We start from the raw sequence: 57,671 nt of genomic DNA, 5'->3' as shown, positions 1-57,671 counted from the left end.
CGGTCCGCGATGGGTCAGCCCATGTGCAGGCCGCCATTGAGCGAGAAGTCCGCGCCCGTCGAAAAACCGGACTCGTCCGAGGCCAGCCACGACGTCATGGACGCGATTTCTTCCGGCGTGCCAAGGCGGCGCACCGGAATGGTGGCGACGATCTTTTCCAGCACGTCGGGGCGGATGGCGCGAACCATGTCGGTGCCGATGTAGCCGGGCGAGATCGTGTTGACGGTGACGCCCTTGCTGGCGACTTCCTGGGCCAGCGCCATGGTGAAGCCATGGATGCCGGCCTTGGCGGTCGAATAGTTCGTCTGGCCGAACTGGCCTTTCTGCCCGTTCACCGAGCTGATGTTGATGATGCGCCCCCACTGGCGTTCGACCATGCCGTCGATCACCTGTTTGGTCACATTGAACAAGCTGTTCAGGTTGGTGTCGATGACCGCGCGCCAATCGTCCGCGCTCATCTTGCGGAACAGGCCATCGCGGGTGATGCCCGCGTTGTTGACCAGCACGTCGACCGGGCCCAGCTCCTTCGTGACCCGTTCGAAGGCTTCCACCGTGGAGTCCCAATCGGACACGTTGCCCACGGATGCGTAGAACGTGTAGCCCTGCGCTGCCTGCTCATCCAGCCATTGCTGGTAGTTGCGGCTGGGGCCGCAACCTGCCACCACGCGAAAGCCATCCTTGGCCAAGCGCTGGCAAATAGAGGTGCCGATACCGCCCATCCCGCCTGTTACGTAAGCCAGTTTTCCGCTCATTGGACTTCCTCCTGTGTGCGACGGACGCCTCGTTAATTAACCTTCTTCTCGTCTGGGCCTAACCGCTGGTCGCGGTTTCAGGCTGCCCGGACTTTCACATACCTGCCAGGCGCCGGCTCTATCGGCCGGTACTTGGCATTGCCCAATTTTTCGCGCGCCTTGACCTGCTTGCCCGAGTGGCCCGACAACCAGCCGGCCCAATCGGGCCACCAGCTGCCCGGCGTCTCGACGGCCTGCGCGAACCATGTGTTCGGATCGCCAGGCAGATGATGGCCTGACTGTTCAAGCTTGTCAGCCGCCCAATAGCTGCGGCGCTTCTTCGCCGGAGGGTTGACCACGCCAGCGATGTGGCCGGATGCCCCCAGCACGAAGCGCTGCGGTCCGCGCAGCACCTGGGTCGACGCATACGCCGAGACCCAGGGCACGATATGGTCCTCGCGTGACCCGAAGATGTACGCCGGCATTTCCAGGCGCGTCAGGTCCAGCGGCAGGCCCGCGGCATGCGCGCGGCCCGGTACCTTGAGGTTGTTCTCCAGGTAGGTATTGCGGAAGTACCAGGAGAAGAACGGGCCAGGCAGATTGGTGCTGTCGCCATTCCAGAACAACAGGTCGAACGCGGGCGGCTTCTGGCCTTTCAGATAGTTGCCGACCACGTAATTCCAGACCAGCTCGTTGGGCCGCAGGAACGAGAACGTGGTGGCGAGATCGCGCCCGGGCATCAGCCCGCCCTGCCCCAATTGGTGGTCGCGCAGCAGCGCGTGGGCCTCGTCGACGAAGACGTTCAGGATGCCGGTATCGTGGAAATCCAGCAGCGAGGTCAGCAGCGTCAGCGATGCGACCGGATGCTCGCCGCGCGCCTCGGCCAGGGCCAGCGCGGAAGCCAGCATCGTGCCGCCGACGCAGAAGCCCAGCGCATTGACCTGCGGCTGTTTGGTGATGTCGCTGGCAACGCGCAGCGCCTGCAACACCGCGTCGTCCAGATAATCGGACCAAGTCGCGCGGTCCACGCCATCGGTGTCGCTGGATACCGGATTGCGCCAGGAAATCAGGAACACCGTAAAGCCCTGGTCCACCGCGTGCCGCACGAAGGAATTTTCGGGCTGCAGGTCCAGGATGTAGAACTTGTTGATGTTCGGCGGCACGATGACCAGCGGCCGTTCGTGCACGGTGGCGGTCGACGGCGCGTACTGGATGAGCTGGAACAACCGGTTTTCGAACACCACTTCGCCCGGCGTCACGGCAACGTTGCGGCCGATCTCGAACTGCGATTCGTCGGTCTGCGTGATGCGGCCTTTCTTGACGTCGCCCAGCAGATTGGCCAGCCCTTCGTTGAGCGCGCGGCCGGCGCTTTCGACGATGGATTGCTGGGCATCCGGGTTCAGCGCCAGGAAGTTCGACGGCGACAGCGCGTCGACCCATTGCATGATCGAAAAACGCAGGCGGTCGCGCATGGGCTCGCTGACTTGGGCCGCGTCGACCATGCGCGACATGGCGCGGGCCGACAGCAGATAGGTATGCGCCAGCAACAGATGCGAATGATTGGAGGCCCAGGCATCGCCCGAAAAACGGCGGTCTGGCGGCGGCGCAAGCGCGCCACGGCGGGCGTCATCGCAAAGGCGCTGCCACTCGCGGGAGAATTCGGCCTGAATGTCGGCCAGGACTTCCGGTGCCACGCTCACCGGAATGGGCCCTGCGGAGAGATTGGCATTCACTTCGACACCTTGTTATCGAAACTACGCGATTGATGTTGCATTCCGGGTCCGGGACTGTCAATGCGGGTATACAAGGAGGCCTGACAGGGTATGACGCAAGGCCGGCTGCGGGCCTTGCGCCAGATCAAACAGGGCCTAGCCAGGCCAGCAAAGCCATGCGTCCGGTTTCGCCGTCGCGGCGGTACGAGAAGAACCGATCCGCCCCCTCCACCGTGCACATCCCGCTCAAGGACACTTCTTGTACCCCGGCGCGGCGCAGGCGGAAATCAGCCAATCCGGCGAGGTCGGCCAGCCATTTTCCGGAAATGCCCGGCCGCGGCGTGAAGTACCGCAGGGTCGCGGGATCGTCCTTGGAGAAGGCGTCCAGCACGTCCTGGCCGACTTCGAACGCCTGCGGGCCGATGCCTGGCCCGACCCAGGCACGCCAGCCCGAGGCCTGCGGCGCCTTGGCGCGCATGGCCGCCAGCGTGTTCTCCAGCACGCCGCCCGACAGGCCGCGCCAGCCGGCATGCGCCGCGCCCAGCACCGTGCCTTGCGCATCGGCGATGACCACGGGCAGGCAATCGGCGACCATCACCGCCAGCACGCGGCCGGGCTGCGCCGTGACGCTGGCGTCGACCGCCGGCTCGTCCGGCAGGTCGGCCTGATCGGCATCCACCACTTCGCTGCCATGGACCTGGCGCAGCCACAAGGGTTCGGCCGGCAATGCGGCGCGCACGCGGCGACGGTTCTCGGTGACCGTGTCCGGGTCATCCCCGGCGCGGCGCCCCAGATTCAAGGTGTCGTGCGGCGCGACGCCGACGCCCCCTGCCCGGGTCGTGCAGAAGTAGTTCACGCCCGGCCATTGCGGGCCAGTCACCACCGGCAGGCCTGCCACTACGCGTTCCATGCAATCTCTTCCTGGACCAAGCTCATGTCGGGTGGCACGGCCGCGGTGAAGTCGACTTCGCCGCGGCCGCCCGGATCTTCGAAGTGCAGCGCGCGCGCATGCAGCATCTGCCGCTGCGCGCCCGCAATGTTCTTGCCGCCGTATAGCGTGTCGGCCAGCAGCGGGTGCCCCAGGCTGGCCATGTGCACGCGAATCTGATGGGTACGGCCGGTTTCCAGGCGGCACACCACTTCGGTGACGCGGCCGCCGGGATCCGCCTCGCCGCGGCGGGCGGGCATGTAATGGGTGATGGCGGGCTTGGGCGCCACCGGGCGCTCCACGCTCATGCGCACCGGGACGCGCGAATCGCGGCCGATGGGACGGTCGACCTTGCCCGCTCCGGCCAGCCAGCCGTGGGCCAGCGCCACGTACTCGCGGCCCATGCTGCGCGCCTGCAATTGACGCACCAGATGGGTCTGCGCGGTTTCGTTGCGCGCCACGACCATCAGGCCGGAAGTGTCCTTGTCCAGGCGATGCACGATGCCGGCGCGCGCCACCTGCGCCAGTTCGGGATAGCGGTACAGCAGGCCGTTGAGCAGCGTGCCGCTCCAGTTGCCGGCGCCGGGATGCGTCACCAGGCCGGCGGGCTTGTTCACCACGATCCAGTCGGGGCTATCGGCCACGACCGCGAAATCCACGGGTTCGGGCGCGAAGGCCAGGGTTTCGGGCGCGGGCTGGGGCCAGACGGTGAGTTCATCGTCGGGGCCGACCGTCTGCCGGATCTTGCCCGGCTTGCCGTTCACGTGGACGTTGCCGGCCTCGATCCAGCCCTGCAGCCGGCTGCGGGAATGCTCGGGCATCAGCCCTGCCAGCACCTTGTCCAGCCGGTCGGCGCGCGTGCCGGAAGGCACTGTTACAAATTGCGGTTCCCCCCGCGGGTTTTCTTCGGAAATACCCAGGAGTTCGTCGTCGGAAACGAGATCCGCGCCGGAGGCTGTATCAGACATGGAGACAAATCATATAATCAGCCTTGCATGCTAACACCAAGGATACGATTCTCGTGATTCACCACTCCGCAGCTCCCTCGAATCCCGCCTCCCGAAGCGGGCCGGTCTTGCGCGTGGTTATCGCGCTGCTCGCCGTGATGGTCATCGCCGGTTGCGGCTCAAGCAACAGCAAGTACGACAAGACCACCAACTGGAGCGCCGAACAGCTCTACGCGGACGCCAAGGCGGAAATGGCCTCGGGCGGCTGGAAAGAAGCGCGCGAGCGTCTGACCGCGATCGAAAGCCGCTACCCCTTCGGCGTCTACGCCCAGCAAGCGCTGCTTGAGCTTGCCTACGTCAACTGGAAAGATGGCGAAAACGAGCAGGCCCTGGCCGCCATCGACCGCTTCCAGCAGCTTTACCCCAACCACCCCGGCACCGATTACGCCCTCTACCTGAAGGGCCTGATCAACTTCACCCCGGCCAGCGCCTTCATGAGCAGCATCACCGGCCAGGATCCCGCCGAGCGCGATCCCAAGGGCCTGCGCGCGTCCTACGACGCGTTCAACGAGCTGATCAAGCGCTACCCGGACAGCAAGTACACGGTGGATGCCGAGAAGCGCGTCGCCTGGCTGGTCAACACCATCGCCATGAACGAAGTGCACGTCGCCCGCTACTACTACGAACGCGGCGCCTACGTGGCCGCGGCCAACCGCGCGCAGACCGTCATCACCGACTTCGAAGGCGCCCCCGCCACCGAGGAAGCGCTCTACCTGATGGTCGAGTCCTACGACAAGCTCGGCCTGACCGAACTGAAGAACGACTCGCAGCGCGTGTACGACAAGAACTTCCCCAACAGCGACTTCAAGACCAAGGGTCTGAAGGCCGACAAGAGCTGGTGGAACCCGTTCAACTGACGTAGCCGCCGCAGCGAAGAAAGCCCCTGCCACGACGCAGGGGCTTTTTTTTTATGCCGGCGCGCCGCGCCGCAGGGCCTGCGGCGGCTGCCCGTAGATGCGGATGAAGGCGCGGCGCATGCGCTCCGTGTCGCCGAAACCCACCCGGCGCGCGATGGCATCCATGCCGGCGTCGCCCTCCTCGACCAGTTCGCGGGCAGCCTCGGCGCGCACGCGTTCCACGGCCTTGGCCGGGGTCTCGCCGGTTTCCAGCTTGAACTGGCGGCAGAACTGGCGCGGACTCAGGCAGGCCACGCCGGCCAGGCGCTCGATATCCAGGACTTCGTCCAGGTGCTGGCCCACGTGCGCCAGCACCTCGCGCATGCGTCCGCTGGCCGGCGCCAGGTCCTGCAGCGCCGAGAACTGCGACTGCCCCCCCGTGCGCCGGTGATAGACCACCATCTCGCGGGCGGTGGCGCGCGCGACCGCCTCGCCGTGGTCTGCCTGCACCATGGCCAGCGCCAGGTCGATGCCGGCGGTGATGCCCGCCGAGGTCCAGACCGCGCGGTCCTCGACGTAGATGCGGTCCGCTTCCACCGCCAGCGCGGGATGGCGCTGCTGCAGTTCGGCGGCATGGCGCCAGTGGGTGGTCACGCGGCGCCCTTGCAGGATGCCGGCCTGCGCCAGCACGAAAGCGCCGGTGCACACGCTGGCCACGCGCCGGCCGCGAGCGTGCGCGGCGCGCAGATAGGCCAGCATGGCCGGGGCCGCCTGGGGCTCGCGCGCGCCCTGGCCGCCCGGCACCAGCACGGTGTCGGCGCGCAGGCCGCGCCAGGACCGCGTCAACACGGGCACGCCGGCCGAACAGCGGACCAGGCCTCCCTCGGCCGATGCCACGGCCACCTCATAGGCGCCCGGCACCAGTTCGGCGGCGATCTGGAACACCGACAGCGGCCCAGCCATGTCCAGCAGCTGGAAGTTGGGTACAGGCAAAATGCAGACGCGATGGGTCATGGCATGAAATGAGGGAAAATAGTCATTCTTGCCATAGTTTCCGGCGCTAGAGTGGGGCCTGTCAATCCTCCGGACTCCCACCAGCCATGACCTCCTCCACGCGCGGCCTGCGCAATGCCCGCATCCTCGCCGTCTGCCAGGGCCTGTACATCGCGGCGATCTCCATCGACCTGACCCTGACGGCGCTGACCGGCCAGATGCTGGCGCCGCATCCGGCGCTGGCCACGCTGCCGTTCGCGCTGATCACGGTGGCAGGCGCCGCGGTCACCTGGTATGCATCGCTGCTGATGCAACGCATCGGCCGCCGCGCGGGCTTCATGCTGGGATCGCTGACGGGCGCGGCCGGCGGGCTGATTTCCGTGGCCGCGGTGTTCGCCAGCGACTTCTGGCTGTTCTGCCTGGGCACGGCGCTGGTCGGCGTGTTCCAGGCCTTCGCGCAGTACTACCGGCTGGCCGCCGCCGACGCGGTGCCCGCCGAGGCCAAGAGCCGCGCCATATCCGTGGTCTTGACGGGGGGCGTCATCGCCGCCATCGCAGGGCCGGCGCTGGCGGCCTGGGCCAAGGACCTCTTCCCCGCCGCGATCTTCTCCGGCGCCTATCTGATGGTGGCGCTGCTGGGAGCCGCCAGCGCGCTGCTGCTGATCGCCTACCGCGACCAGGAAGCCGCCGGCGGCCAGCCCGCCGGCACGCAGGCCGCGGACCTGCCGGCCCGTCCTTTGGGCGAGGTCATGAGGCAGCCGATATTCGTCGCAGCTCTGGCCAACAACGTCGTGGGTTCGGTATCGATGATGTTCGTCATGACGGCCGCGCCGCTGGCAGCGGTCGCCTGCCAGCACAGCATCGCCGACGGCGCCAGCATCATGCAGTGGCATCTGATCGGCATGTACGCGCCGGCCTTCTTCGCCGGCGCGCTGATCAACCGGTTGGGGCTGCCCCGCGTGCTCGGCATGGGCATGGCGCTGAACGCGGCCTGCTCGTTGATCGCGATGCAATCGACTTCGCTCACGGCCTTCCACGCGGCATTGTTCTGCCTGGGCGTGGGCTGGAACTTCATGTTCGTCGGCGGCACCACGCTGCTGGCGCAGTCCTACCGGCCCGCCGAACGGGCGCGCGTACAAGGGGCCGCCGAAATGCTGCGCTATGCCACCACCGCCCTGGCCACGCTGGCCGCGGGCCCGGCGCTCGCGCGCATGGGCTGGGAAACGTTGAATGCCGCCATGCTGCCCATCGTGGGCCTGGCCGCGGTCATGACCGGTTGGTGGGCGATGTCGCGGCGGACGGAACGGGTCGCGGCCTGAGGTGGCTGCCAGGGGCGCCCGCTGGCGCGGGCGGTCCCCAGGGCCGGCTCATTGTGGCGTGAACGGCCGCTAGTCCTGCGGTTCCTGTTTGCGCCGGTAAAACGCCAGCACCTCTTCCAGTTCGCGCGTCCGCGCGAACGGCGGCAGTCCGCGCCACAGGCGCTTGCCATAAGGCTTTTCGACCAGGCGCGCGTCGCCCACCATGAGCACGCCCCAGTCCGATTCCGTGCGGATCAGACGGCCGGCGCCCTGCTTGAGCGAGATCGCGGCTTCCGGCAGTTGGTATTCCGCAAAGGGATTGCCGCCATGCGCGCGGCAGGCGCGCAGCCGCGCCTCGATGACCGGATCGTCGGGCGGCGCGAACGGCAGCTTGTCGATCGCTACCAGCGTCAGCACGTCGCCGGGCAGGTCTATGCCTTCCCAGAAACTGGCGCTGCCCACCAGCACGGGGTGCTCCAGCTTGCAGAAGCGGTCCAGCAGATCGCGGCGCGTGCCCTCGCCCTGCTTGAGCAAGGGCCATTCATGGCCGGCATCGTCGAAGGCGTCCGCCAGCAGATTGGCAACCTTGTCCACCGCGCGCAGCGTCGTGCACAACACCAGCGTGCCGCCCGGGCTGGCCTCCAGCAGCGGCAGCAAGGTCTGCACGAAACGATCGAGGAACTGCGGCGACTGCGGTTCGGGCATGCCGCGAGGCACGAACAGCAAGGCCTGTTCGGGGTAGTCGAAGGGCGATTCCCATTTGCCCGTGCGCGCCTTCTCCAGCCCCAGCTGGCTGGTGAAGTGGGTGAACTCGCCGTTCACGGACAGCGTGGCCGAGGTCATGATCCAGGCCTGGCCCGGCTTGCGGTACTTGGAAAAAGCCTGCGCCACCGACAGCGGCGCCGAATGCAGGCGCACATGGTGCTGCCCGTGTTCGACCCAGCGCACCGCCGGACCGGTCCATTGTTCCGCGGCGGCCGCACCCTCCAGGATGGCGGCGGGCGTGGACAGCCCATCGCCCAGCGCCGATTGCACGGCGGGTTCGGACGCCTGGTCATCGCGGCCCCAACCTTCGTCGGCATGGTCCGCGCCCGCCCGTCCCGGCGTGGCCCAGCGTTTCAGGCGCACCGAGATCTCGGCGCCGCTGCGCGCGGCCGCCATCAGGTCCGGATGCTTTTCGGCCACCGCGCCCAGCGCCTTGGCCGCGCCGTCCACGGCCTCGCGCAGCGCCAGCAGTGCCTCATCGAACTCCTCGGGATTGGGGATGGCCTCGAAGGTGGCCTTGCGGCCCGGCATGCGGTCCAGCGGCGCACAGACCAGCCGCAGCTCGCGCGCCGCCGTTTCCACATGGCGGCTGACGTCGCTCCATTTGGCGGCTTCGCGGGCGTAGGCCAGGCCGGCCGCTTCCAACGCGCGGCCGAAATCCAGCAGCTGGTGCGTGGACACGCTGCTGCCCAGGAAGCGGGTGGCGGTGTCCGGCAGTTGGTGCGCCTCGTCGAAGATCACGGTGTCCGCTTCGGGCAGCAGATCGGTCACGCCCTCTTCGCGCAGCACCAGGTCTGCCATGAACAGGGCATGGTTGACGACCACCACGTCGGCTTCCTGCGCCTGGCGGCGCGCCTTCACCACGAAGCAGTCGCGGATGCGCGGGCATTCCTGGCCCAGGCAGTTCTCGCGCGTGGAGGTCACGCGCTGCCAGATGTCGGCGTCTTCCGGCACCTGCGCCAGGTCGCCGCGGTCGCCCGTCTTGGAAATGCCGGCGAATACCTGGATCTGGCGCAACTGCTGGATTTCGGTGCGCGACTTCAGCGCGCGCTCGTCGCCCTGCAGGCGGTCCAGGTGGTAATGACAGACGTAGTTGCCGCGGCCCTTGAGCAGCGCTGCCGTCACCGGCGCGGCCAGCGCCGCGCGCACGCGCGGCAGGTCGCGGGCGAAAAGCTGGTCTTGCAAAGTGCGCGTACCGGTGGAAATCAGCACCTTGCCGCCCTGGATGAAGGCGGGTACAAGATAGGCCCAGGTCTTGCCGATGCCGGTGCCTGCCTCTGCCACCAAGGTGGCGCGGTCCTGGATGGCCTGCCCTATGGCCTGCGAAAGTTCGACCTGCGAAGGCCGGGGTTTGTAGCCAGGCAAGGCCGTGGCCAAAGGGCCTTCGGCATCAAAGAATTCGGAGATATCCAGGTCCAGCATAGCGAGTCAACGGTGAACCGGTGCCGGTTGCGGTTCGGGCGCCAGACACTTGGGTGGGAAAGGACCAAATGATACCCGCTGCCGGGCCGCGGATTGGCCGCCAGGCTGCCGCGAGGGGGACATATCCGTCCACCCTGGCACGTTTTGTAACAGCGGCTTATGGCACAATCCGCCCCTTGTTTTTCCTTTTTGTCGTCGTATCGAGATGTCTGAAACTTCCGCTATCACGTACGTCGCCGCCGGCGTCGACAACGCCCGCATCGTCGCGCAGCTCGCCACCGAGCTGGGTACGCGCGCCTCCCAGATCGCTTCGGCGGTGGAACTGCTGGACGATGGCGCCACCGTGCCCTTCATCGCCCGCTATCGCAAGGAAGCCACGGGCGGCCTGGACGATACCGTGCTGCGCAATCTCGAAGTGCGCCTGGGCTATCTGCGCGAACTCGAAGAGCGCCGCGGCTCCATTCTTGAATCCATCTCGCAGCAGGGCAAGCTGACGCAAGCGCTGCAGCAGGAAATCGCCACGGCCGACACCAAGCAGCGTCTGGAAGACTTGTACGCGCCGTACAAGCCCAAGCGCCGCACCCGTGCGCAGATCGCGCGCGAAGCGGGCCTGGAGCCGTTGGCCGACGGCATCCTCGCCGATCCCGCCTGCGACCCCGCCGCGCTGGCCGCGCAGTACCTGAATCCCGAAGCGTCCATCAACGACGCCAAGGCCGCGCTCGACGGCGCGCGCGACATCCTGGCCGAGCGCTACGCGGAAAACGCGGACCTGCTGGCCGACATGCGCGAGCACCTGTGGTCCACCGGACTGATCCATTCCAAGATGGTCGACGGCAAGGAAACCGAGGGCGCCAATTTCCGCGACTGGTTCGACTTCAACGAACCGCTGCGCACCCTGCCCTCGCACCGCATCCTGGCGCTGCTGCGCGGCCGCCAACAAGGCGTGCTGGAATTGCGCCTGGGCCTGGAAGCCGAACTGGAAGCGCAGACGCCGCATCCCTGCGTGGCCCGCATCGCCGGCTTCCTGAAGCTGGGCAACGGCCTGTTCGCGCTGGACGCCACGCCGCGCGCGCGCTGGCTGGGCGAAGTCTGCCGCTGGACCTGGCGCGTGAAGCTGCTGACGGCGTTCGAAAGCGAACTGATCGGCCGCCTGCGCGAAAGCGGCGAAGCCGAAGCCATCCGCGTGTTCGCCGCCAACCTGAAGGACCTGCTGCTGGCCGCGCCCGCTGGCCCCAAGGCCGTGCTGGGCCTGGACCCCGGCATCCGCACCGGCTGCAAGGTCGCCGTGATCGACCAGACCGGCAAGGTCGTGGACACCACCACGGTCTACCCGTTCGAGCCGCGCCGCGACCGCGAAGGCACCATCAACACGCTGGCCGCCCTGGTGGCGCGCCACAAGGTCGACCTGATCGCCATCGGCAACGGCACCGCCTCGCGCGAAAGCGAGAAGCTGGTGGGCGACATGATGGAACGCTTCCCGGACCTGAAGGTCACCCGCGTGGTGGTCTCCGAAGCCGGCGCTTCCGTCTATTCGGCTTCCGAAACCGCGGCCCAGGAATTCCCCGACCTGGACGTGACGCTGCGCGGCGCCGTGTCCATCGCCCGCCGCCTGCAGGATCCGCTGGCCGAACTGGTCAAGATCGATCCCAAGGCCATCGGCGTGGGCCAGTACCAGCATGACGTCAACCAGCGCGAGCTGGCGCGTTCGCTGGACGCCGTGGTCGAGGATTGCGTGAACGCCGTGGGCGTGGACGTGAACACCGCGTCGGCCGCCCTGCTGGCCCGCGTGTCCGGCCTGAATTCGCTGCTGGCCAAGAACATCGTTGCCTGGCGCGACGAGAACGGCGCATTCCCGACCCGCGAGATCCTGCGCAAGGTGCCGCGCTTTGGCGACAAGGCGTTTGAACAAGCCGCGGGCTTCCTGCGCATTCCCAACGGCGACAACCCGCTGGATGCCTCGTCGGTCCACCCCGAAGCCTATCCGGTGGTCGAACGCATCGTCGCCAAGATCAAGGCCGAGGTGAAGCAGATCATCGGCCAGCGCGAAGCGCTCAAGGGCGTGTCGCCGTCCGACTTCACCGACGAGCGCTTCGGCCTGCCGACGGTGCGCGACATCTTCGCCGAACTGGAAAAGCCCGGCCGCGATCCGCGTCCGGAATTCAAGACGGCGCAGTTCAAGGAAGGCGTCGAAACGCTGAACGACCTGTACCCGGGCATGGTGCTGGAAGGCGTTGTGACCAACGTGGCCAACTTCGGCGCGTTCGTGGACATCGGCGTGCATCAGGACGGCCTGGTCCACATCTCGGCCCTGGCCGAGAAGTTCGTGAAGGATCCGCGCGACGTCGTGCGGGTGGGCCAGACGGTCAGCGTGAAGGTGCTGGAAGTGGACGTGGCGCGCAAGCGCGTCGCGTTGACCATGCGCCTGAACGACACCGCGGCTCCCGCCCGCCGCAGCGGCGACGCGCCCAAGGGCGGCGACCGCAACCGCCGTCCGCAGGGCGACGGCGGCCGCGCCGGCGCCGGGGCCGGCGCAGGCATGAACAGCGCCATGGCGGACGCCTTCGCCAAGCTCAAGCGCTGAGCGAGCACCGCCCCACGGAAAACCGGCGCCTGATGCGCCGGTTTTTTTTGCCTAGGGCTTACCCGTAAAGAGACGGGTTACTTGCGTAGTCTCAAGCCAAACCTATCAAAAATGATAGAAAATATCTAATTGTGTCCAAATAATAAAACCCGGCGGCGCCAGGCCGCAAGGCGGCACAAGCCCCCCGCGAGCAGGCGCGCCATGGCGCGCAGCGCCTGCCGGGGAGCAGCACAAGAACAACAGCGCCCTGCCCCGAACGACCGGAGATCCGCCCCGCCATGTCCCATACCATCACGCTTGCCGCCAATGAAACGGCAACCCTCGCCGCCAAGGAAGCCAACGCCAGCGGCGTCTATAGCGAAATCACCCTGGGCCAGTATTCGCACCTGCTTGTCGACGGCGCCGAAGTCAGCTTCAAGCACATCACGCTGGAGCGGCTGGGCAGCCGCATCATCGAACTGAGCAATGGGGCGCAGCTGCACGTCGGCGCACTGGGATTCGCCAGCATGGGCGCCAGCATCACCTACCGCATCGGCGCGGGTTGCGCGCTGACCTTCGACGCCAGCCAATGGGACCCGGAAGTGGTCGCCAACACCACCTTCGATTTCGCCAGCCAGGGCAGCGGCACGCTGAAGTACTTCCCGTTCATCAATCCGGAATGGCTGGACTGCCCGAACGTCACCGGCTACACGGAAGGCGACATGCTGGAAATCGCCGGCCAGGGCAGCGCGCAGCGCTTCCAGGTGCGCGACGGGCGCATCGTGGCCAACGCCCGCGCGGCCTGAACCGCCGGGCCGGCTGCGCGCCGGCCCCTTGGGTTTATTCCTGCGACAAAGACGACAGCGCGGCGCGCGCGCGTTCCAGCAAGGCGCCGGATTCGTCTTGCACGCCCGCCGGCGCGGTGGCCACGGCCACGCCGTCGATCATCGCGGCATAGCCCTGCCCGTCAGCCTGCAGCACCGCATCGGCCGGTTCCGACTGCAGGCGGCGCATCAGCGCGCCGGCTTCCTTCGGATCGGCGAAACGCTGCGACAGCAGCAGTTCCTCGCCGTCGGCGGCCAGCAGGCGGAAACGGAAGCCGCCGTCTTCATCGCGGAAGCTGACGAAGCGCGCGCCCTTGCCCTTTTCCTTCTTGGGCTGCGCGGCCTTGGCGCCCGAGCCGGCTTCCAGGTTGCGCAGGCCCACGGCCTGGCGCAGTTCCTGCATGAACGGCGTGGCCAGCTTGCGCGCCTTGGCGGCGCCGGCCTGCAGAATGTCTTCGATGCGGCCGGGGTTGGCCATCAGGTCGAAGTACTTTTCGCGCATGGGCGCCAGCAGGTTTTCCAGATGGTCGTACAGCGCCTGTTTGGCTTCGCCCCAGCCCATGCCTTCTTCGAGCTGCTTGCGCAACGCGGCGGCCTGCTCGTGCGTGGCGAAGGCGCGATAGATGGTGTACAGGTGCGAGTTCTCGGCGTCCTTGGGCTCGCCCGGCGCACGCGAGTCGGTCACGATGCGCATCACCGCCGCGCGCAGCGCGCTGGCGCCACCCTCGAACAGCGGAATGGTGTTGTTGTAGCTCTTGGACATCTTGCGGCCATCCAGGCCCGGCAAGGTCGCCACGTCCTCTTCGATCACGACTTCCGGCAGCGTGAAGTAGTCGCGGCCGTACAGGTGGTTGAAGCGCTGGGCGATGTCGCGCGCCATTTCCAGATGCTGGATCTGGTCGCGGCCCACCGGCACCTTGTTGGCGTTGAACATGACGATGTCAGCGGCCATCAGCACCGGGTACGAAAACAGGCCCATGGTCACGCCATCGTCCGGCTCCAGGCCCTTTTCCATGTTCTGGTCCACCGACGCCTTGTAAGCGTGCGCCCGGTTCATCAGGCCCTTGGCGGTGACGCAGTTCAACAACCAGGTCAGTTCGGGGATCTCGGGGATGTCCGACTGGCGGTAGAAGGTCACGCGCTCGTGGTCCAGGCCCACCGCCAGCCAGGTGGCGGCGATTTCAAGGCGCGAGCGCGCCACGCGGGCGGGATCGTCGCACTTGATGAGGGCGTGGTAGTCCGCCATGAAGAAGAATGCGTCCACGCCGGGCTGCGCGCTGGCCTGGACGGCGGGACGGATCGCGCCCGCGTAGTTGCCGAGGTGGGGAGTTCCAGAGGTGGTGATGCCGGTGAGGACGCGGGTATTCATGAGGCGAAGAGGCGTTTGCTAGGGGAAACGCCCAGTGTAACGTGCCGGGCGCGCGGCTACAGGACGGCCAGCACCGGCGCCGCCAGCGCGCACAGCCCGCCCGCGGTCAGCGCGGCGCGCGGCCGGAACGTCAGGAACCAGATCAGCAGCAGCCCGGCGATGCTGAGTATGCCGATCCATTCGACCGTGCCGTAGCTCCAACCCCAGACCGCCGCCGAGGCGCACAGGGACAGGGCCAGCGCCCCCCAGCCGAACAGGCGCAGGGGCAGCCGATGACGCCGCGGCAGAGCGCGGTCGAACAGGTCTTCGTAGTGGCGGTCCATGCCCAGGCACAGGGCGGAAAAGCCCGCATAGGCCAGGCAGAAGGCGGCTAGCGTCATGGCGTATCACCTCTAGGTTCGTAGGCGGGCTGGGCCGGCGCGGCCTGCGACTGGACCGCCGGCTTGATCGCGGCGCGGCCCTTGGCGGGCGCTTTGGCGCCCACCTTGCCAGCGCGGGCCGCCTTGCGCGCCATCCAGGCCAACAGCAGCGCCCCGGCCAGGCAGGTCAGGTCGAAACCGGCCATGACCCAGTCGCCCGCGGGCAGCGACACGCCCAGATGGCGCGAGGTCGTCAGGGCATTGACCACGGGCACCAGCGCCAGGGCAACGGCTGCGGCGGCCAGCAGGTCGCGCCATTTGCGGTGCTGGAACAGGAAGGCATAGACCAGCGACAGCCCCCAGGCGGCGAAGAAGGCGCGAGACTCCCAGAACTGTCTGCCCGGCAGGTCGACGGGCAAGAGGCGGTTGGCCCAGAAAAAGGCCGCGATAGAGATGAACAGGCCCGCGATCGTGCCGGCGTTGAGCGCATCCACCAACCGCAGCGAGAATGCTTCGCGCGCGCCCGGACGTGCCTTCTGCCGGCGTTTGGCGATCCACAGAACCAGGCCCGTGCCCACCATGGCCGTGCCCGCCATGCTGACCAGGAAATAAAGCCAGCGCAAGAACGGTTCGGCAAACAGACCCAGGTGCAGGCCGACGATGACGCCCGCCGTACGCGCCGTGGCGCCGAGTTCGTCCTCGCTTTCCCGCAGTGCGCCCGTGACGCCGTCAAAGCGCATGTAGGGCGCCAGCTTGCCGAACGACACGCCGTCGGCAGCGTCGCGCACCAGGGTCACGGTCGCGCCGGCATCGCCGGGATGGTTGACGGTGATGCGCCCCACCCGGCCGCCTTGCCAGTGTTGCTGCGCCTGCTCCACCAACGGCGCAAGCGCGATCAGCGGCGCCGGCTCGTTGCGCGCGGGCGTGATCCTGAACGACTTGAAAACGTCGTCGGAATACTGCCGCGGGCTCTCGTAGACGGCCAGGATGCCGGCCGGCATCAGCATGGCCATGAACAGCACCAGCCCGCTGAACGTGATCATCAGGTGGAACGGCAGCCCCAGCACGGACAAGGCGTTGTGGCCGTCCATCCAGGCGCGCTGCCCGCCTTTCCCGGGCCGGAACGTGAAGAAATCGGTGAAGATCTTCTTGTGGGTGATGATGCCGCTGATGATGGCCACCAACATGAACATGCCGGCGATGCTGGCCAGCCAGCGCCCCCAGGGAAATGCGGTTTCCAGTTCGAAATGGAAGCGATAGAAGAAGTCGCCGCCGCGAGTCTCGCGCGCGGTCACGGCCTGGCCGGTGGCCGCATCCAGCTTCACGCGCACGAAGCCGCGTTCACCCGGCTTGGGCTTGGGCACCTGGTAAAGCAATTGGACCGACGGCTCGCGGTCGGACGGCGGCGTGATGAACCAGCGCGTGGCGTCGGGCGCGTGTTCGGCCAGGTAGTTTTGCGCGGCGGCCACGGACTGCGCAGCAGGCGCGGGCCGCACCTGGATCTCGGGCTGCATCCAGGCCGTGATCTCGGGGCGGAAGAACGCCAGCGTGCCGGTCAGGAACATCGCAAACAGCACCCAGCCGAAGATCAGCCCCGACCAGGTATGCAGCCAGGACATGGATTGGCGCAGGCCTTCCTCGCCCGGCGCCCTTTCCACTTTCGCCTTCATGCCGCCCCCGTTGCCCGGCCGGCCAGGAACAGCGCGCCCATCAAGGCAGCGGGCAACAGCACGCCGGCCCAGGCGCGCCAGGCATTGCGCGTGGCAAAGACCCAGATCACGCCGCAGGCGTAGAACACGAAGGACAGCATCTGCGCCGTGACCACGGCGTCCGGCCGCCGCATGGGCAGCCAGATCGCCAGGCAGGCGGCGGCCGCCGACGCCAGGGCGTAGCCGCCCAGGATGGCGGCCGCCGCCCTGGAAAAGACGGCCAGACGGTAGCGCATCATGCCTGCGCCGGCAGCGGGAGCTTTCACTGGGACACGTTGAAGGTAGTGGTGGAAACGTAGCGGATCTTGGCGTAGGCACGGCCGTCGGCCTCGCCCGGCTTGTCTTCGACGTGGGCGGCTTCGAGCACGTACTGGCCGGGCCACGGCGTGGTGATCTCGATGCGGCCGTTCTCGTCGCTGTGGAAGCGCTTCTCCCACTTGGGCGGGCCGAAAACGGTGACTTCCGTCTTCGCCAGCGGCTTGCCCTTGAACTGCAGCACGAAGGCGTTGGTCCCGGCCGCGACCGGCACGAGCTCCAGGTCCAGCTTGCCCTCGGTGTCCGCGCGGCCCGCCTTGGCGCCGTACTGCACCAGGGTGTCCTTGAACTGGTAGGCCTGGCGCAGACGCACGTCGCCCTTGCCCGCCGCCGCGAATTCGAGGAAGTCCGCGCCTTCGCCCGAAGTCTTCAGCGCCTTGCCGTCGGCGCCCGTCACGACCGGTGCGACCATGATCTTGCCGAGCAGGCCGTCGCGCTTTTCGCGCACATCATCCGCCCATTCCCCGAAATACGCCTTGGCCGGTCCCTCGGCGCTGCGTTCCAACCAAACAAAATGCGCCTGCGCGGCCCCTGCCGTGCTCAACAAGGCGATGGCAGCCAAGGTTCTTGCGAATGTCATTGTTGATTTCCTTTAGAGGACCGGATCGGACCAGCCCCGCGGCCCGGGTCCGATTCGGAGGGTTTAAATTATAACCATTCTCACTTCGAAATAGCGGCAAGGCTTACCAGCGATAGCGCAGGCTGGCCTTGATGGAGCGCTGGTAGCCGTACCAGCACCAGGAATCGCCCGAGCACGAGGCGATGTATTCCTTGTCGAACAGGTTCTGCACGTTCAGCGCCACCTGCATGCCCTTGAGCGACGGCGACGCGCGGCCCAGGTCATAGTCCAGCATCAGGTCGAACAACGTGACCGATGGCACCTTCAGCGTGTTGGTCTCGTTGGCATACGAGGAACCGATGTAGCGCACGCCGCCGCCCACGCCCACGCCCGCCAGCGGGCCTTCCTGCAACTGGTAGCGGGCCCAGGCGGACGCCTGCTGCGAAGGCACGCCCACGGGCGTCTTGCCCTTCAGGTTCAGGCCCGCGGCGTTGGGATAGCCCTTGGAGTACTCGTTGTCCATCAAGGAGTAAGCAGCCACCAGCGTCAGGCCGCGCAGGGGCTCTGTCTTGGCTTCGAGCTCGATGCCCTGCGTGCGCAGTTCGCCCGCCTGGATCGAGCAGCGTCCGCCGGCCGTACCGCAGATATGGGTCGGATCCGGATCGGTGGTGGTCATGTTCTCGCGGCGGATGTCGAACGCCGCAAACGACAGCAGCGTGGCGCTGCCCGGCGGCTGGTACTTGATGCCGACCTCGTACTGATTGCCCTCGATCGGCTTGAACGGCTTGTTCTGCCAGCCCGTGCCGGACTGCGGCTCGAACGATTCCGAATAGCTGAAGTACGGCGCCACGCCGTTGTCGAAGTTGTAGATCGCACCCAGGCGGCCCGTGAACTTCTCCGCATTCAGCGAGGACGGCGCGACCCGTCCGGTGGCGATCGTGGTGGTCTCACCCACGGTGCGCGACCAGTCGTAGCGTCCGCCCAGCAACACCGACAGGCGGTCGATCTTGATCTGGTCCTGGAAGTACAGGCCGGTCTGGTACTGCTTGGACGTTGCGTCCGACGAGAACGCCGGCACCGGGATGTTCTGATGATTGTTCGGGTTCAGCACATCCAGCGCGGGCGCGGTGCCGAAGCCGGACAGCGTGTCGGTCTTGACGTGCTGGTAGTCAAAACCCAGCAACGTAGTATGGGCGAAGGGACCGGTGTTGAAGCGCGCCTGCACGTTGTTGTCCAGCACCAGCGCGCCCACGTCCACGTCGGTCGCGATCGACGCACGCTGCTGGTAGCGGTAGGTCTTGTCGGTGTAGCCGTAGTTGTTGGTCATGGCGCCGTAGATGCTGCGGTACTGCGCTTCCGCGCGCGTCCAGCGCAGGCTTTGCGAGGCCTTGATGTTGTCGTTGAAACGGTGCTCCAGCACGTAGCCCAGCGAATAGCTCTTGCGATCGCTCTTTTCGAAGTTGGCGTCGCCGTCGTAGTAGTCGGCCGGCAGGCGAATGCCGTCGGGCGCGGAAAGCAGCGTGCGCATGGCTGGCACGCTGCCGTAGGAACCCATGTCGGGATCGCGCTGGAAATTGGTCAGCACCGTCAGCGTCGTGTCGCCGCTGGGCTTCCAGGTAAAGGCCGGCGATACGAAGTAGCGGCGTTCCTTGGTGTCCTTGACCTGGCCGTCGGACATGTAGCCCGAGCCGACCAGGCGGTACAGGAACTTGCCGTCTTCATCTACCGGACCGCCGAAATCGAAGTTGGCGCGACGGTAGTCATAGTTGCCGACCTGCACCTCGACCTCGCGCAGCGTCTCTTCCAGCGGGCGCTTGCTGACCTGGTTGACCACGCCGCCCGGACCGCCCTGCCCGTACATGACGGAGGCCGGGCCCTTCAGCACGTCCACGCGCTCCAGCCGATAGGCGTCCACCTGCGGCAAGGCGTCGCGGCCGCCAAATACCCGCAGGCCGTCCAGATACGTCGACGCCGAAAAGCCGCGCACGCTGAACTGGTCCAGGCGCGTAGCAGTGGCGCCGCGCGATTCCGTGGCCACGCCCGCGGTGTAGCGCAGCACCTGGTTCAGCGTCTGCGCGCCCTGCTCCGTGATCTGCTCGCGCGTGACGACCGATACCGACTGCGGCGTTTCGATCAGCGGCGTGTCGGTCTTGGTGGCGCTGGCGCTCACCGTCGCGACATAGCCCACCGTCGTGATCGGGCTGTCGGACAGGCCGGACACGGTCACTGGCGCCAGCGTGGGCGTGTCGCCCGCGGGCGCGGCGACCTGCACCAGGGTCCAGGTATTGCCCGATTGCGCGCGCGCCTGCAGCCCGCTGCCCGACAGGATGCGGGCAAATCCCGCGCCCACCGAATAGGCGCCGTCCAGCCCGTCCGAGCGGCGTCCCCGCACCAGCGCGGGGTCGAACGACAGGACCACGCCGGCGCTGCGCGCGAACTGCGTCAGGGCATCGGCCAAGGAACCGGCAGCGATCTGGTAGCTGCGCGGCGCATTCGCGGAGGCGGGCGCCGGCTGCGCCCAGGACTGCGGCATGCCGGCGGCAAGCCCGCCCGCGCACATGGCGGCCAGCAGGGCCATGCGGCCGGCAGACAAGGGGGCGCGCAAGCGCGAGTGAGACGAAGCGGACACAAAACTCTCCCTGTACGGTGGTATCTATCCCTGCCTTCCGTACGGGATCGGAAAACCTGCAAGCCGCAGGCAAAAAAATTTGTAACGCTCAGGCCTCGCGCGGACCGACCTGCAGCCAATACTGCGTATGTCGTGTCACGCGGATGGGCAAGGCGGGCTCCAGCGCCTTGAGCGCACGCTCGGCGTCGTCCAGCGGGAACACGCCCGACAGCCGCAGGCTCGCCACCGCCGGGTCCACCCGGATCATGCCCAACCGCTGGCGCGCCAGGTATTGCGCGAAATAGTCCAGGCGCCAGTCCTTGGCCACCACCAGCCCGTCGGTCCAGGCCAGCCGGTCGGAATCGGATGCAAGACGGCCGACGTCGCCGTGTTCGGAGAATTGCAGGCGCTCCCCGGCTTCCGCATGGGTGACCGCGCCGCCGCGCAAAAGCGCCAGACTGCCTTCGTACACGCCCACGCGCGCGCCTTCGGCGGTGCGGCGCAGATCGAAGCGCGCCTGCTCGACGCGTAGCTCGCCATGCCCCGTATCCACGCGCAGCGCCGCCATGCCGGGCCGCATTTCGGCCCGCACCAGCACTTCGCCACGCAGCAGGTCCATGCCGCGGGCATCGCCCTGCACATGCAGGCGCACCGCGCTGTCGCTGTTCAAGGTGATGTGCAGCCCATCCGCCACCGCTACCGCCAGCCGCTCGCCGACGCCCGTGCTGAGGTCCGCCGCCAGCCGCTGCCACGGTGTGTGGCGGTAGGCAGCCCAGCCGGTAAAAGCCGTGCCGCCGATAGCCAGCAATCCGCGCAACACCGTGCGACGGCCGGTCGATCGGGGCGAGGACGATGCGGAGCGCGTCAGCGCACCATGCGCCAATGCCGCCGGCACGCGGCGCGCGTCCTGGCTGATGCGCTGCAAGCGGTCCCACGCGCAGCGGTGCGCGGGGTCTTGCGCCAGCCATGCCTCACAGGACTGGCGTTCCGCCGCGCCGGCCAGGCCGGATTGCAATCGCACCCACCAGGCGATCGCCTGGCCCGCAACGGGGTCCGCGGCGGGATCCGCGGCGCTAGTCATCAAAGGCCGCGTAGCACGCGGTCATGGCGCGCACCATGTATTGCTGCACCGAACTCAAGGAAACCTCGAGCCGCCGGGCGATCTCGGGATAGGTCAGCCCGTCGAGCTGCGACAGCAGGAACGCGGATCGGGCCTTGGGCGGCAGGCCGTCCAGCAGACGGTCCAGCCGCGCCAGCGATTGCAGCTGCTCGGTTTGTTCCTCGGGGGATGGCGCATAGGCCTCGGGAATGGCGGCCAGATAGGCGAGATAGGCCCGTTCCAAGGCCGCATGCCGCTGGTGGTCCACTACCAGACCCTTGGCAATGGTGGTCAGCAGCCCGCGCGCTTCGGCGGCGCGCACCGCCTTGCGGCCCTGGATCACCCGCAGGAACACGTCCTGCGCCAGGTCTTCGGCGCGGTGCTCGCAGCCCAGCCTGCGGCGCAGCCAGCCGAACAGCCAGGAGCGATGATCGCGGTACAGGCCATCGACGGGCGCGGCGGGAGGGTCGGTGCGCGCGGCCGATGCGGACAGGAGGGTGGAAGACACGTTGGAAACTGCGGTGCTGGACCAGAAGTCTCCAAATCTTAATTGATAATGACTTGTATTACCAATTTCAACCGCGATCTGCCCGGAAAATCCGGACAGATGCGGCGCGACTACAACGACACGGTGTGGCGGCGTTCCGACTCCAGGTACTCGCGCGACTGCATTTCCAGGATGCGCGAGACGGTGCGGTGGAATTCATTGGCCAGCGCGCCTTCCGTGTAGATCTCCTCGGGTTCGCATTCGGCGGACATGATGAGCTTGACGCGGTGGTCGTAGAACACGTCGATCAGCCAGGTGAAGCGGCGCGCCTCGGAAGCCTGGCGCGGTCCCATGCGGGGTACGCCCGACAGGATCACCGCGTGGAAGCGATTGGCCAATTCCAGATAATCGTTCTGCGAACGCGGCCCGCCGCAAAGCGTGGCGAAATCGAACCACACCACCGACCCGCCCAGCGCCAGCGCGCGGATCTCGCGGTGTTCGATGTGCAGCACCGGATCCTGGGGCGGCGTATCGGCCAGGCTGTCGAACGCTTCCTGCAATGCGTTCTGGGCACGCTCGTCCAGCGGCGTGTGATAACACTGCACCTGTTCCAGCGAGCGGCGGCGGTAGTCCACGCCGGCGTCCACGTTCATGATGTCCATGCGCGCCTGGATCAGCTGGATCGCGGGCAGGATGCGGTCGCGGTGCAGGCCGTCCGGATACAGGGTCGAGGGTTCGTAGTTGGACGTCATCACGAAGGACGTGCCGTACTCGAACAGCTTGAACAGCAGCCGGTGCAGGATCATCGCGTCGGCCACGTCGGATACGTGGAACTCATCGAAGCAGATCAGGCGGTAGCGCTTGGCCACGCGCCTGGCCACCTCGTCCAGCGGATCCTGCATACCCTTCACTTCTTCGAGTTCGCGGTGCACGCCGCGCATGAATTCGTGGAAGTGCAGGCGCGTCTTGCGCACCACGGGTACGGTGGCGTAGAAAGCGTCCATCAGGAAGCTCTTGCCCCGCCCCACTCCGCCCCACAGGTACACGCCGCGCGGCACGTCGGGGCGGTTCAGCAGCTTCTTCAGCGCGTTCGAGCGCATCGACTTGAACTTGACCCATTCGTCGAAATAGCGCTGCAGCCGGTCGATCGCCTTTTTCTGGGCTTCGTCGGGCTTGTAGCCGCGTTCGGCCAGGGCGTGTTCGTAGTATTCGCGGACGTTCATGTGGGAGCAGGAAAAGCAGAATGAAAAAAGGGCGGATCCGTGAACCCGCCCCCGTCTTGCATCGGCTATGCGCGTATCAGAAGTTCAATGCGCGCTTGTCCACGGCCAATGCGGCTTCCTTCACGGCTTCCGACAGCGTCGGGTGCGCGTGGCAGATGCGGGCGATGTCTTCGGCTGCGCCACGGAATTCCATGATGGTCACGGCTTCCGAGATCAGTTCCGAGGCCATCGGGCCCACGATGTGCACGCCCAGGACCTCGTCGGTCTTGGCATCGGCGATCACCTTGGCAAAGCCGGTGGTGTCGCCCAGCGCGCGGGCGCGGCCATTGGCCAGGAACGGGAAGCTGCCAGCCTTGTACTCGCGGCCTTCGGCCTTGAGCTGCTGTTCGGTCTTGCCGACCCAGGCGATTTCCGGCGAGGTGTAGATCACCCACGGCACGGTGTCGAAGTTGACATGGCCGTGCTGGCCGGCGATGCGCTCGGCAACCGCCACGCCTTCTTCCTCGGCCTTGTGCGCCAGCATCGGACCGCGCACCACGTCGCCCACTGCCCAGACGTTCGGCAGGTTGGTCTTGCAGTCGCCGTCCACGGCGATGAAGCCGCGCTCGTCGAGCTTCAGTCCCACGGTGTCGGCGTTCAGGCCGCCGGTGTAAGGCACGCGGCCGATCGAGACGATCAGCTTGTCGACCACCAGCTTCTGCTCGGCGCCCTTGGCGTCGACGTAGGGCACGGTGACGGACTTGGCAGTCGCCTTGATCTCGCCGATCTTGACGCCCATCTGGATGTTCAGGCCTTGCTTGGTGAAGGCCTTGAGGGCTTCCTTGGCCACCTGGCCGTCAGCCGCGGCCAGGAATTCCGGCATGGCTTCCAGGATGGTGACTTCGGAACCCAGGCGGCGCCACACGCTGCCCATTTCCAGGCCGATCACGCCGGCGCCGATCACGCCCAGCGTCTTCGGCACGGCGCCGATGTTCAGCGCGCCGTCGTTGGACAGCACGACCTTTTCATCGAACGGCAGGCCGGGCAGCTCGCGCGCCGACGAACCGGTGGCGACCACGACATGCTTGGCAACCAGGTCTTCCTCGGCGGTGCCGGTGACCTTGATGGCCCAGCCGCCTTCCACCTGGCCGGCGAACGCGCCCTTGCCATGGAAGAACGTGACCTTGTTCTTCTTGAACAGGTACAGGATGCCGTCGTTGTTCTGCTTGACCACCGTGTTCTTGCGGCCGATCAGCGTGTCGAGCTTCAGGCTGACGCCCTTGACTTCGATGCCGTGCTCGGCGAAGTGGTGGTTGGCTTGTTCGTAGTGTTCGGACGATTGCAGCAGCGCCTTGGACGGGATGCAACCGACGTTGGTGCAGGTGCCGCCGGGTGCCGGGCCGCCTTGGCCGTTCTGCCAGGCGTCGATGCAAGCCACCGACATGCCGAGCTGCGCGGCGCGGATGGCGGCGATGTAGCCGCCGGGGCCCGCGCCGATGACGACGACGTCAAATTGTTTGGACATAGTGTTCTCGCGAAGAGGTATTGAGTGGAACACGCCCCGCCCTGCGGGCCGGCATGGAGCCAGCCGGGGCGCCGCAAGACCCGAAGGTCGATCGGGCGCCGGGCCGGGGCGTCGAGATTACAGGTCCAGCAACAGGCGCTGCGGATCTTCCAGAGCGTCCTTCATCGCGACCAGGCCCAGCACGGCTTCGCGGCCGTCGATGATGCGGTGGTCGTAGGACAGCGCCAGGTAGTTCATCGGGCGAATGACGATCTGGCCGTTTTCAACCACGGCGCGATCCTTGGTGGCGTGCACGCCCAGGATGGCCGATTGCGGCGGGTTGATGATCGGGGTCGACAGCATCGAGCCGAACACGCCGCCGTTGGAGATCGAGAACGTGCCGCCGGTCATTTCTTCAATGCCCAGCTTGCCGTCAGCGGCGCGGCGGCCGAAGTCGGCGATGGTCTTCTCGATGTCGGCGATCGACAGCTGGTCGGCGTTGCGCAGGATCGGCACAACCAGGCCGCGCGGGCTGCCGACAGCGATACCGATGTCGAAGTAGCCGTGGTAGATGATGTCCTTGCCGTCGATCGAGGCGTTGATCAGCGGGAACTTCTTCAGCGCGGCAACGGCGGCCTTGACGAAGAACGACATGAAGCCCAGCTTGATGCCGTGCTCTTTCTCGAACTTGTCCTTGTACTTGTTGCGCAGGTCGATGACGGCCTGCATGTTCACTTCGTTGAACGTGGTCAGGATCGCGTTTTCCTGCTGCGATTGCAGCAGGCGCTCGGCGATGCGGGCGCGCAGGCGGCTCATCGGCACGCGCTGTTCCGGACGGCCGTCCAGCGACAGCGTCGGAGGCGCGACCGGGGCGGCGGCCTTGGCCGGAGCGGCCTTGGCGGGAGCGCTGGCGGCCAGGGCGTCGCCCTTGGTCACGCGGCCGTCGCGGCCGGAGCCAGCCACGGAAGCGGCGTCGACGCCCTTCTCGGCCAGGATCTTGGCAGCGGCGGGCGAAGCCACGCCGGCGGCAGCCGACGAAGCGGGAGCGGCGGGAGCAGCAGCGGCTTGCTCGGCGGCCTTGGGCGCTTCGGCGGCGGGCGCGGCGGCGGCAACGGCGGCCTTGCCGGCGGTGTCGATGCGGGCCAACACTTCGCCGGAGGTGACGGTGCTGCCGTCGCCCTTGACGATTTCAGCCAGCACGCCCGAGGCGGGAGCCGGCACTTCCAGCACGACCTTGTCGGTTTCGACTTCGATCAGGATTTCGTCCGCTTCAACGGCAGCGCCCGGCTGCTTCTTCCAGGTCAGCAGCGTCGCTTCGGAGACGGATTCGGAGAGTTGGGGGACGACGACGTCGGTAATAGCCATTTTGTTTGTTCCGTAAAGTTTGTGTTCTGGTCGCGCTGCGCGGCAAGCTTCGAATCGGAATTCCAGAAACCTGCGCGCGCGGCGCGTGCATCAAGCGAGTGTTACTTCGTCAACATGACCTTGAACTTGGGCGCGAAAGCCGTGTCGATCAGGGCCTTCTGCTGCTCCTGGTGCTTGGCCAGGTAGCCCACGGCCGGCGATGCCGACGCGGCGCGGCCGGCGTAACCCAGCTTCTGGCCTTCGACCATGTTCTCGTACACGTGATGCTGAACGTAGAACCAGGCGCCCTGGTTCTGCGGTTCGTCCTGAACCCAGATCACTTCGGTTGCCTTCGGGTACTTGCGCAGTTCCGTTTCGAACGACTTGTGCGCGAACGGATACAGCTGTTCGACGCGGACGATCGCAACGTTGTCGGCGCCACGCTCGCGGCGGGCATTGACCAGATCGTAGTAGACCTTGCCCGAGCAAGCCAGCACGCGCTTGACCTTGCTGGCGTCGATGGCCTCGTCGACCTCGCCGATGACCGGGCGGAAGCTGCCGCCGGCCAGATCGGTCAGGGGCGAACCGGCGTCCTTGTTGCGCAGCAGCGACTTGGGCGTGAACAGCACCAGCGGCTTGCGGAACGGACGGATCATCTGACGACGCAGCACGTGGAAGATCTGCGACGCGGAGGTCGGCTGGACCACTTGCATGTTGTTGTCGGCGCACAGCTGCAGGAAGCGCTCGATGCGGCCCGACGAGTGCTCGGGACCCTGGCCTTCGTAGCCGTGCGGCAGCATCAGGGTCAGGCCCGACTGGCGGCCCCACTTGGCTTCGCCGGAGCTGATGAACTGGTCGATCACGACCTGGGCGCCGTTGACGAAGTCGCCGAACTGGCCTTCCCAGATGGTCAGCGTGTTGGGTTCGGCGCTGGAGTAGCCGTATTCAAAGCCCAGCACCGCCTCTTCGGACAGCACGGAGTCGATGACGGTGAACGGAGCCTGGCCTTCCGAGACGTTTTGCAGCGGAATGTAGGTGCCGTCGTTCCAGCGTTCGCGGTTCTGGTCGTGCAGCACGGCGTGGCGGTGCGTGAACGTGCCGCGGCCCGAGTCCTGGCCGGTGATGCGGATGGCGTAACCCGAGGACACCAGGGTCGCGAAGGCGAGGTGTTCGCCCATGCCCCAGTCCAGGTTCATTTCGCCCTTGGCCATGGTGCGGCGGTCGTTCAGCAGCTTGGCGACCAGCGGGTGCACCGTGAAGCCTTCCGGCACGGTGGTGATGCGTTCGCCGATGCGCTTGAGTTCGGCCAGCGGCACGGCGGTGTCGGCCTGGTCGGTCCACTTGGCGCCCAGGAACGGCGACCAGTCGATGGCGTACTTGCTCTTGTAGTCGGTCAGCACCGGCTCGATGGTGCGCTGGCCGTCTTCCATCAGCTGGCGGTAGTCCTTGACGAGCTGATCGGCTTCGCCTTCGGCCAGCACGCCTTGCGTGGTCAGCTTGTCGGCGTACAGCTTGCGCGTGCCGGGGTGATGGCCGATGCGCTTGTACATCAGGGGCTGCGTCAGCGACGGGGTGTCTTGCTCGTTGTGGCCCAGCTTGCGGAAGCAGACGATGTCCACGACGATGTCGTGGCGGAACTGCAGGCGGTAGTCCAGAGCCAGCTTGGTGACGAACACGACGGCTTCGGGATCGTCGCCGTTGACGTGGAACACCGGCGCTTCGATCATCTTGACCACGTCGGTGCAATACAGCGTCGAGCGCGAATCGCGCGGGTCGGACGTGGTGAAGCCGATCTGGTTGTTGATGACGATGTGCAGCGTGCCGCCCGTGCCGTAGCCGCGGGTCTGGGCCAGGTTCAGGGTTTCCATGACCACGCCCTGGCCGGCGAAGGCCGCGTCGCCGTGCACCAGCACCGGCAGGACTTGCTTGCCTTCGGCGTCGCCGCGGCGTTCCTGGCGGGCGCGTGCGCTGCCTTCGACCACGGGGTTGACGATTTCCAGGTGCGACGGGTTGAACGCGAGCGACAGGTGGACCGGGCCGCCACGGGTGGACAGGTCGCTCGAGAAGCCGTTGTGGTACTTCACGTCGCCGTCGGTCAGGCCTTCGGCGTGCTTGCCTTCGAACTCGGCGAACAGGTCGCCGGGCATCTTGCCCATGATGTTCACGAGCAGGTTCAGGCGGCCGCGGTGGGCCATGCCGACCACGATTTCCTGGACGCCGTTTTCACCGGCGTGGTTCACCACTTCGTCCATCGAGGCGATGAAGCTTTCGCCGCCTTCCAGCGAGAAGCGCTTCTGGCCGACGTACTTGGTGTGCAGGAAGCGCTCGAGGCCTTCGGACTCGGTCAGCTGCTGCAGGATGTGGCGCTTTTCTTCGGCCGAGTAGGCCGGCGCGCCCAGGGTGGCTTCCAGGCGTTCCTGGATCCAGCGCTTGGCGGCGGGGTCGGAGATGTGCGTGAATTCGGCACCGATGCTGCGGCAGTAGGTGTCGCGCAGCGCCTTCAGGATGTCGCGCAGCGTCATGGTGCTGGCGGTCGTGAAGTAGGTGTTGGTGGCCGAGTAGGTCTGGTCCAGATCGGCTTCGGTCAGGCCGTAGAAGGCCGGATCGAGTTCGGGGATCGGGGGACGTTCCTGGCGCTTGAGCGGATCCAGGTCGGCCCAGCGCGAACCCAGGGAGCGGTAGGCCGCGATCAGCGACTGCACCGAAACCTGCTTGCTGGCCACGGTCAGATCGGGTTCGGCCGCGCGTTGCACGAAGGCATTGGCCTTGGCGCGCTGGGCGAACGATTCGACGATGGGAGCGTGGGCCTGGTCGCGGGTGGATTCCTGGCCGTCGGTGGCGGGAGCGTGTTGCAGCTGGTCGAAGTATTCGCGCCAGTTGTCAGGTACCGAACCGGGATTGTCGAGGTAGGCTTCGTAAAGCTCCTCAACATAAGGGGCGTTACCCCCAAAGAGATAAGACGTGGATAGAGATTCTATTTCCGAAGACATATCGCTTCACCTTTACGAGTGCTTCACTCGACACGATGCAGGAAAACCTTCCGCGACACGGGCTTCCCGTTAAGCGGATAGCAGGGGCAGAAGGCGCGTACAAGCCTTAAAAGCCGTATGGGATAAGAGTATAGCCCTTTGAGTTTAAGGACGTCTTCTTGCGTTTGCGTGACGCAAAAGCGCATTCGGAATGCCGTCATGCAGCATTGGAATGTCCAGGCAACCCCTTCCATTGCGCCGTCTACTCGCATTCAATTTCCGGCAATCCAAAATGCCGCGCCGCATCATTTTCACTGACAAAAATTGCAGTGTTGCGCATTAGCCTCGTTCATACGGGCAATTCGGTGGTCGACAGGATCTCTTTCAGGACGAAAAAGGTGCGGATCTGGCGTACGCCGGGCAGCTTGATGATCTCGCCCGCATGCAGCTTGTTAAAGCGTTCCAGGTCGCGGATGCGCAGCATCAGGAAGTAGTCGAACTCGCCTGCCACCAGGTGGCATTCCAGGCAGCCGCTGATGCCGCGCGCCGCGGCTTCGAAATCCGTGAAGGACTCCGGTGTGGAGCGGTCCAGCACCACGCCCACGATGACCAGGGTGGCCATGTCCACCTCTGCCGGTTCCAGCAGGGCGACGGTCTTGCGGATGACTCCCTCGCTCTTGAGCTTTTCCACGCGGCGCAGGCAGGCGGCCGGGCTCAGGTGGACGCGCGCGCTCAGTTCCAGGTTGGTGATCTGGGCGTCCTGCTGCAGCACGCGCAGGATGTGGCGATCGATGCGGTCCAGGTCAGAATTCGTCGGCATTTGATGCGTCCCTGAAAATTAAATTTCGATCAAAAAGCCAATCTAGAAATATTAAATAGAAACCTGGACATTTATTTAATTATTTTCCTTTTAAATAATAAAAATACGCAATTGACGGCAAATCCTTGAAATTCCTATGATTTTTCCATCCGCGCCACCCGGCCCGGCCCAGGAGAGTCCCATGGATCTGCAACGATTTCCGCGCCATCGCCTGACCTTCGGCGACACCCCCATCGAGAAGCTCGAGCGCCTGTCCGCGCATCTGGGCGGCAAGGTCGAGATCTACGCCAAGCGCGAAGACTGCAACAGCGGCCTCGCCTTCGGCGGCAACAAGCTGCGCAAGCTGGAGTACCTGATCCCGCAGGCGCTGGAACAGGGCTGCGACACGCTGGTCACCATCGGCGGCATCCAGTCCAACCACACCCGCATGGTGGCGGCCGTGGCCGCCAAGCTCGGGCTGGCCTGCGTGCTGGTGCAGGAAAACTGGGTGGACTATTCGGACGCGGTCTACGACCGGGTCGGCAACATCATGATGAGCCGCCTGATGGGCGCCGACTTGCGTCTGGTGGACCAGGGGTTCGACATCGGCTTTCGCCGCAGCTGGGAAGAGGCGCTGGAAGATGTCCGCAAGCGCGGCGGCAAGCCCTACGCGATTCCAGCGGGCGCGTCCGACCACGAACTCGGAGGCCTGGGCTACGTCGGCTTCGCCGAGGAAGTGCGGCGCCAGGAAGCCGAGCTGGGCTTCAAGTTCGACTACATCGTCGTCTGCGCGGTCACGGGCAGCACGCAGGCCGGCATGGTGGTGGGCTTTGCGGCGGATGGCCGCGCGGACCGCGTCATCGGCATCGACGCTTCAGGCACGCCCGAGCAAACCCGCGCGCAGATCCTGCGCATCGCGCGGCGCACGGCCGACATGGTCGGACTCGGCGCCGCCATCGAAGAGCGCGACGTGGTGCTGGACACCCGCTATGCCTACCCGGCCTATGGCCTCCCCTCGGCCGAGACCAACGAGGCCATCCGTCTTTGCGCCCGGCTCGAGGGCATGATGACCGACCCGGTCTACGAAGGAAAATCCATGCAGGGCATGATGGACATCATCCGCCGCGGCGAGATTCCGGCCGGCTCGCGGGTTCTGTATGCGCACCTGGGAGGGGTGCCGGCGATCAACGCCTACAGCTTTCTCTACCGCAACGGATAAGGGCGCCTACGGCGCCTTCGGCTGGCCTTGCGGCGACTTGCGCTGAAAGGCCGGCCAGGCCCTGGACTTGCCAGTCCTGGCCGCCAGCGCCGATGATGAGCGCAGGAAGCGCAGCCCAGCCGGCGTATCCGCCGGCTGGGTTTTTCGTTTGGGCCCGCCTTTCCAGCCCCCCAATGAAATTATGTACATAGTTTGTATACAAAACTACGATTTCCCGCTATGGTGCTGATCATCAGGAAGTCATCCGCCCACCCACGCCCGGCCGCCGCGCGCCGTTGCCCTCCGCCCGCCTCATGACCGTCTACGATTCCACGCTCCCCTACCCCCGCGACCTGGCCGGCTACGGCCGCAATCCGCCGCATGCCCGATGGCCGGGGCAGGCGCGCATCGCGGTGCAGTTCGTGCTGAATTACGAGGAAGGCGGCGAGAACAGCGTGCTGCATGGCGACCCCGGGTCCGAACAGTTCCTGTCGGAAATGTTCAACCCCGCCAGCTATCCCGAGCGCCACCTCAGCATGGAGGGCATCTACGAGTACGGCTCGCGCGCCGGCGTCTGGCGCATCCTGCGGGAATTCGAGAAGCGCGGCCTGCCGCTGACGGTATTCGGCGTGGGCATGGCCTTGCAGCGCCATCGGGAACTGACCGCCGCCTTCGTCGAACTGGGACACGAGATCGCCTGCCACGGCTGGCGCTGGATCCACTATCAGCACATCGACGAGGCCACCGAGCGCGAACACATGCGCCTGGCCATGGACGCGATCACGCAAATGACCGGCAGCCGTCCGCTGGGCTGGTACACCGGCCGCGACAGTCCGCGCACGCGGCGCCTGGTGGCCGACTATGGCGGTTTCGAGTACGACAGCGACTACTACGGCGACGACCTGCCCTTCTGGATGCGCGTACAGAAAACGGACGGCAGCGTCGTGCCGCAACTGATCGTGCCCTACACGCTGGACTGCAACGACATGCGCTTCGCGCTGCCGCAGGGCTATTCGCACGCTGATCCCTTCTTCCAGTACCTGAAGGACAGCTTCGACGCGCTCTACGCCGAAGGCGACGAAGCGCCCAAGATGATGAGCATCGGCATGCATTGCCGCCTGCTGGGCCGGCCCGGCCGCATCACCGCGCTGCAGCGTTTCCTGGACCACATTGCCAGCCATGACCGCGTCTGGGTCTGCCGGCGGCTGGACATCGCGCGCCACTGGAAGGCGGCGCATCCCTACACCCCCAACGCCTGAACAGGACGGCCATGGCCCATACCCTAGCCCAACTCAATGCGGCGGCGCCCGCGGACGCCGTCGCCATGCTCGACGGCCTGTACGGACATGCGCCGTGGATCGCCGAACGCGCGCTTGGCCACCGCCCGTTTCGCTCGCTGGCCGACCTGGCGCAGCGCCTGCGCCGCGCCGTGAGCGAGGCCGACGCCGACGCCCGGACGGCGCTGCTGCGCGCCCATCCGGAGCTGGCAGCAGGCACGCCCCGGAACGCGGATTCGGCACGCGAACAGGACTTGGCCGGATTGGCCGCGTGCACGCCCGCCGAATTGGCTCGCCTGCAAGCATTGAACGCCGACTACGGCGCCAGATTCGGCTTTCCCTTCGTGCTGGCCGTGCGCGGCCCGCGCGGCGCCGGCATGACGCGCCAGCAGGTGATCGACGAGTTCACCCGCCGCCTGGACAACCCGCCGGACCTGGAATTCGAAGAAGCCCAGCAGCAGCTGCACCGCATCGCCGAGATCCGCCTGCGCGATAGCTTCGACGCCGAGCCCGCCATCGGCAACGACATCTGGGACTGGGGTGAACAACTGGCCGTCCACAGCGATCCGGGCTACGCAGAAAAAGGCCAGCTCACCGTCACCTACCTGACCGCAGCCCACCGCGCCTGCGCCGCGCTGTTGTCGCAATGGATGCGCGACTGCGGTTTCGACGAGGTCGGCATCGATGCGGTTGGCAACGTGGTCGGCCGCTACCTGGCCGCCAGCGCCGATGCCCCCACCCTCATGACCGGCAGCCATTACGACACCGTGCGCAACGCCGGCAAGTACGACGGCCGGCTGGGCATCTTCGTGCCGATGGCCTGCGTGCGCGAATTGCACCGCCAGGGCAAGCGCCTGCCCTACCACCTGGAAGTCATCGGCTTCGCGGAAGAGGAAGGCCAGCGCTACCGCGCCACCTTCCTGGGTTCGGGCGCGTTGATCGGCGACTTCAAGCCGCAATGGCTGGACCAGCAGGACGCCGACGGCGTCAGCATGCGCGACGCCATGGCGCAAGCCGGCCTGCGCAGCGCAGACATCCCCAAGCTCAAGCGCGATCCCGCCCGTTATCTGGGCTTCGTCGAAGTCCACATCGAACAAGGTCCGGTGCTCTACGAAATGGGGCTGCCGCTGGCCGTGGTCACGTCGATCAACGGCTGCGTGCGCTATCAGGTGCGGATCAACGGCCTGGCCTGCCACGCCGGCACCACCCCCATGAACCGCCGCCGCGACGCCGCCACCGCCACGGCCGAGCTGGCCTTGTACGTGGAGCAGCGCGCCGCCCGCGACGGCGACTCGGTCGGCACCATGGGCATGCTGGAAGTGCCCGGCGGTTCGATCAACGTGGTGCCGGGAGAATGCCGCTTCAGCCTGGACCTGCGCGCGCCCAGCGACGCGCAGCGTGATGCGCTGGCGCACGACGTGCTGGCCGAGCTCGAAGCCATCTGCCAGCGCCGCGGCCTGCGCTACACGCTGGAAGAAACCATGCGCGCCGCCGCCGCGCCCAGCGATCCCGCCTGGCAGCAGCGCTGGGAACGCGCCGTCGACGCGCTGGGACTGCCCGTCCATCGCATGCCCAGCGGCGCCGGCCACGACGCCATGAAGCTGCATGAAGTCATGCCCCAGGCCATGCTGTTCGTACGCGGCCAGAACTCCGGCATCAGCCACAACCCGCGCGAATCCACCTCCAGCGACGACATCCAGCTTGCCGTGCTGGCGTTCCTGCGCCTGCTCGACGATCTTGCCCACGACACCCAATAGCCGACCATGACCGATTACGCCCGACTCGACGCCTGGATTGACGCCCACTTTGACGAGGAAGTCCGCTTCCTGCAGGAGCTGGTGCGCGTGCCGACCGACACGCCTCCCGGCAACAATGCGCCACACGCCGAGCGCACGACCGAATTGCTGCAAGGCTTCGGCCTGGAGGCCGAAGCCCATCCGGTGCCGGCGCAGGAGGTGCGGGACTATGGCCTGCAATCCATCACCAACCTCATCGTGCGCCGCGAGTACGGCGCGGGCGGCCTGCGCGTGGCGCTCAACGCCCACGGCGACGTGGTGCCGCCGGGCGAAGGCTGGGAACATGATCCTTACGGCGGCGAAATCGACGGCGGCAGCCTGTACGGCCGCGCCGCCGCGGTCAGCAAGAGCGATTTCGCCAGCTACACGTTCGCCCTGCGCGCGTTGGAAGCCGTCGCCCGCCCCAGCCGCGGCGCGGTCGAACTGCACTTCACCTACGACGAGGAATTCGGCGGCCTGCTCGGCCCCGGCTGGCTGCTGTCCCAAGGACTGACCAAGCCCGATCTGCTGATCGCCGCGGGTTTCAGCTACGAGGTCGTGACCGCCCACAACGGCTGCCTGCAGATGGAAGTGACGGTCCACGGCAAGATGGCGCATGCCGCCATCCCCAGCAGCGGCGTGGATGCGCTGCAAGGCGCGGTCGCGATCCTGAACGCGCTGTACGCGCAGAACACGCGGTATCGGGAGATCCGCTCCGAGGTGCCGGGCATCAGCCACCCCTACCTGAACGTCGGCCGCATCGAAGGCGGCACCAACACCAACGTGGTGCCGGGCAAGGTAGTGTTCAAGCTGGACCGGCGCATGATCCCCGAAGAAAACGCGGCCGAGGTCGAGACCGACATCCGCCGCATCATCCAGGAAACCGCCGCCTCCGTGCCCGGCATCAGCGTGGACATCAAGCGCCTGCTGCTGGCCAATTCCATGCGCCCGCTGCCGGGCAACCAGCCGCTGGTGCAGGCCATACAGAAACATGGAGAGGAATTGTTCGGCGAGCCCATCGCCGCCATGGGCACGCCGCTTTATACCGACGTGCGCCTGTACGCCGAAGCGGGCATTCCGGGCGTGATCTACGGCGCCGGACCGCGCACCGTGCTGGAATCGCACGCCAAGCGCAACGATGAGCGGGTGGTGCTGGAAGACCTGCGGCGCGCCACCAAGGTCATCGCCCGCACGCTGGCCGACCTGCTGGACGCCGCCTGAGGCGGGCGCCCGGCAGGACCGGCCGGGCGCTTCACGCCAGTTTCATCACCCGGCGCCAGAACAGGATCGCCACCGCCACGAAGACGGCCAGGCCCAGGAACGAGGCCGTGTGCTCGAAGCCCGCGCCGGCGATCGCCAGCGGCGCTTCGGTACCGGCCGCGCCGATGATGCCGGCCATCAGCACGCCGACCAGGCTTTCGCCCACGATCAGGCCAGAGGCGATCAGCACGCCGCGGCGGTTGGCCGCGTCGGCGAACTGCTCGTAGGGCTTGCCGGCGGCGGCCGCGCGGCGGCGCAGAGCGCGTTCCAGCAGCCATGCCAGGACCGCTCCGACCACGATGGGCGCGGCGACGGTGGGCGGCAGGTAGATGCCGATACCCACGGCCAGCACCGGAATGCGGGCCACGCGGCAGGTGCGCTTCATGATTTCGTCCACCACGATCAGCCCCACGCCGACCGCCATGCCGATCAGGATCATGGTCCAGTTGAGCTGGTGCGTGAAGATGCCGCGCGCGATCGCCAGCATCAGCGTCGCCTGCGGCGCCGACAGGGCCTGCGCCGGGTCCATGCCTGCGCGCGGCATGGCGTCGGCAAAACCGTAGGCGTTGTAGAGCAGTTCCAGCACCGGCGAAATCACCGCCGCGCCGGCCACGCAGCCGATCAGCAGGGCCACCTGCTGACGCCAGGGCGTCGCGCCCACCAGCCAGCCGGTTTTCAAGTCCTGCAGGTTGTCGTTGGAAATGGAGGCCACCGCCACCACCGCCGAGGTGCTGAAGATCGACAGCGCAATCGCCATCTGCACGCCGTTCTGCGCGCCCAGCAGTTCGCCGCCCAGCGCCAGCATCAGCAGCGATACCAGCACGATGGCGACGATACCCACGCCCGAGATCGGGCTGGTCGACGACCCTACCAGGCCGGCCATGTAGCCGCAGGCCGCGGCCACCAGGAAGCCGAAGACGAAGGCGAACAGCACGGCGTAGGCCACCAGCTTCCAGATGCCGGCGGGCGACAGCGGCGCGCCGGACAGGAACACCTGGAACGTGACGACCAGCACCGCCACCAGCACCAGCGTCACCGCTGAAATCCAGCCGGCCGACAGGTCGCGCTCGGTGCGCGGCGCGCGCCCGGCACGGGCGGCGCCCGCCTTGGTCAGCGCCGCGAACGAAGCCTTGACGCCGCGCGCCATCGGCATGAACAGCGTGGCCAGCGTCCAGATGGCGCCCACGCCGATCACGCCGGCGCCGATGAAGCGCACCTGCGAAGCCCACAGGCCGGTAGCGTACTTCGCCAGCGACGTGCCCGCGGGCATGTCGCCCATGGCGGTCAGGATGGGCACGGCGATGCCCCAGGAAATGATCAGTCCGGTCAGCATGGCCAGCCCGGCGACGATGCCGATCAGGTAGCCCGCGCCCAGCAGCGCCAACGAAAAGCCCATGGGCAGCCGGAATACCGCGCCGCCCAGTGCGAACCAGCCGCTGACGCTGTCGCCCAGCACGCGCAGTCCGCTGGCGGCGAAACTGACCGCGGCGGCGACCACGCCGCCAGCCACGATGTCGCCCATGCCGGTCTCGGCCTTGGCCGGTGCGCGTCCGTCCTCCGCGGCCTCGTCCTGGGCGCGCTCGGCGCTGCCCACCCGCAGAATTTCAGCGGCGGCCACGCCTTCCGGATACGGCAGGTCGCTCTGCACCACCATCACGTGGCGCAGCGGAATGGTGAACATCACGCCCAGCATGCCGCCGGCGGCGCAGATGCCCAGCGTCTGCCAGAACGGGAAGCCCTGCCAGTGTCCCATCATGACCAGGGCCGGCAGGATGAAGATGATGGACGACAGCGTCCCGGCCGCGGAGGCCTGGGTCTGCACCATGTTGTTTTCGAGGATGTTCGCGTCCTTGAACAGGCGCAGGACGGACATCGAGATCACCGCCGCCGGAATGGCGGATGAGAACGTCAGGCCCACCTTCAGTCCGAGAAAGACGTTGGAAGCCGTGAAGATGACGGTGATGATTGCGCCCAGGAGGATGCCGCGGAACGTAAGTTCGGGCAACGTGACCTCTGCCGGGACGCTGATGGGTTGGGTCATTGCAGTTATTCCTATCTTGCCAGGCGCGAATTCTAGCGCCTTCGCGTCCACCCAGCGGTCACCCCTCTGAGACGACCGCCAAGCACATCCTCGGCAGAAGCTGCCGCAAGCAGTAAAACTTGCAAAAGATTATGCTGAATTTTCCGAAGTTTCCCCAGAATTTTGATCACCCATGCCAGGGGCTAGGGTCTAGCATGGACGTCAAACCAGGAGACGACCAGACCATGCGCGACGCCAGTTCCGCCCCCGGGCAAGACATCCAGCACGACGCCGATCCCGCCGAAACCGCCGAATGGCGCGAGGCGCTGGAATCGCTGGTACAGGCGGAAGGTTCTGAACGGGCGGGCTACGTGCTGGACAATCTGCTGGGCCATGCGGCGTCGCTGGGCCTGCGCGCCAACAGCCAGACCCGCACCGCCTACCTCAACACCATCCCCGCCGACCAGGAGCCGCCCTTCCCCGGCAACCTCGCCGTGGAGGAGCGCATCGCCCGCATCAACCGCTGGAACGCGCTGGCGATGGTGGTGCGCGCCAACCAGGCGCATGGGGAGCTGGGCGGCCACATCGCCAGCTATGCCTCGGCCGCCGACCTGTTCGAGGTCGGCTTCAACCATTTCTTCCGCGCGCAGAGCCCGGACGGCCCCGGCGACCTGGTCTACATGCAGCCGCACTCGGCGCCCGGCGTGTATGCCCGCGCCTATCTGGAAGGATTCCTGGGCGAAGAGGACCTGGCGCATTTCCGCCAGGAGATCACGGCCGGCGCGCGCGGCCTGCGCGGACTGTCGTCGTACCCGCACCCGTGGCTGATGCCCGACTTCTGGCAGTTCCCCACGGGGTCGATGGGCATCGGCCCCATCAACGCCATCTACCAGGCGCGCTTCATGCGCTATCTGGAGCACCGTTCGCTCATGCCCGGCGGCGACCGCAAGGTCTGGGGCATCTTCGGCGACGGCGAAATGGACGAACCCGAATCCATCGCCGCGCTGACGCTGGCCGCGCGCGAGAAACTCGACAACCTGGTGTTCGTGGTCAATTGCAACCTGCAGCGCCTGGACGGCCCGGTGCGCGGCAACGGCCGCATCATCGATGAGCTGGAAACGCTGTATGCGGGCGCGGGCTGGAACGTCATCAAGCTGGTCTGGGGCAGCGACTGGGACGCGCTCTTGCGGCGCGACACCGGCGGCGCCCTGGCGCGCGCCTTCGCCAACACCGTGGACGGACAGTTCCAGACCTTCGCGGCCAACGACGGCGCCTTCAACCGCGCCCACTTCTTCAACCAGAATCCCGAACTGGCTGCTCTGGTGGCCGACTGGAGCGACGAGGCCATCGACCGGCTGCACCGCGGCGGCCATGACATGGTGAAGATCCATGCGGCCTACCACCGCGCCGTGCGCCATCGCGGCCAGCCCACGGTGATCCTGGCGCAGACCAAGAAGGGCTTCGGCATGGGGTCGGCCGGCCAGGGCAAGATGACCACGCACCAGCAGAAGAAGCTGGACGACGAGGCGCTGCTGGCCTTCCGCGACCGCTTCGCGCTGCCGATCTCGGACGCCGATTGCCTGGCGCTCAAGTTCTACCGCCCGGCCGAGGACAGCGCCGAACTGCGCCACCTGCAGGCGCGCCGCGCCGCGCTGGGCGGCCACATTCCCCGCCGCAACACCGAGGCGCCGCGCCTGGCGCCGCCGGACGCCGAACACTGGGCGCGTTTCGCGCTGGCCGCCGACGGCAAGGAAATGTCGTCCACCATGGCCATCGTGCGCATGCTGACCGCCCTGCTCAAGGACGCCACCGTGGGGCCGCGCATCGTGCCCATCGTGGCGGACGAGGCGCGCACCTTCGGCATGGCCAACCTGTTCCGCCAGATCGGCATCTACTCCGCGCAAGGCCAACTCTATGAACCCGAGGACATCGGCTCGGTGCTGTATTACCGCGAAGCGCGCGACGGCCAGATCCTGGAAGAAGGCATTACCGAGGCCGGCGCGATTTCCTCGTGGACGGCCGCGGGCACCAGCTATTCGGTCAACGGCCTGCCGATGCTGCCCTTCTATATCTATTACTCGATGTTCGGCTTCCAGCGCATCGGCGACCTGATCTGGGCTGCCGCCGATCAGCGCACGCGCGGCTTCCTCGTCGGCGCCACCTCCGGCCGCACCACGCTGGGCGGCGAAGGGCTGCAGCACCAGGACGGCTCCAGCCACATCATGGCCGCCGCAGTGCCGAACTGCCGCGCCTATGACCCGGCCTATGCCTACGAGGTCGCCATCATCGTCGAGCACGGCATGCGCCGCATGCTGGACGAGCAGCGCGACGAGTTCTACTACCTGACCGTCACCAACGAGAACCTGGCGCAGCCGGACATGCCGGCAGGCGAAGACGTACGCGAGGGCATCCTGCGCGGCATGTACCGCCTGCGGCCCGCGCGCGGGCAGGCCCAGGTGCGCCTGCTGGGCGCCGGCCCCATGCTGCGCGAGGCCGAAATTGCCGCGCAACGGCTGCAGGCCGACTACGGCGTGGACGCCGAAGTCTGGAGCGTCACCAGCTTTTCCGAGCTGGCCCGCGCCGGCCGCGAAGCCGAACGCGCCCGCGTGCTCGGCCTTGCGTCCGGCGCCGACTGGGTCCGCACCTGCCTGGGCGCCAGCAACGCCCCGGTGGTTGCCGCCAGCGACTACGTGCGCGCCGTGCCGGAACAGATCCGCGCCTGGGTGCCCGCGCCCTACCGCACGCTGGGTACCGACGGCTTCGGCCGCAGCGACACCCGCGCCCAGCTGCGCGACTTCTTCGAGGTCAGCGCGGACTGGATCGTGCTGTACGCGCTGGACAGCCTGGACCGCCAGGAAGACGCCCAGACGCTGCGCGCGCGCCTGAATGCCGGCACGCGGCAAACGCCGCCTTGGGATAGATAGGATTGCAATCCGGGATGCAGCGAGGTTTTGCGCAAAATCGTCCATTCGCTGCAGCGCAACAACCAAGCACCCGCGCTTTCTGTTGAAATACGGGTGTTCCCAAGCATTTCCCAGAAAATACGGCGGGCCGCGAGCCCGCTTTTTGCAATCCCATTTCCTTTCCATTTAGCGCCCGCAAGGCCTGTATCCCATGGACGAAACCCTCACCAAAATGGCGTTGGACTACCACGCCTACCCCACCCCCGGCAAAATCTCGGTCACGCCGACCAAGACGCTGGCCAACCAGGACGACCTGTCCCTGGCCTACTCCCCCGGCGTGGCGGCCGCCTGCATGGCCATCTTCGACCAAGGCGATGACGCCGCCTCGAAGTACACCTCGCGCGGCAACCTGGTGGGCGTGATCACCAACGGCACCGCCGTGCTGGGCCTGGGCAACATCGGCCCGCTGGCCGCCAAGCCTGTGATGGAAGGCAAGGGCTGCCTGTTCAAGAAGTTCGCCGGCATCGACGTGTTCGACATCGAACTGGCCGAGAACGACCCCGACAAGCTGGTCGACATCATCGCGGCGCTGGAGCCCACGCTGGGCGGCGTCAACCTCGAGGACATCAAGGCGCCCGAGTGCTTCTACATCGAGAAGAAGCTGCGCGAGCGCATGAAGATCCCCGTCTTCCACGACGACCAGCACGGCACCGCCATCATTTCGTCGGCCGCCATCCTGAACGGCCTGAAGGTCGTGAACAAGGACATCGGCTCGGTCAAGCTGGCTTGCTCGGGCGCCGGCGCCGCCGCCATCGCCTGCCTGGACCTGCTGGTGCACCTGGGCGTCAAGCGCGAGAACATCTACGTGGTGGACTCGCGCGGCGTGATCTGGGACGGCCGCGATGAAAACATGGAAGCCAACAAGAAGCGTTACGCGCAGAAGACCGACGCCCGCACGCTGGCTGACGTGGTAAACGGCGCCGACGTGTTCCTGGGCTGCTCGACCGCCGGCGTGCTGACCGCCGACATGGTCAAGACCATGGCCGCCAGCCCGCTGATCCTGGCGCTGGCCAACCCGGAACCGGAAATCCGTCCCGAGGTGGCCAAGGCCGCCCGCCCGGACTGCATCATCGCCACCGGCCGTTCGGACTACCCGAACCAGGTCAACAACGTGCTGTGCTTCCCGTTCATCTTCCGCGGCGCCATGGACGCCGGCGCCTCGCGCATCACGGAAGAAATGAAGCTGGCTTGCGTGAAGGCCATCGCCGAACTGGCTCAAGCCGAACAAAACGACGAAGTGGCCCGCGCCTACGCCGGCCAGGAACTGTCGTTCGGCCCTGACTACATCATCCCGAAGCCCTTCGACCCGCGCCTGATCGTCCAGATCGCCCCGGCCGTGGCCCAAGCCGCCGCCGACTCCGGCGTGGCTGCCCGCCCCATCGAAGACATCGAGGCCTACCGCCAGAAGCTGATGGGCTTCGTGTACCACTCGGGCCAGCTGATGCGTCCGCTGTTCGCCCAGGCCAAGAAGGCGCCCAAGCGCGTCATCTACGCCGACGGCGAAGACGAGCGCGTGCTGCGCGCGGTGCAGACCGTGGCCGATGAAAAGCTGGCGTTCCCGATCCTGATCGGCCGCCCGGCCGTCATCGAAATGCGCATCAAGAAGTTCGGCCTGCGCCTGGCGGCCGGCCAGGACTTCGAGATCGTGGATCCGGAAGACGACAGCCGCTTCAACGAAACCTGGAATGCGTACTACCAGTTGAAGGGCCGCGAAGGCGTGACGCCGGCCATCGCCAAGGCGATGATCCGCAAGCACAACACGCTGATCGGCGCGATGCTGCTGCGCCGTGGCGACGCGGACGCCCTGCTCTGCGGCGTGGCCAGCAAGTACGACAACCAGCTCAAGTACATCGACGAAATCATCGGCAAGAAGGAAGGCCAGACCTACGCCGCCCTGAACGTGCTGATGCTGCCCGACCAGACGCTGTTCGTCACCGACACCCACGTCAACGAGAACCCGACGGCCGAGGAAGTCGCCAGCATCACCATCCAGGCCGCGGACGAAATGCTGCGCTTTGGCGTGGTGCCGAAGATCGCCCTGCTGTCGCACTCCAACTTCGGCAGCCGCGTGACGGAATCCTCGCGCAAGATGGCCGCCGCGCGCCAGATGGTGCAGGACCGCGCTCCCGACCTGGAAGTCGACGGCGAAATGCACGCCGACGCCGCCCTGTCGGAAAAGATCCGCGTCCTGGCCTACCCGGACAGCACGCTCAAGGGCCGCGCCAACCTGCTCGTCATGCCCACGCTGGACACCGGCAACATCACGTACAACATGTTGAAGATGACTGGCAGCAATGGCGTCGCGATGGGTCCGATCCTGCTGGGCGCGGCGCGCCCCGTGCACATCCTGACCACCAGCGCCACCGTGCGCCGCATCGTCAACATGACGGCGCTGGCCGTGGTGGACGCGCAGCAGGAAGCCGCCGAGGCCGCCAAGAAGCGTCGTTGATCAACGACGGCCATTAAGGCAAAGGGCGCCCCTTGGGGCGCCCTATTTCTTGCTGCGGGCACTTTCCGCCGCGATAGCCTGCCGGCCCGGGCTGATGGTAAAAACCAAGTTCAACCTTGTTTTCTGGAGTCCACATGCTGGCCGACGCCTTGTATGCCTGGTTTCATTACCTGGCCATTTTCCTGCTGGTGGTGGTCCTGACCGCCGAAGCCGTGCTGCTGCGGCCCGATCTCACCGCCGCCGGCCTCAAGCGCCTGGTCATCTATGACCGCCTCTATGCGCTGAGCGCCGTGGTGGTGCTTGTCACCGGCGTGCTGCGCCTGACGCTGGGCATCAAGGGCGCCGCGTTCTACATGAGCAATCCCTGGTTCCACGCCAAGATCACGCTCTTCGTCATCATCGGCCTCTGTTCGATCGCGCCCACGATGACCTTCCTGCGCTGGGCCAAGCAATCGCGCCAGCAGCCGGGCTTCCTGCCCGCGGCCGCCGACATCAAGCGGGCGCGGCGCTGGGTCATGATCGAATCGCACCTGTTCATCTTCCTGCCGCTGTTCGCCGTGCTGATGGCGCGCGGCATCGGCGCGTAACACTCCGCCAGGGCCGCGCGCTTCAAGAGCAGGATGCGCGGCGGCGGGCCTCGGGCTCCTCGTCGCCCACGACAAAGGTGGCGAAGTGGAAAACGCCCACCGTATCGTTCTGGACCACGTCCACGACCTCGCCGGCCAAGGTCTGCATCACCGACATGCCTTCCGGCACGTCGGCCTGGCCGTCGCGTTTGGCGGCCTGGCCATTCCAGGGGCTCAGCACCAGCACGCCCGGGTACGGTTCGCGCGCATCGCCGCGGCCGCGGCGCACCGACTTCACCTGAGTGCCGGCGGCATAGCTCACGCCGCCGAATCGCGTCGGGCAAGCCAGTTCCGCATCGCTGACCCGCAGCAGGCGCCGCGCCTCGTCAAGATACAGCCTGGGCTCGCTCAAGGGCAGCCCGAATATCCGGACCGCCATCGGATCCTTGACCTCGATGCGCCAGCGATCCGGATCGCTCGAGCCATCGGTGTAGACCGTGCCGCTGGAGCCATAGAGGATGGAACCCGGCGCGAGATCCAGGGTTTCGGCGCGGTTGCCCGGACCCAGCACGCACTTGTCTAGCGCCGTCATCGCGCCATCGCGCTTCACCTCGAACTCGATCTCCTGCGTGGCGTCGCAATGCCAGCCCAGCACGGTCTGGCTGCCCGCACCGCGCAGGATGACGTTGCGCGGATAGCGGCCCCGCAAGGCGTAGGTTTTGTCGTCATAGTCCGAATCGAGATAACGCCGCGCGCTCGACGCCTGCACGCCATACATGGCCACGGGCTGCGGAAACTCCGCTTCGAGATAGGTCTCCAGTTGCCCTTCGTCCTGCAGCTTCAGCCGCGTTCCCGCGGGCATGACGGTGCCACCGACGGTCGTCGCTTCCTGCAGCGCGACATTGCGAGCTGCCTCGGCGCGGGCGCCCTCCCGCTCGATTTGCCAGATCACCGTCTGCACCCAGGCATAGAAGGCGAACGGCACGGCCAGCACGACGAATACCAGGGTGGAGGTCTTCCAGTACTTGCGCACCGTGCGGCGCGCGCCGCCGCTGGCAACCAGGACCACGGCCCAGGCCAGCAGCGCCAGACCGGCGAGAAAGCCCAGGGAAACAAAAATGTAAAAGCCGGCGGAAGGCAGCGCTATCGGAATCATGGCAAGGATGGTACACGCCAAACCATCACGCCGCGGCCACACGGCGAACAGGCAACAAAAAACCGCCCGAAGGCGGTTTCTTGCTCAAGCCAGGCTGCGTATCAACGCTTGTCCATCGGCGGCACGTCGCGCGTGACCGAACCGGTGAACAGCTGGCGCGGACGGCCGATCTTGTAATCGGGATCCGACAGCATTTCGTTCCACTGGGCGATCCAGCCCACCGTGCGGGCCAGCGCGAAGATGGCCGTGAACAGCGAGGTCGGGATGCCGATGGCGCGCTGGACGATACCCGAGTAGAAGTCCACGTTCGGGTACAGCTTGCGCTGAACGAAGTACGGATCCGACAGGGCGATGCGTTCCAGTTCCATGGCCAGCTTGAACAGCGGGTCGTTTTCCAGACCCAGGGCCGAGAGCACTTCCTTGCAGGTTTCCTGCATCAGCTTGGCGCGCGGGTCGTAGTTCTTGTAGACGCGGTGGCCAAAGCCCATCAGGCGCACGCCCGAGTTCTTGTCCTTGACCTTCTCCATGAACTCGCCGACCTTGGCGATGCCGCCGTTGGCTTGCAGCTCTTCCAGCATCTGCAGGCAAGCTTCGTTGGCGCCGCCGTGAGCCGGGCCCCACAGGCAAGCCACGCCGGCCGAGATGGCGGCGAACGGGTTGGTGCCCGACGAGCCGCACAGGCGGACGGTCGAGGTCGAAGCGTTCTGCTCGTGGTCGGCGTGCAGGATGAAGATGCGGTCCAGCGCGCGCTCGACGACTTCGTTCACCTTGTAGTCTTCGCACGGCGTGGCGAACATCATGCGCAGGAAGTTGCCCGTGTAGGACAGGTTGTTCTGCGGGTAGATGAAGGGCTGGCCTTGCGAGTACTTATAGGCCATCGCGACCAGCGTCGGCATCTTGGCAATCAGGCGGATGGCCGAGATGTGGCGATGCTGCGGGTTCGTGATGTCGGTGGAGTCGTGGTAGAACGCGGACAGCGCGCCGACCAGGCCGGTCAGCACGGCCATCGGGTGCGCGTCGCGGCGGAAGCCGCGCAGGAAGAAGTGCAGCTGCTCGTTGACCATCGTGTGATGGGTCACTTGCGAATCGAAATCGGCCTTCTGGTCCTTGTTGGGCAGTTCGCCGTTCAGGATCAGGTAGCAGATGTCCATGAAGTCGCAATTGACGGCCAATTGCTCGATGGGGTAGCCGCGGTACAGCAGTTCGCCCTTGTCGCCGTCGATGTACGTGATGCCCGATTCGCAGGCGGCGGTGGACATGAAGCCGGGGTCAAACGTGAACATGCCCGTCTGGCCGTACAGCTTGCGGATGTCGATCACATCCGGACCAACCGTACCCTTGTAAACAGGGAACTCAATGGGGGCGCTGCCATCCGAGAAGGATAGAGTGGCTTTTTTGTCAGACAGGTTCATGTTCATTCCTCTCAATTAATCAGAGCGCGCGCATCTGGCCAATGATGCTCCGAAGCCTGGGCGTGTCCAGCGCGCCCTCAAGCTCTTTGCGGGCCAGCAGCAGATCGAGAAGGTCGTTGTCTCCCATCTCGAAAAGCTGCGTCAATGCGGCCACGTCATCATCGGTAAGTTCAGCCTCGTGGGCATCCAGATACCGGGTGATGATCAAGTCGTTTTCGAGCAAGCCGCGGCGCGCCCGCCAACGCAAACGCGCCCGCTCCAATTCAGTTAGCTTGCTCATCTTTCTTTACACCTAAAAAAAGCCCCAACGCCGCACCCGCTACGCGGGTTTGCCACCCCCTGGAGGGCGTTTTTGCCTTGGGACGGCCCGGCGGCAAAAACGCCGCCGGAGGCAAAATGCGCTTGCTTAAAACTAGACCGTACGGCGAACCATCAGTTCCTTGATCTTGCCGATCGCCTTGGTCGGGTTCAGTCCCTTGGGACAGACGTCGACGCAATTCATAATGGTGTGGCAACGGAACAGGCGGTACGGATCGTCCAGGTTGTCGAGGCGGCTGCCCGTGGCTTCGTCGCGGCTGTCGGCGATGAAGCGGTAGGCTTGCAGCAGGCCGGCCGGGCCGACGAACTTGTCCGGGTTCCACCAGAACGACGGGCAGGAAGTGGAACAGCACGCGCACAGAATGCACTCGTACAGGCCATCCAGCTCTTCGCGGGCCTCGGGCGACTGCAGACGTTCCTTTTCGGGCGGCGGCGTGTCGTTGATGAGGTACGGGCGGATCGAGTGGTACTGGTTGAAGAAGTGCGTCATGTCCACGATCAGGTCGCGGATGACGGGCAGGCCCGGCAGCGGACGCAGAACGATGGGTTCCTTCAGTTCGCGCAGGTTGGTCGTGCACGCCAGACCGTTCTTGCCGTTGATGTTCATGGCGTCCGAACCGCACACGCCTTCACGGCACGAGCGGCGCAGGGCCAGGCTGTCATCGACGTCGTTCTTGATGCGCACCAGCGCATCGAGCAGCATCTTGTCGGTCGGCTGGAGTTCGACGTCCAGCTTCTGCATGTACGGGCGCTCGTCCTTGTCCGGATCGTAGCGGTAGATTTCGAACTTGACGATTCTCTTGGTGCTCATAGTGGGCTCAATCCGGACTTAGAAGGTACGCGCCTTGGGCGGGAAGGACTCGACCGTCAGCGGCTTCATCTGCACGGGCTTGTAATCCAGGCGGCTGCCTTCGGAGTACCACAGCGTGTGCTTCAGCCAGTTTTCGTCGTCGCGCGTCGGGTGGTCGTCCAGCGCGTGTGCGCCGCGGCTTTCGGTGCGGGCGGCGGCCGACTTGATGGTGGCGCGGGCCACTTCGGTCATGTTCGCCATTTCCAGCGCCTCGACGCGCGCGGTGTTGAACACCTTGGACTTGTCCTTGAAGTAGATGTGGTCGGCCTGCTTGGCCAGATCCTCGATCTGGGTCACGCCTTCGTTCAGCAGCTCCAGCGTGCGGAACACGCCGCAATGGCGCTGCATCGAGAAGCGGATGGCGTTGCCGATGTCCTGGGTCTTCTCGCCCGAGGTGCGCGATTCCAGCTTGTTGACGCGGTCCAGCGAGAATTCGACGGCTTGCTGCGGCACGGGCTGGTGCGCGTGCTGGCGTTCCGGATGCGAATTGACGATGTGGTTGCCGGTGGCGCGGCCGAACACGATCAGGTCCAGCAGCGAGTTGGTGCCCAGGCGGTTGGCGCCGTGCACCGACACCGCGGCGCATTCGCCGATGGCGTACAGGCCGTTGACGATCTTGTTCTCGCCGTTTTCGCGCGTCAGCACCTGGCCGTGGTAGTTGGCCGGGATGCCGCCCATCTGGTAGTGGATGGTCGGAACGACGGGGATCGGTTCCTTGATCGGGTCCACGTTGCCGAACTTGATCGCGATTTCGCGGATCGAGGGCAGACGCTTGTTGATCACGTCGGCGCCCAGGTGGTCCAGCTTGAGGACCACGTAGCTGCCGTCCGGACCGCAGCCGCGGCCTTCCTTGATTTCCTGGTCCATCGAGCGGGACACGAAGTCGCGCGGGGCCAGATCCTTCAGCGTGGGCGCATAGCGCTCCATGAAGCGTTCGCCATCCTTGTTCAGCAGGATGCCGCCTTCGCCGCGCACGCCTTCGGTGATCAGCACGCCGGCGCCGGCCACGCCGGTCGGGTGGAATTGCCAGAATTCCATGTCCTGCAGCGGAATGCCCGCGCGGGCGGCCATGCCCAGGCCGTCACCGGTGTTGATGAAGGCGTTGGTGGAAGCGGCCCAGATGCGGCCGGCGCCGCCGGTGGCCAACACCGTGGTCTTGGCTTCCAGGATGTAGATTTCGCCCGTTTCCATTTCCAGGGCGGTCACGCCCACAACGTCGCCCGCTTCGTTGCGCAGCAGGTCCAGCGCCATCCATTCGACGAAGAACTGGGTGCGCGCGGCGACGTTGCGCTGGTAGAGGGTGTGCAACAGCGCGTGGCCGGTGCGGTCGGCAGCGGCACAGGCGCGCTGGACCGGCTTTTCACCGAAGTTGGCGGTGTGGCCGCCGAACGGACGCTGGTAGATGGTGCCGTCGGGGTTGCGGTCGAACGGCATGCCGAAGTGCTCGAGCTCGTACACGGCGTTCGGCGCTTCGCGGCACATGAATTCGATGGCGTCCTGGTCGCCCAGCCAGTCCGAACCCTTGACGGTGTCGTACATGTGCCAGTACCAGTTGTCTTCGCTCATGTTGCCCAGCGAGGCGCTCACGCCGCCCTGTGCGGCAACCGTGTGCGAACGCGTGGGGAACACCTTGGACAGCACTGCAACGGACAGGCCCGCTTGGGACAGTTGCAGCGAACAACGCATGCCGGCTCCACCGGCGCCAACGACCACCACATCAAACTGGCGGCGCGGCAGGGATTTCATGACAGAGACCACGGCTTAAATGCTCCAGAGGATTTGCGCGAAGTAAACGACCGAACCGACCAGCCAGAGGATCGTCAGCACTTGCAGCAGCAGGCGCACGCCCACCGACTTGACGTAGTCCATCCAGATGTCGCGCACACCAATCCAGGCATGCCAGGCCAGCGCAATGAATGCAAGGGTGGCCAGGATCTGGCCAACCGGAAGAACGCCCACGTAGAAGTTGAACAGCGCAGTCCAGTGCTCGTACGTGAAGGCCGGCATCATCAGGATGCCGATGAGCAGCACCAGCGTGTACACGGCCATGATGACAGCGGTGATGCGCTGGATGATGAAATCCATGACGCCGTAATGGGCGCCCACGACCAGACGCTTGGGTCCGTAGTTTTTGACGTCGGCCATTACAGCACTCCGAACAGTTTGAGAGCGAACACCAGGGTCAGCGCCAGGCTCACCCCGAAAACCACGCCGGCGCTCTTCTTGGCCGACAGCTTGTCGATACCAATGTGCAGGTCCAGCAGCAGGTAGCGGATGCCGGCACAGAAGTGGTGCAGATAGCCCCAGATCAGGACCAGGAAGACAAGCTTGACGATCGGATTGCCGGCGTACGCGGCCACGGCTGCGAACGTCTGCGGCGCGGCCACGCTGGCCGCGAACAGCGGCAGAATGACCAAGGGAAGACAGAGGAACAGCAGCGCGCCGCTGACGCGGTGCAGGATGGACAGCTTGCCGGCCAGGGGCAGGCGGTAGCTGGCGAGTTGCGCAATACCAATATTGCGAAACTGCGGACGTGGCTTGGCAGCGGTGTCGGACATGACGGCCTCGGTGTTTCGGAACTAGGGAATCGTTACGGCGGAAATGCCGTAGCCCTTGCGGGCAAACACGGTATTTTCGCCCAGAGATAGGGTCGGTATCAAATCGTAGGTAAAAAACTCATCAATTCAGACTATTGCGGTAGTGGTATCGATCGGTCAAGTACAACCCCCGGCGAATTTCCATGGGGCGGTCACCATACGTATAAGACACCCTATCCACCTGCAACAACGGCGTCCCGGCGGGAACATTAAGCAGCGGACAGACCTCGGCCGGCGCGATCACCGCGCGCAGCTTTTCGTCCGCGCGCACCATGCTCACGCCGAATTCGGATTCGAACAGACCGTAGAGCGGCGCCTTGTTGGCGGTCAACAGCTCCAGGGTCAGTCCACGGAAGATGGAACCAGGCAGCCAGATGTCGTCCACGACGGTGGGCGTCTGCCCCATGGACAGCAGGCGGCGGATCATGACGACGGTTTCGCCGGCCCGCAGGTCCAGGGCGCGCGCGATCTCGGCGGGCGCACGCAGGCGCCGGCATTCCAGGATGCGGCTTTCCGCCCGGCCGGCCTCGCCTTCGTCGTCGGCGGCCAGGCGCAGGAAGCGGTAGCGCACGCGCGCTTCGTGGTGGGTGGCGACGAAAGTGCCCTTGCCCTGCCGGCGCAGCAGCATGTGCTCGGCAGCCAGCTCATCGACCGCCTTGCGCACCGTGCCCTGGCTCACCTGGAAACGGGCAGCCAGATCGATTTCGCTGGGGATGAGTTCACCGGGCTTCCATTCGCCGCGTTCCAGGCTCTGGACAAGCAGATCCTTGATTTGCCGGTAGAGCGGACTGAAAGCGGCCCCCTCGCCCGCCGTGCGGGCGGCGCGAATGCGTAAGGAGGTTTCGGGCCGGGGCTCTGCCATGGATCTTTTTGATTGAGTCATGTTTATCCGGAGGAAATGGGAGGGCGGCGCAAGGCAGCGAACCCATCCGCAATGCGCTGCTGCCGCCGGTGTTCTGGCTTGATACAGGCGCGCAACCGAAACCGGGTTGCGGCGCATTCGAATAAACGCTCTATTGTGGCATATCGGCCGGGACGCTGTCCAACGTCTTATGTCTTATATAAGATAGAAGAGCAATTGACGGACACGTAAATTCGATCTAGGATTCAACGCTGCCCGGGCCCCGCGCATGCCGCTGCGCGCGCCGTTGCACACGCGTTGATTTTCACGCCCAACGATTACACTGCTTGGTGAGATTTTTTCTCGCCAAACCATTACGGAGAACGTCCATGTCCAAGCCTGCCTTGCGTGTCGCCGTCACCGGCGCCGCCGGCCAAATCGGTTACGCACTGCTATTCCGCATCGCCTCGGGCGAAATGCTGGGTAAAGATCAACCCGTCATCCTGCAACTGCTGGAAATCCCCGACGAGAAAGCGCAAAAGGCCCTGAAGGGCGTCATCATGGAACTGGATGACTGCGCCTTCCCGCTGCTGCAAGAAGTCACCGCCCACAGCGATCCGCGCACCGCCTTCAAGGACGCCGACGTGGCCCTGCTGGTTGGCGCCCGCCCGCGCGGCCCCGGCATGGAACGCAAGGACCTGCTGTCGGTCAACGCCCAGATCTTCACGGCTCAGGGCAAGGCTCTGAACGACGTCGCCAGCCGCAACGTCAAGGTCCTGGTCGTCGGCAACCCGGCCAACACCAACGCCTACATCGCCATGAAGTCGGCGCCGGACCTGCCCGCCAAGAACTTCACCGCCATGCTGCGCCTGGACCACAACCGCGCCCTGTCGCAACTGTCCGCCAAGTCGGGCAAGCCGGTCGCCGCGATTGAAAAGCTGGTCGTGTGGGGCAACCACTCGCCCACGATGTACCCCGACTACCGCTTCGCCACCGTCGGCGGCGAATCGCTGTCCAAGCTGATCAACGACGACGCCTGGAACCGCGACACGTTCATCCCCACCGTGGGCAAGCGCGGCGCCGCCATCATCGAAGCCCGCGGCCTGTCCTCGGCCGCTTCGGCCGCCAACGCCGCCATCGACCACGTCCGTGACTGGGTCCTGGGCAGCAACGGCAAGTGGGTCACGATGGGCATCCCGTCGGACGGCTCCTACGGCATCCCCGAAGGCATCATCTACGGCGTGCCGGTCACGACCGAAAACGGCGAATACAAGCGCATCGAAGGCCTGGAAATCGACGCCTTCTCGCGCGAGCGCCTGGACTTCACGCTGAAAGAGCTCCTCGAAGAGCGCGACGGCGTCAAGGACCTGCTGAAGTAAGCAGCGCATGAGTAAAGAATTGGGCCCGTTTGCGCGGGCCCAATTCCTAGGCAAGACCGAAACATAAACCTGTCCCTTTGCCCCTGCGCAAAGAAATGTCGCGAAGGGGACAGATTTATTTTCCGGGCCCGCGGTAAGGTCAGGAACCAGGACGGGACGCGTCCCGGCCAGGCCTGCGACGCGCCAGTCCGCATTCCAGTCGTTTCATCCGGGGCCCATGAAAACACCCGGTCCAAATTACGGAGACCACCCATGTCCAGACCCGAATCCGCCGGCGCCCTCTTTCGCCGCGCGCTTGCCGAAGAAAGCCCCCTGCAGATCATCGGCGCCATCAACGCCAATCACGCGCTGCTGGCCAAGCGCGCCGGCTACCGCGCCATCTACCTGTCCGGCGGCGGCGTCGCGGCCGGTTCGCTGGGCCTGCCCGACCTGGGCATCAACACCATGGACGACGTCCTGACCGACGTGCGCCGCATCACCGACGTCTGCGACGTGCCGCTGGTGGTCGACATCGACACCGGCTTCGGCCCGTCGGCGTTCAACATCGCCCGCAGCGTCAAGAGCCTGATCAAGTTCGGCGCCGCCGCCTGCCACATCGAAGACCAGGTGGGCGCCAAGCGCTGCGGCCATCGCCCCGGCAAGGAAATCGTCTCGACCGAGGAAATGGCCGACCGCGTCAAGGCCGCGGCCGACGCCCGCACCGACACCGATTTCTACCTGATCGCCCGTACCGACGCGATCGCCTCGCATGGCGTGGATGCCGCCATCGAGCGCGCGCTGGCCTGCGTGGAAGCGGGCGCGGACGCGATCTTCGCCGAAGCCGCCTACGACCTGCCCACCTACGACCGCTTCGTCAAGGCGGTCAAGGTGCCGGTGCTGGCCAACATCACCGAATTCGGCAAGACGCCGCTGTTCTCGGTGGAAGAACTGAAGAGCGTGGGCGTGGGCATGGTGCTCTACCCGCTGTCGGCCTTCCGCGCCATGAACAAGGCCGCCGAAGCGGTCTACACCGCCATCCGCCGCGACGGCCACCAGAAGAACGTGGTGGACCTGATGCAGACGCGCGAGGAACTGTACGACCGCATCGGCTACCACGAATTCGAATCGAAGCTGGACGCGCTGTTCCAGAAGGGCAAGGCGTAAGCCAGCCCCCCGGTTTCCGGCGCCGCGGCAGCCGCCCGGCGCCTTGCATGCCCACCCCCAATAGCAACGACCATCGCGAAAGGAAGGAGTAGAGACATGAGCACGGCTCCCAAGAAGCAAGTGGCCAAGACGGACGCCCAGCCGGAAGAAAAAGCCGGCTTCAAGCCCAAGAAGTCGGTTGCGCTGTCCGGCGTCGTCGCCGGCAACACCGCGCTGTGCACGGTCGGCCGCAGCGGCAACGACCTGCACTACCGCGGCTACGACATCCTGGATATCGCCGACGCCAGCGAATTCGAGGAAATCGCCCACTTGCTGGTCCACGGCAAACTGCCGAACAAGGCCGAACTGAAGGCCTACAAGGAAAAGCTGCGCAGCCTGCGCGGCCTGCCCGCCCAGCTGCAAGCCGCGCTGGAAGCCTTGCCCGCCGCCAGCCACCCGATGGACGTGATGCGCACCGCCGTGTCGGTGCTGGGCTGCGTGCTGCCTGAAAAAGACGATCACAACACCCCGGGCGCGCGCGACATCGCCGACCGCCTGATGGCCAACCTGGGCTCGGCCCTGCTGTACTGGTACCACTACAGCCACAACGGCCGCATCATCGACGTGCAGACCGACGACGACAGCATCGGCGGCCATTTCCTGCACCTGCTGCACGGTGAGAAGCCCAGCGACGAGTGGGTCAAGGCCATGCACATCTCGCTGAACCTGTACGCCGAACACGAGTTCAATGCGTCCACGTTCACCGCGCGCGTCATCGCCGGCACCGGCTCGGACATGTTCTCCGCGATCTCGGGCGCCATCGGCGCGCTGCGCGGCCCCAAGCACGGCGGCGCCAACGAAGTGGCCTTCGACGTGCAGAAGCGCTATGAAACCCCGGACGAGGCCGAGGCCGACATCCGCCGCCGCGTCGAAGCCAAGGAAGTTATCATCGGCTTTGGCCACCCTGTCTACACCGTGTCCGACCCGCGCAACAAGGTCATCAAGGAAGTGGCCAAGAAGCTGTCCAAGAAGGCCGGCAGCACCAAGATGTTCGACATCGCCGAACGCTTGGAAACGGTCATGTGGGACATCAAGAAGATGTTCCCCAACCTGGACTGGTTCTCGGCCGTCAGCTATCACATGATGGGAGTCCCCACCGCCATGTTCACGCCGCTGTTCGTCATCGCGCGCACGGCGGGCTGGTCGGCCCACATCATCGAGCAGCGCATCGACAACAAGATCATCCGCCCCACCGCCAACTACGTGGGCCCGGAAGACCAGAAGTTCGTGCCGCTGGAAAAGCGCAAGTAAGCCACGGCACCAGGGCGCGGACGAGGGCACGGCATGGCCACCTGTATTCATTCCATGGAGAGGTACCGCTATGTCTGCCCCGATCTCCAACGTCCGTCCCGATCCCGACCTGGTTCTGGTCGATATCGCCGACTACGTCCTGAAGTATGAAATCCAGAGCGGCCTGGCGTACGAAACGGCGCGCAACTGCCTGATCGACACGCTGGGCTGCGGCCTGGAAGCGCTGGAATATCCGGCGTGCAGGAAATTGCTGGGCCCCATCGTGCCCGGCACGACAGTACCCCACGGCGCCAAGGTGCCGGGCACGCAATTCCAGCTCGATCCCGTGCAGGCCGCCTTCAACATCGGCGCGATGATCCGCTGGCTGGACTTCAACGACACCTGGCTGGCCGCCGAATGGGGCCACCCGTCCGACAATCTGGGCGGCATCCTGGCCACCGCCGACTGGCTGTCCCGCACCGCGGTCGCGGCCGGCAAACCACCTCTGCTGATGCGCGACGTGCTGACCGGCATGATCAAGGCGCACGAGATCCAGGGCTGCATCGCACTGGAAAACTCCTTCAACAAGGTCGGTCTGGACCACGTCGTGCTGGTGAAAGTCGCCTCCACCGCCGTGGTGGCGCAGATGCTGGGCCTGAGCCGCGAGGAAGTGATCAACGCGGTGTCGCTGGCCTGGGTCGACGGCCAGAGCCTGCGCACCTACCGGCATGCCCCCAACACCGGCAGCAGGAAGAGCTGGGCCGCGGGCGACGCCACCAGCCGCGCCGTGCGCCTGGCGCTGATCGCCCGGACCGGCGAAATGGGCTATCCGTCCGTGCTGACGGCCAAGACCTGGGGCTTTTACGACGTGCTGTTCAAGGGCCAGCCGTTCCGGTTCCAGCGCCCCTACGGCAGCTACGTGATGGAAAACGTGCTGTTCAAGATTTCGTTTCCGGCCGAATTCCATGCGCAGACCGCCGTCGAATGCGCAATGGAACTCCACGCCCGGCTGCAGGCCGCCGGCAAGAGCGCCGACGACATCGCGAAAATCACCATCCGCACGCACGAAGCCTGCATCCGCATCATCGACAAGAAGGGGCCGCTGGCCAACCCGGCCGACCGGGACCACTGCATCCAGTACATGGTGGCGGTGCCGACGCTGTTCGGCCGCCTGACCGCGGCCGACTACGAGGATGCGGTGGCGCGGGATCCGCGCATCGACGCGCTGCGCGACAAGATCGCCTGCGTCGAAGATCCGGCCTACACCCGCGACTATCACGACCCCGACAAGCGTTCCATCGCCAATGCGCTGACGGTGGAATTCAAGGACGGCACGCGGCTGGACGAGATCGTCTGCGAGTACCCCATCGGCCACAAGCGCCGCCGCGCCGAAGGCATACCGCTGCTGGAAACCAAGTTCCGCACCAATCTGGCGCGCATGTTCCCCGCCCGCCAGCAGGAGCGCATCCTGCTGGCCTCGCTGGACCAGAAGCGGCTGGAAGCCATGCCGGTGCACGAGTACGTCGACCTGTATGTGATCTGAGCCGACGTCCCGACCAGCCCCGTCCGCGGGGCTTGGCTTGCTGGCCTGAGCGCGCGGTGGCGCAGCTTACAATGCGGCTTTCTCGACTGGATCGCGCCATGGCCATGCTTTGGGTCAAGACCTTTCATATTGTCTTTATCGCTTCCTGGTTCGCCGGCCTGTTCTACCTGCCGCGCATATTCGTGAACCTGGCGCAGCAATCGGACCCCGCGGTCCATACCACCCTGCTGGGCATGGCGCGCCGCCTGTACCGCTTCACCACCATTCTGGCCATCGTCGCGGTCGTGTTCGGCATGTGGCTGTACCTGGGTTATGGCATCGGCGTGGGCCCCGGCAACGGCTGGATGCACGCCAAGCTCTTTTTCGTCCTGCTCGTCATCGGCTACCATCACGCCTGTGGCCTGATGCTGCGCAAATTCGAACAGGGCAAGAACACCCGTTCACACAAGTTCTATCGCTGGTTCAACGAAGTTCCCGTCTTGCTGCTCTTGGTGGTGGTGGCGCTGGTCGTCGTCAAACCCTTCTGATACCCCCTACCTCTGCACATTCGCCAGGATTCGTATGTCCTCTGATGAACAGGACCGCCCGCGCAAGACGCTGACGATCAAGAAAACGGCGCGCGACGCCTATGCCGAAGACGCCCCCAAGCGCACCCGCACGGGCGCCCGCGCCCGCCTGGTCGCGCAACAGGAGCGCACCAAGGAAAGCATCGAACGCCAGAAGGATCCCGCCGCCTACCAGCGGCGCAAGGACGAGGAAGCCCGCGGCCCGCGCGGCGCCGGCCGCGGCCAGTCCGCGCGCGGCGCGTCGGATCGGGCCACGCCGGGACGCGGCGCCTCGGACCGGGCTGCCTCCGGGCGGCCCGCGCCGGACCGCAAGCGGGCCGACAGCCCGCGCCGCGAGACCGAGTCCGGCGGCCGCTCCGGCCGCGCCCCGCAGCGCGCGCCGCGCCTGCGCGACGATCAGTACATCGCGCCGGCCACGCCGGCGGGACGCTTCTACGACCCGTTCGAGGACGACGGTCCGGCGCCCGAATACCAGGCTGAACCCGAGCACGAATCTGATGTCGTTGACAGCCGCGAGCAGCACGAAGACCGCCGCGAACCCGCCGTCGAGGTCCGCAACCGCCGTCCGCGCGAAACCCGCCAGGCGGAAACGTTCCCCATCTTCGCCCCCTGCCCCCAAGGGCTGGAAGAGGCGCTGACGGCCGAAATGCAGGCGCTGGGCTTCGAGGACGCCCGGGCCGGCCGCGCTGGCTGCTCGTTCACGGCCGATTGGGCCGGCGTGCAGCGCGCCAACCTGTATTCGCGCCTGGCCACCCGCATCCTGGTGCAGGTCGCCCATGCCGAGATCTCGCACGAAGACGACATCCTCGACCTGGCCCGCGACACTCCCTGGGAGCGCTGGTTCGGCGCGGAGCAGACCTTGCGCGTGGACACCTCGGCCATCAAGAGCCCGGTGCAAAGCCTGCAGTACTGCAATTTGCGCGCCAAGGACGGCATCTGCGACCGCCTGCGCGAACTGGAAGGCGAACGCCCCAGCATCGACACCGTGCGTCCGGACGCACGCGTGCACCTGTTCCTGACCGGGCATACCGCGACGCTGTACCTGGACACCTCGGGCGAGTCGCTGTTCAAGCGCGGCTGGCGCCTGGACAAGGGCGAGGCGCCGCTGCGCGAGAACCTGGCCGCCGGCATGCTGGCGCTGGCGGGCTGGGATCCGGCCGCCCCGCTGCTGGATCCGTTCTGCGGATCGGGCACCATCCTGATCGAGGCCGCCTGGATCGCGCTGGGCGTGCCCCCGGGCATCTCGCGCCCGTTCGGCTTCGAACGCCTGCGCGGGCATGACGCCTACCGCTGGCGCGACCTGAAGGACGACGCCCGCGCGCGCATCCTGCCGCAGCTGGACGCGCCGTTGGTCGGCTACGACCTGGACCCGCAAGCCATCGAATTCGCCCGCAACAACGCCGAACGCGCCTGGCTGACCGAAGACTCGATCCGCTTCGAGGTCGGCGATGCCCGCCACGTCACCGCGCCCGCCGACCACGGCTGGATCGTCACCAACCCGCCCTACGGCGAGCGCATGGGGACGGAACAGGATGCGGATCTGTGGCGCGACTGGGCCACCTGCCTGAAGCGCAATTTCGCGGGCTGGCAGCTGCACGTCATCACCAGCGACCTGACGCTGCCCAACCAGCTGCGCCTGAAACCCAAGCGCCGCGTGCCCCTGCACAACGGTTCGCTGGACTGCCGCCTG

At 66.2% G+C, this 57,671-nt stretch carries 45 protein-coding genes; 17 read left to right on the top strand and 28 right to left on the bottom strand.

Translation table 11 applies throughout. From position 1 onward, the window contains the following. Window positions 1-14: 14 nt before the first annotated feature. From phbB to N5C88_RS27170, 4 genes are all read right to left on the bottom strand, one after another. Window positions 15-752, bottom strand: a complete 738-nt coding sequence (gene phbB / locus N5C88_RS27185; RefSeq protein WP_054450805.1) for an acetoacetyl-CoA reductase — start codon at window positions 750-752, stop codon at window positions 15-17. 77 nt (window positions 753-829) lie between these two features. After that, complete coding sequence (gene phaC, locus N5C88_RS27180) at window positions 830-2,464, bottom strand: class I poly(R)-hydroxyalkanoic acid synthase (RefSeq protein ID WP_059374608.1); 1,635 nt, start codon at window positions 2,462-2,464, stop codon at window positions 830-832. A 124-nt stretch (window positions 2,465-2,588) separates the two neighbouring features. Further along, window positions 2,589-3,353, bottom strand: a complete 765-nt coding sequence (gene pgeF, locus N5C88_RS27175) for a peptidoglycan editing factor PgeF (protein ID WP_118934239.1) — start codon at window positions 3,351-3,353, stop codon at window positions 2,589-2,591. Continuing rightward, entirely contained in the window at window positions 3,341-4,339 is a 999-nt protein-coding gene (locus N5C88_RS27170) for an RluA family pseudouridine synthase (RefSeq protein ID WP_118934240.1), read from the bottom strand. The genes pgeF and N5C88_RS27170 overlap by 13 nt, the downstream gene beginning before the upstream one ends. Window positions 4,340-4,476: 137 nt before the next feature. Here N5C88_RS27170 and N5C88_RS27165 point away from each other — a divergent pair, with 137 nt between their 5' ends. Continuing rightward, on the top strand, window positions 4,477-5,235 hold the full coding sequence (locus N5C88_RS27165) for an outer membrane protein assembly factor BamD (protein ID WP_240633409.1): 759 nt from the start codon (window positions 4,477-4,479) through the stop codon (window positions 5,233-5,235). A gap of 51 nt (window positions 5,236-5,286) precedes the next feature. On the opposite strand, the gene N5C88_RS27160 is transcribed toward N5C88_RS27165, so the two are convergent. Continuing rightward, a complete protein-coding gene (locus tag N5C88_RS27160) occupies window positions 5,287-6,228 on the bottom strand; it encodes a GlxA family transcriptional regulator (RefSeq protein WP_118934241.1) in 942 nt (313 codons plus the stop codon). An 86-nt stretch (window positions 6,229-6,314) separates the two neighbouring features. On the opposite strand from N5C88_RS27160, the gene N5C88_RS27155 reads away from it, so the two are divergent. Continuing rightward, window positions 6,315-7,526 (top strand): MFS transporter, encoded by a 1,212-nt coding sequence (locus N5C88_RS27155; protein WP_280016600.1) that lies wholly within the window; start codon window positions 6,315-6,317, stop codon window positions 7,524-7,526. A 69-nt stretch (window positions 7,527-7,595) separates the two neighbouring features. Here N5C88_RS27155 and N5C88_RS27150 read toward each other — a convergent pair whose 3' ends face one another. Then, complete coding sequence (locus tag N5C88_RS27150; protein ID WP_118934243.1) at window positions 7,596-9,692, bottom strand: ATP-dependent DNA helicase; 2,097 nt, start codon at window positions 9,690-9,692, stop codon at window positions 7,596-7,598. A 205-nt stretch (window positions 9,693-9,897) separates the two neighbouring features. Between N5C88_RS27150 and tex the strand changes: the two genes are divergently transcribed. Beyond that, complete coding sequence (gene tex, locus N5C88_RS27145) at window positions 9,898-12,273, top strand: RNA-binding transcriptional accessory protein Tex (protein ID WP_059374621.1); 2,376 nt, start codon at window positions 9,898-9,900, stop codon at window positions 12,271-12,273. A gap of 278 nt (window positions 12,274-12,551) precedes the next feature. After that, window positions 12,552-13,058 carry a hypothetical protein gene (locus N5C88_RS27140; RefSeq protein ID WP_280016599.1) on the top strand — a complete coding sequence of 169 codons (507 nt, stop codon included), beginning with the start codon at window positions 12,552-12,554 and terminating at the stop codon, window positions 13,056-13,058. 34 nt (window positions 13,059-13,092) lie between these two features. Here the strand turns inward: N5C88_RS27140 and N5C88_RS27135 are convergent, their stop codons facing one another. The 13 genes from N5C88_RS27135 to N5C88_RS27075 form a co-directional block, all read right to left on the bottom strand. Beyond that, entirely contained in the window at window positions 13,093-14,445 is a 1,353-nt protein-coding gene (locus N5C88_RS27135; RefSeq protein ID WP_059374624.1) for a tryptophan--tRNA ligase, read from the bottom strand. Window positions 14,446-14,501: 56 nt separating this feature from the next. Next, a complete protein-coding gene (locus N5C88_RS27130; protein ID WP_054450784.1) occupies window positions 14,502-14,825 on the bottom strand; it encodes a DUF3325 domain-containing protein in 324 nt (107 codons plus the stop codon). Then, window positions 14,822-16,474 (bottom strand): PepSY-associated TM helix domain-containing protein, encoded by a 1,653-nt coding sequence (locus N5C88_RS27125; protein WP_280016598.1) that lies wholly within the window; start codon window positions 16,472-16,474, stop codon window positions 14,822-14,824. The genes N5C88_RS27130 and N5C88_RS27125 overlap by 4 nt, the downstream gene beginning before the upstream one ends. Then, window positions 16,471-16,752, bottom strand: coding sequence for a DUF3649 domain-containing protein (locus N5C88_RS27120; RefSeq protein ID WP_059374627.1), 282 nt, complete (start codon window positions 16,750-16,752; stop codon window positions 16,471-16,473). The genes N5C88_RS27125 and N5C88_RS27120 overlap by 4 nt, the downstream gene beginning before the upstream one ends. A 23-nt stretch (window positions 16,753-16,775) precedes the next feature. Beyond that, entirely contained in the window at window positions 16,776-17,408 is a 633-nt protein-coding gene (locus tag N5C88_RS27115) for a DUF4198 domain-containing protein (RefSeq protein WP_118933986.1), read from the bottom strand. A gap of 103 nt (window positions 17,409-17,511) precedes the next feature. Beyond that, the gene (locus tag N5C88_RS27110; protein ID WP_223283471.1) at window positions 17,512-19,920 is read right to left on the bottom strand and encodes a TonB-dependent siderophore receptor; all 2,409 of its coding nucleotides are present in this window, start codon (window positions 19,918-19,920) and stop codon (window positions 17,512-17,514) included. A gap of 184 nt (window positions 19,921-20,104) precedes the next feature. Beyond that, the gene (locus N5C88_RS27105) at window positions 20,105-21,076 is read right to left on the bottom strand and encodes a FecR domain-containing protein (protein WP_280016597.1); all 972 of its coding nucleotides are present in this window, start codon (window positions 21,074-21,076) and stop codon (window positions 20,105-20,107) included. Continuing rightward, entirely contained in the window at window positions 21,069-21,602 is a 534-nt protein-coding gene (locus N5C88_RS27100; protein ID WP_280016596.1) for a sigma-70 family RNA polymerase sigma factor, read from the bottom strand. Before N5C88_RS27100 ends, N5C88_RS27105 begins: the two co-directional genes overlap by 8 nt. Window positions 21,603-21,712: 110 nt before the next feature. After that, entirely contained in the window at window positions 21,713-22,804 is a 1,092-nt protein-coding gene (gene zapE, locus N5C88_RS27095) for a cell division protein ZapE (RefSeq protein ID WP_059374633.1), read from the bottom strand. A gap of 76 nt (window positions 22,805-22,880) precedes the next feature. Next, on the bottom strand, window positions 22,881-24,308 hold the full coding sequence (gene lpdA / locus N5C88_RS27090) for a dihydrolipoyl dehydrogenase (RefSeq protein ID WP_059374636.1): 1,428 nt from the start codon (window positions 24,306-24,308) through the stop codon (window positions 22,881-22,883). Window positions 24,309-24,425: 117 nt separating this feature from the next. After that, window positions 24,426-25,652 (bottom strand): 2-oxoglutarate dehydrogenase complex dihydrolipoyllysine-residue succinyltransferase, encoded by a 1,227-nt coding sequence (gene odhB, locus N5C88_RS27085; protein WP_059374638.1) that lies wholly within the window; start codon window positions 25,650-25,652, stop codon window positions 24,426-24,428. A gap of 101 nt (window positions 25,653-25,753) precedes the next feature. Then, window positions 25,754-28,621, bottom strand: a complete 2,868-nt coding sequence (locus N5C88_RS27080) for a 2-oxoglutarate dehydrogenase E1 component (protein WP_280016595.1) — start codon at window positions 28,619-28,621, stop codon at window positions 25,754-25,756. Between the two features lie 328 nt (window positions 28,622-28,949). After that, window positions 28,950-29,420 carry a winged helix-turn-helix transcriptional regulator gene (locus N5C88_RS27075; protein WP_059374642.1) on the bottom strand — a complete coding sequence of 157 codons (471 nt, stop codon included), beginning with the start codon at window positions 29,418-29,420 and terminating at the stop codon, window positions 28,950-28,952. A 181-nt stretch (window positions 29,421-29,601) separates the two neighbouring features. Between N5C88_RS27075 and N5C88_RS27070 the strand changes: the two genes are divergently transcribed. The 4 genes from N5C88_RS27070 (at window position 29,602) to N5C88_RS27055 (ending at window position 34,870) form a co-directional block, all read left to right on the top strand. Further along, entirely contained in the window at window positions 29,602-30,618 is a 1,017-nt protein-coding gene (locus tag N5C88_RS27070) for a 1-aminocyclopropane-1-carboxylate deaminase (protein WP_280016594.1), read from the top strand. A gap of 293 nt (window positions 30,619-30,911) precedes the next feature. After that, a complete protein-coding gene (gene puuE / locus N5C88_RS27065) occupies window positions 30,912-31,856 on the top strand; it encodes an allantoinase PuuE (protein ID WP_280016593.1) in 945 nt (314 codons plus the stop codon). Window positions 31,857-31,867: 11 nt separating this feature from the next. Further along, entirely contained in the window at window positions 31,868-33,631 is a 1,764-nt protein-coding gene (uraD, locus tag N5C88_RS27060) for a 2-oxo-4-hydroxy-4-carboxy-5-ureidoimidazoline decarboxylase (protein WP_280016591.1), read from the top strand. A 6-nt stretch (window positions 33,632-33,637) separates the two neighbouring features. Beyond that, window positions 33,638-34,870, top strand: a complete 1,233-nt coding sequence (locus tag N5C88_RS27055; protein WP_280016590.1) for a M20/M25/M40 family metallo-hydrolase — start codon at window positions 33,638-33,640, stop codon at window positions 34,868-34,870. A gap of 31 nt (window positions 34,871-34,901) precedes the next feature. Here the strand turns inward: N5C88_RS27055 and N5C88_RS27050 are convergent, their stop codons facing one another. Continuing rightward, a complete protein-coding gene (locus N5C88_RS27050; protein ID WP_118933993.1) occupies window positions 34,902-36,950 on the bottom strand; it encodes an oligopeptide transporter, OPT family in 2,049 nt (682 codons plus the stop codon). Window positions 36,951-37,174: 224 nt separating this feature from the next. On the opposite strand from N5C88_RS27050, the gene mdeB reads away from it, so the two are divergent. From mdeB to N5C88_RS27035, 3 genes are all read left to right on the top strand, one after another. After that, a complete protein-coding gene (gene mdeB, locus N5C88_RS27045) occupies window positions 37,175-39,853 on the top strand; it encodes an alpha-ketoglutarate dehydrogenase (protein WP_118933994.1) in 2,679 nt (892 codons plus the stop codon). Window positions 39,854-40,043: 190 nt separating this feature from the next. Beyond that, on the top strand, window positions 40,044-42,341 hold the full coding sequence (locus N5C88_RS27040; protein ID WP_059374654.1) for an NADP-dependent malic enzyme: 2,298 nt from the start codon (window positions 40,044-40,046) through the stop codon (window positions 42,339-42,341). A 134-nt stretch (window positions 42,342-42,475) separates the two neighbouring features. Then, entirely contained in the window at window positions 42,476-42,928 is a 453-nt protein-coding gene (locus tag N5C88_RS27035) for a DUF2214 family protein (protein ID WP_118933995.1), read from the top strand. Between the two features lie 22 nt (window positions 42,929-42,950). Here N5C88_RS27035 and N5C88_RS27030 read toward each other — a convergent pair whose 3' ends face one another. The 8 genes from N5C88_RS27030 to N5C88_RS26995 form a co-directional block, all read right to left on the bottom strand. Next, entirely contained in the window at window positions 42,951-44,063 is a 1,113-nt protein-coding gene (locus N5C88_RS27030; RefSeq protein WP_280016589.1) for a hypothetical protein, read from the bottom strand. 101 nt (window positions 44,064-44,164) lie between these two features. Continuing rightward, window positions 44,165-45,475: a citrate synthase gene (gltA, locus tag N5C88_RS27025; RefSeq protein WP_059375329.1), complete on the bottom strand. Its 1,311-nt coding sequence runs from the start codon at window positions 45,473-45,475 to the stop codon at window positions 44,165-44,167. 19 nt (window positions 45,476-45,494) lie between these two features. Continuing rightward, window positions 45,495-45,755: a succinate dehydrogenase assembly factor 2 gene (locus tag N5C88_RS27020; RefSeq protein ID WP_013392311.1), complete on the bottom strand. Its 261-nt coding sequence runs from the start codon at window positions 45,753-45,755 to the stop codon at window positions 45,495-45,497. Between the two features lie 132 nt (window positions 45,756-45,887). Continuing rightward, window positions 45,888-46,604 carry a succinate dehydrogenase iron-sulfur subunit gene (locus tag N5C88_RS27015; protein WP_059374660.1) on the bottom strand — a complete coding sequence of 239 codons (717 nt, stop codon included), beginning with the start codon at window positions 46,602-46,604 and terminating at the stop codon, window positions 45,888-45,890. 18 nt (window positions 46,605-46,622) lie between these two features. Then, complete coding sequence (gene sdhA / locus N5C88_RS27010; protein WP_059374665.1) at window positions 46,623-48,401, bottom strand: succinate dehydrogenase flavoprotein subunit; 1,779 nt, start codon at window positions 48,399-48,401, stop codon at window positions 46,623-46,625. 3 nt (window positions 48,402-48,404) lie between these two features. Beyond that, window positions 48,405-48,788, bottom strand: coding sequence for a succinate dehydrogenase, hydrophobic membrane anchor protein (sdhD, locus tag N5C88_RS27005; protein WP_013392308.1), 384 nt, complete (start codon window positions 48,786-48,788; stop codon window positions 48,405-48,407). Beyond that, the gene (sdhC, locus tag N5C88_RS27000) at window positions 48,788-49,201 is read right to left on the bottom strand and encodes a succinate dehydrogenase, cytochrome b556 subunit (protein ID WP_013392307.1); all 414 of its coding nucleotides are present in this window, start codon (window positions 49,199-49,201) and stop codon (window positions 48,788-48,790) included. Before sdhC ends, sdhD begins: the two co-directional genes overlap by 1 nt. 121 nt (window positions 49,202-49,322) lie before the next feature. Beyond that, window positions 49,323-50,102, bottom strand: coding sequence for a GntR family transcriptional regulator (locus tag N5C88_RS26995; RefSeq protein WP_042792450.1), 780 nt, complete (start codon window positions 50,100-50,102; stop codon window positions 49,323-49,325). Window positions 50,103-50,470: 368 nt separating this feature from the next. Between N5C88_RS26995 and N5C88_RS26990 the strand changes: the two genes are divergently transcribed. From N5C88_RS26990 to N5C88_RS26965, 6 genes are all read left to right on the top strand, one after another. Next, window positions 50,471-51,460: a malate dehydrogenase gene (locus N5C88_RS26990; protein WP_088139105.1), complete on the top strand. Its 990-nt coding sequence runs from the start codon at window positions 50,471-50,473 to the stop codon at window positions 51,458-51,460. A gap of 252 nt (window positions 51,461-51,712) precedes the next feature. Then, complete coding sequence (gene prpB / locus N5C88_RS26985) at window positions 51,713-52,603, top strand: methylisocitrate lyase (RefSeq protein WP_054450739.1); 891 nt, start codon at window positions 51,713-51,715, stop codon at window positions 52,601-52,603. 96 nt (window positions 52,604-52,699) lie between these two features. Then, window positions 52,700-53,893: a 2-methylcitrate synthase gene (gene prpC / locus N5C88_RS26980; RefSeq protein ID WP_042792448.1), complete on the top strand. Its 1,194-nt coding sequence runs from the start codon at window positions 52,700-52,702 to the stop codon at window positions 53,891-53,893. Between the two features lie 70 nt (window positions 53,894-53,963). Beyond that, on the top strand, window positions 53,964-55,415 hold the full coding sequence (locus N5C88_RS26975; RefSeq protein WP_280016587.1) for a bifunctional 2-methylcitrate dehydratase/aconitate hydratase: 1,452 nt from the start codon (window positions 53,964-53,966) through the stop codon (window positions 55,413-55,415). Window positions 55,416-55,513: 98 nt separating this feature from the next. Continuing rightward, window positions 55,514-55,942, top strand: a complete 429-nt coding sequence (locus tag N5C88_RS26970; RefSeq protein ID WP_187524030.1) for a CopD family protein — start codon at window positions 55,514-55,516, stop codon at window positions 55,940-55,942. A gap of 34 nt (window positions 55,943-55,976) precedes the next feature. Next, window positions 55,977-57,671 (top strand): THUMP domain-containing protein (locus N5C88_RS26965; RefSeq protein ID WP_280016586.1); only part of this gene is annotated, 1,695 nt, incomplete at its 3' end.

The organism is Achromobacter sp. GD03932, assembly GCF_029839485.1.
Lineage (GTDB): Bacteria > Pseudomonadota > Gammaproteobacteria > Burkholderiales > Burkholderiaceae_B > Achromobacter > Achromobacter bronchisepticus_A.
The sequence above is the reverse complement of the archived record's forward strand: the minus strand, read 5'-3'. Positions and strand labels throughout refer to the sequence as shown.

What these genes read in the sequence shown, in the direction of transcription:
- phbB (WP_054450805.1), bottom strand. Translation starts at nt 752, where the DNA reads ATGAGCGGAAAACTGGCTTACGTAACAGGCGGGATGGGCGGTATCGGC.
- pgeF (WP_118934239.1), bottom strand. Translation starts at nt 3,353, where the DNA reads ATGGAACGCGTAGTGGCAGGCCTGCCGGTGGTGACTGGCCCGCAATGG.
- N5C88_RS27170 (WP_118934240.1), bottom strand. Translation starts at nt 4,339, where the DNA reads ATGTCTGATACAGCCTCCGGCGCGGATCTCGTTTCCGACGACGAACTC.
- N5C88_RS27165 (WP_240633409.1), top strand. Translation starts at nt 4,477, where the DNA reads ATGGTCATCGCCGGTTGCGGCTCAAGCAACAGCAAGTACGACAAGACC.
- N5C88_RS27160 (WP_118934241.1), bottom strand. Translation starts at nt 6,228, where the DNA reads ATGACCCATCGCGTCTGCATTTTGCCTGTACCCAACTTCCAGCTGCTG.
- N5C88_RS27155 (WP_280016600.1), top strand. Translation starts at nt 6,315, where the DNA reads ATGACCTCCTCCACGCGCGGCCTGCGCAATGCCCGCATCCTCGCCGTC.
- N5C88_RS27150 (WP_118934243.1), bottom strand. Translation starts at nt 9,692, where the DNA reads ATGCTGGACCTGGATATCTCCGAATTCTTTGATGCCGAAGGCCCTTTG.
- tex (WP_059374621.1), top strand. Translation starts at nt 9,898, where the DNA reads ATGTCTGAAACTTCCGCTATCACGTACGTCGCCGCCGGCGTCGACAAC.
- N5C88_RS27140 (WP_280016599.1), top strand. Translation starts at nt 12,552, where the DNA reads ATGTCCCATACCATCACGCTTGCCGCCAATGAAACGGCAACCCTCGCC.
- N5C88_RS27135 (WP_059374624.1), bottom strand. Translation starts at nt 14,445, where the DNA reads ATGAATACCCGCGTCCTCACCGGCATCACCACCTCTGGAACTCCCCAC.
- N5C88_RS27130 (WP_054450784.1), bottom strand. Translation starts at nt 14,825, where the DNA reads ATGACGCTAGCCGCCTTCTGCCTGGCCTATGCGGGCTTTTCCGCCCTG.
- N5C88_RS27125 (WP_280016598.1), bottom strand. Translation starts at nt 16,474, where the DNA reads ATGAAGGCGAAAGTGGAAAGGGCGCCGGGCGAGGAAGGCCTGCGCCAA.
- N5C88_RS27120 (WP_059374627.1), bottom strand. Translation starts at nt 16,752, where the DNA reads ATGATGCGCTACCGTCTGGCCGTCTTTTCCAGGGCGGCGGCCGCCATC.
- N5C88_RS27115 (WP_118933986.1), bottom strand. Translation starts at nt 17,408, where the DNA reads ATGACATTCGCAAGAACCTTGGCTGCCATCGCCTTGTTGAGCACGGCA.
- N5C88_RS27110 (WP_223283471.1), bottom strand. Translation starts at nt 19,920, where the DNA reads ATGCCGCAGTCCTGGGCGCAGCCGGCGCCCGCCTCCGCGAATGCGCCG.
- N5C88_RS27105 (WP_280016597.1), bottom strand. Translation starts at nt 21,076, where the DNA reads ATGACTAGCGCCGCGGATCCCGCCGCGGACCCCGTTGCGGGCCAGGCG.
- zapE (WP_059374633.1), bottom strand. Translation starts at nt 22,804, where the DNA reads ATGAACGTCCGCGAATACTACGAACACGCCCTGGCCGAACGCGGCTAC.
- lpdA (WP_059374636.1), bottom strand. Translation starts at nt 24,308, where the DNA reads ATGTCCAAACAATTTGACGTCGTCGTCATCGGCGCGGGCCCCGGCGGC.
- odhB (WP_059374638.1), bottom strand. Translation starts at nt 25,652, where the DNA reads ATGGCTATTACCGACGTCGTCGTCCCCCAACTCTCCGAATCCGTCTCC.
- N5C88_RS27080 (WP_280016595.1), bottom strand. Translation starts at nt 28,621, where the DNA reads ATGTCTTCGGAAATAGAATCTCTATCCACGTCTTATCTCTTTGGGGGT.
- N5C88_RS27075 (WP_059374642.1), bottom strand. Translation starts at nt 29,420, where the DNA reads ATGCCGACGAATTCTGACCTGGACCGCATCGATCGCCACATCCTGCGC.
- N5C88_RS27070 (WP_280016594.1), top strand. Translation starts at nt 29,602, where the DNA reads ATGGATCTGCAACGATTTCCGCGCCATCGCCTGACCTTCGGCGACACC.
- puuE (WP_280016593.1), top strand. Translation starts at nt 30,912, where the DNA reads ATGACCGTCTACGATTCCACGCTCCCCTACCCCCGCGACCTGGCCGGC.
- uraD (WP_280016591.1), top strand. Translation starts at nt 31,868, where the DNA reads ATGGCCCATACCCTAGCCCAACTCAATGCGGCGGCGCCCGCGGACGCC.
- N5C88_RS27055 (WP_280016590.1), top strand. Translation starts at nt 33,638, where the DNA reads ATGACCGATTACGCCCGACTCGACGCCTGGATTGACGCCCACTTTGAC.
- N5C88_RS27050 (WP_118933993.1), bottom strand. Translation starts at nt 36,950, where the DNA reads ATGACCCAACCCATCAGCGTCCCGGCAGAGGTCACGTTGCCCGAACTT.
- mdeB (WP_118933994.1), top strand. Translation starts at nt 37,175, where the DNA reads ATGCGCGACGCCAGTTCCGCCCCCGGGCAAGACATCCAGCACGACGCC.
- N5C88_RS27040 (WP_059374654.1), top strand. Translation starts at nt 40,044, where the DNA reads ATGGACGAAACCCTCACCAAAATGGCGTTGGACTACCACGCCTACCCC.
- N5C88_RS27035 (WP_118933995.1), top strand. Translation starts at nt 42,476, where the DNA reads ATGCTGGCCGACGCCTTGTATGCCTGGTTTCATTACCTGGCCATTTTC.
- N5C88_RS27030 (WP_280016589.1), bottom strand. Translation starts at nt 44,063, where the DNA reads ATGATTCCGATAGCGCTGCCTTCCGCCGGCTTTTACATTTTTGTTTCC.
- gltA (WP_059375329.1), bottom strand. Translation starts at nt 45,475, where the DNA reads ATGAACCTGTCTGACAAAAAAGCCACTCTATCCTTCTCGGATGGCAGC.
- N5C88_RS27020 (WP_013392311.1), bottom strand. Translation starts at nt 45,755, where the DNA reads ATGAGCAAGCTAACTGAATTGGAGCGGGCGCGTTTGCGTTGGCGGGCG.
- N5C88_RS27015 (WP_059374660.1), bottom strand. Translation starts at nt 46,604, where the DNA reads ATGAGCACCAAGAGAATCGTCAAGTTCGAAATCTACCGCTACGATCCG.
- sdhD (WP_013392308.1), bottom strand. Translation starts at nt 48,788, where the DNA reads ATGGCCGACGTCAAAAACTACGGACCCAAGCGTCTGGTCGTGGGCGCC.
- sdhC (WP_013392307.1), bottom strand. Translation starts at nt 49,201, where the DNA reads ATGTCCGACACCGCTGCCAAGCCACGTCCGCAGTTTCGCAATATTGGT.
- N5C88_RS26995 (WP_042792450.1), bottom strand. Translation starts at nt 50,102, where the DNA reads ATGGCAGAGCCCCGGCCCGAAACCTCCTTACGCATTCGCGCCGCCCGC.
- N5C88_RS26990 (WP_088139105.1), top strand. Translation starts at nt 50,471, where the DNA reads ATGTCCAAGCCTGCCTTGCGTGTCGCCGTCACCGGCGCCGCCGGCCAA.
- prpB (WP_054450739.1), top strand. Translation starts at nt 51,713, where the DNA reads ATGTCCAGACCCGAATCCGCCGGCGCCCTCTTTCGCCGCGCGCTTGCC.
- prpC (WP_042792448.1), top strand. Translation starts at nt 52,700, where the DNA reads ATGAGCACGGCTCCCAAGAAGCAAGTGGCCAAGACGGACGCCCAGCCG.
- N5C88_RS26975 (WP_280016587.1), top strand. Translation starts at nt 53,964, where the DNA reads ATGTCTGCCCCGATCTCCAACGTCCGTCCCGATCCCGACCTGGTTCTG.
- N5C88_RS26970 (WP_187524030.1), top strand. Translation starts at nt 55,514, where the DNA reads ATGGCCATGCTTTGGGTCAAGACCTTTCATATTGTCTTTATCGCTTCC.